Source organism: Cellulosimicrobium funkei, assembly GCF_004519295.1.
GTDB classification, from domain to species: Bacteria; Actinomycetota; Actinomycetes; order Actinomycetales; family Cellulomonadaceae; genus Cellulosimicrobium; species Cellulosimicrobium funkei.
Map to the genome: position 1 here is coordinate 115,343 of NZ_SOZH01000002.1, position 57,671 is coordinate 173,013.

At 73.3% G+C, this 57,671-nt stretch carries 49 protein-coding genes and 1 pseudogene (2 of these 50 running past the window's edge); 28 read left to right on the forward strand and 22 right to left on the reverse strand.

All coding sequences use genetic code 11. The annotated features are described in order from the left end of the window. Both E1O70_RS02220 and E1O70_RS02225 read left to right on the forward strand, forming a co-directional pair. A protein-coding gene (locus E1O70_RS02220; protein ID WP_061268805.1) for a restriction endonuclease crosses the window boundary here: on the forward strand, window positions 1–1,530 show its 3' end. 1,599 nt of this gene lie to the left of the window's left edge; only the last 1,530 of its 3,129 coding nucleotides appear in the window; its start codon lies off the left edge, out of view; the stop codon is at window positions 1,528–1,530. A 5-nt stretch (window positions 1,531–1,535) separates the two neighbouring features. Beyond that, window positions 1,536–6,041 carry a sacsin N-terminal ATP-binding-like domain-containing protein gene (locus tag E1O70_RS02225; RefSeq protein WP_128957712.1) on the forward strand — a complete coding sequence of 1,502 codons (4,506 nt, stop codon included), beginning with the start codon at window positions 1,536–1,538 and terminating at the stop codon, window positions 6,039–6,041. Between the two features lie 140 nt (window positions 6,042–6,181). Here E1O70_RS02225 and E1O70_RS02230 read toward each other — a convergent pair whose 3' ends face one another. The 3 genes from E1O70_RS02230 to E1O70_RS02240 form a co-directional block, all read right to left on the reverse strand. Further along, the gene (locus tag E1O70_RS02230) at window positions 6,182–7,069 is read right to left on the reverse strand and encodes an HNH endonuclease (protein WP_061268802.1); all 888 of its coding nucleotides are present in this window, start codon (window positions 7,067–7,069) and stop codon (window positions 6,182–6,184) included. 104 nt (window positions 7,070–7,173) lie between these two features. Beyond that, entirely contained in the window at window positions 7,174–7,827 is a 654-nt protein-coding gene (locus E1O70_RS02235) for a response regulator (protein ID WP_205688596.1), read from the reverse strand. A 140-nt stretch (window positions 7,828–7,967) separates the two neighbouring features. Continuing rightward, on the reverse strand, window positions 7,968–8,705 hold the full coding sequence (locus E1O70_RS02240; protein ID WP_061268801.1) for a FadR/GntR family transcriptional regulator: 738 nt from the start codon (window positions 8,703–8,705) through the stop codon (window positions 7,968–7,970). A 235-nt stretch (window positions 8,706–8,940) separates the two neighbouring features. Between E1O70_RS02240 and E1O70_RS02245 the strand changes: the two genes are divergently transcribed. From E1O70_RS02245 to E1O70_RS02280, 8 genes are all read left to right on the forward strand, one after another. Beyond that, a complete protein-coding gene (locus E1O70_RS02245) occupies window positions 8,941–9,939 on the forward strand; it encodes a zinc-dependent alcohol dehydrogenase (protein WP_082774714.1) in 999 nt (332 codons plus the stop codon). Further along, on the forward strand, window positions 9,936–10,520 hold the full coding sequence (locus tag E1O70_RS02250; RefSeq protein WP_061268799.1) for a TRAP transporter small permease: 585 nt from the start codon (window positions 9,936–9,938) through the stop codon (window positions 10,518–10,520). Before E1O70_RS02245 ends, E1O70_RS02250 begins: the two co-directional genes overlap by 4 nt. Before the next feature lie 3 nt (window positions 10,521–10,523). Further along, window positions 10,524–11,780 carry a TRAP transporter large permease gene (locus tag E1O70_RS02255; RefSeq protein ID WP_061268798.1) on the forward strand — a complete coding sequence of 419 codons (1,257 nt, stop codon included), beginning with the start codon at window positions 10,524–10,526 and terminating at the stop codon, window positions 11,778–11,780. 95 nt (window positions 11,781–11,875) lie between these two features. Further along, on the forward strand, window positions 11,876–12,883 hold the full coding sequence (locus E1O70_RS02260) for a TRAP transporter substrate-binding protein (RefSeq protein WP_061267868.1): 1,008 nt from the start codon (window positions 11,876–11,878) through the stop codon (window positions 12,881–12,883). A gap of 98 nt (window positions 12,884–12,981) precedes the next feature. Then, window positions 12,982–14,232, forward strand: a complete 1,251-nt coding sequence (otnK, locus tag E1O70_RS02265) for a 3-oxo-tetronate kinase (RefSeq protein ID WP_061267867.1) — start codon at window positions 12,982–12,984, stop codon at window positions 14,230–14,232. Continuing rightward, entirely contained in the window at window positions 14,229–14,882 is a 654-nt protein-coding gene (locus E1O70_RS02270; protein ID WP_061267866.1) for a class II aldolase/adducin family protein, read from the forward strand. Before otnK ends, E1O70_RS02270 begins: the two co-directional genes overlap by 4 nt. Window positions 14,883–14,903: 21 nt before the next feature. Further along, window positions 14,904–15,485, forward strand: coding sequence for a G/U mismatch-specific DNA glycosylase (mug, locus tag E1O70_RS02275; RefSeq protein ID WP_061267865.1), 582 nt, complete (start codon window positions 14,904–14,906; stop codon window positions 15,483–15,485). Between the two features lie 174 nt (window positions 15,486–15,659). Beyond that, complete coding sequence (locus tag E1O70_RS02280) at window positions 15,660–17,843, forward strand: family 43 glycosylhydrolase (protein ID WP_061267864.1); 2,184 nt, start codon at window positions 15,660–15,662, stop codon at window positions 17,841–17,843. Between the two features lie 125 nt (window positions 17,844–17,968). Here the strand turns inward: E1O70_RS02280 and E1O70_RS02285 are convergent, their stop codons facing one another. Beyond that, window positions 17,969–19,270 carry a sensor histidine kinase gene (locus E1O70_RS02285; RefSeq protein WP_061267863.1) on the reverse strand — a complete coding sequence of 434 codons (1,302 nt, stop codon included), beginning with the start codon at window positions 19,268–19,270 and terminating at the stop codon, window positions 17,969–17,971. Between the two features lie 348 nt (window positions 19,271–19,618). Here E1O70_RS02285 and E1O70_RS02290 point away from each other — a divergent pair, with 348 nt between their 5' ends. Then, on the forward strand, window positions 19,619–20,491 hold the full coding sequence (locus tag E1O70_RS02290) for a DUF4352 domain-containing protein (protein ID WP_082774485.1): 873 nt from the start codon (window positions 19,619–19,621) through the stop codon (window positions 20,489–20,491). A 128-nt stretch (window positions 20,492–20,619) separates the two neighbouring features. Here the strand turns inward: E1O70_RS02290 and E1O70_RS02295 are convergent, their stop codons facing one another. Together E1O70_RS02295 and E1O70_RS20640 are read right to left on the reverse strand one after the other, a co-directional pair. Beyond that, the gene (locus E1O70_RS02295) at window positions 20,620–21,294 is read right to left on the reverse strand and encodes a hypothetical protein (RefSeq protein WP_061267862.1); all 675 of its coding nucleotides are present in this window, start codon (window positions 21,292–21,294) and stop codon (window positions 20,620–20,622) included. Between the two features lie 251 nt (window positions 21,295–21,545). Continuing rightward, window positions 21,546–22,727: a DUF6318 family protein gene (locus E1O70_RS20640; RefSeq protein ID WP_318280490.1), complete on the reverse strand. Its 1,182-nt coding sequence runs from the start codon at window positions 22,725–22,727 to the stop codon at window positions 21,546–21,548. Here E1O70_RS20640 and E1O70_RS02305 point away from each other — a divergent pair. The 4 genes from E1O70_RS02305 to E1O70_RS02320 all read left to right on the forward strand — a co-directional run bounded on the left by E1O70_RS02305 (window position 22,722) and on the right by E1O70_RS02320 (window position 26,792). Beyond that, a complete protein-coding gene (locus E1O70_RS02305) occupies window positions 22,722–23,621 on the forward strand; it encodes a carbohydrate ABC transporter permease (protein WP_061267874.1) in 900 nt (299 codons plus the stop codon). The two genes, E1O70_RS20640 and E1O70_RS02305, sit on opposite strands and share 6 nt — an antisense overlap. Further along, window positions 23,618–24,526: a carbohydrate ABC transporter permease gene (locus tag E1O70_RS02310; protein WP_061267860.1), complete on the forward strand. Its 909-nt coding sequence runs from the start codon at window positions 23,618–23,620 to the stop codon at window positions 24,524–24,526. The genes E1O70_RS02305 and E1O70_RS02310 overlap by 4 nt, the downstream gene beginning before the upstream one ends. 101 nt (window positions 24,527–24,627) lie before the next feature. After that, the gene (locus E1O70_RS02315) at window positions 24,628–26,010 is read left to right on the forward strand and encodes an ABC transporter substrate-binding protein (RefSeq protein WP_061267859.1); all 1,383 of its coding nucleotides are present in this window, start codon (window positions 24,628–24,630) and stop codon (window positions 26,008–26,010) included. Beyond that, window positions 26,007–26,792, forward strand: coding sequence for a glycerophosphodiester phosphodiesterase (locus E1O70_RS02320; protein WP_061267858.1), 786 nt, complete (start codon window positions 26,007–26,009; stop codon window positions 26,790–26,792). Before E1O70_RS02315 ends, E1O70_RS02320 begins: the two co-directional genes overlap by 4 nt. A 93-nt stretch (window positions 26,793–26,885) precedes the next feature. Here the strand turns inward: E1O70_RS02320 and E1O70_RS02325 are convergent, their stop codons facing one another. Beyond that, window positions 26,886–27,557, reverse strand: coding sequence for a hypothetical protein (locus tag E1O70_RS02325; protein ID WP_061267857.1), 672 nt, complete (start codon window positions 27,555–27,557; stop codon window positions 26,886–26,888). A 115-nt stretch (window positions 27,558–27,672) separates the two neighbouring features. Here E1O70_RS02325 and E1O70_RS02330 point away from each other — a divergent pair. Then, window positions 27,673–28,098, forward strand: a pseudogene (locus tag E1O70_RS02330) (ChaB family protein). 115 nt (window positions 28,099–28,213) lie between these two features. On the opposite strand, the gene E1O70_RS02335 reads toward E1O70_RS02330, so the two are convergent. Further along, window positions 28,214–29,155 carry a ribonuclease Z gene (locus E1O70_RS02335; RefSeq protein WP_061267856.1) on the reverse strand — a complete coding sequence of 314 codons (942 nt, stop codon included), beginning with the start codon at window positions 29,153–29,155 and terminating at the stop codon, window positions 28,214–28,216. A gap of 543 nt (window positions 29,156–29,698) precedes the next feature. Between E1O70_RS02335 and E1O70_RS02340 the strand changes: the two genes are divergently transcribed. The 7 genes from E1O70_RS02340 to E1O70_RS02370 all read left to right on the forward strand — a co-directional run bounded on the left by E1O70_RS02340 (window position 29,699) and on the right by E1O70_RS02370 (window position 39,199). Beyond that, the gene (locus tag E1O70_RS02340) at window positions 29,699–30,388 is read left to right on the forward strand and encodes a histidine phosphatase family protein (RefSeq protein ID WP_061267854.1); all 690 of its coding nucleotides are present in this window, start codon (window positions 29,699–29,701) and stop codon (window positions 30,386–30,388) included. A 103-nt stretch (window positions 30,389–30,491) separates the two neighbouring features. Further along, window positions 30,492–31,361: a tryptophan 2,3-dioxygenase gene (locus E1O70_RS02345; RefSeq protein ID WP_061267853.1), complete on the forward strand. Its 870-nt coding sequence runs from the start codon at window positions 30,492–30,494 to the stop codon at window positions 31,359–31,361. Further along, window positions 31,358–32,425, forward strand: coding sequence for an amidohydrolase family protein (locus tag E1O70_RS20065; protein WP_061267852.1), 1,068 nt, complete (start codon window positions 31,358–31,360; stop codon window positions 32,423–32,425). Before E1O70_RS02345 ends, E1O70_RS20065 begins: the two co-directional genes overlap by 4 nt. Further along, complete coding sequence (gene kynU, locus E1O70_RS02355) at window positions 32,422–33,708, forward strand: kynureninase (RefSeq protein WP_061267851.1); 1,287 nt, start codon at window positions 32,422–32,424, stop codon at window positions 33,706–33,708. The genes E1O70_RS20065 and kynU overlap by 4 nt, the downstream gene beginning before the upstream one ends. Further along, on the forward strand, window positions 33,705–34,901 hold the full coding sequence (locus E1O70_RS02360) for a PaaX family transcriptional regulator C-terminal domain-containing protein (protein WP_082774483.1): 1,197 nt from the start codon (window positions 33,705–33,707) through the stop codon (window positions 34,899–34,901). Before kynU ends, E1O70_RS02360 begins: the two co-directional genes overlap by 4 nt. 227 nt (window positions 34,902–35,128) lie before the next feature. Next, window positions 35,129–36,814: a collagen-binding domain-containing protein gene (locus E1O70_RS02365; protein WP_082774482.1), complete on the forward strand. Its 1,686-nt coding sequence runs from the start codon at window positions 35,129–35,131 to the stop codon at window positions 36,812–36,814. A gap of 234 nt (window positions 36,815–37,048) precedes the next feature. Next, entirely contained in the window at window positions 37,049–39,199 is a 2,151-nt protein-coding gene (locus E1O70_RS02370) for a purple acid phosphatase family protein (protein WP_061267849.1), read from the forward strand. Window positions 39,200–39,238: 39 nt separating this feature from the next. On the opposite strand, the gene E1O70_RS02375 is transcribed toward E1O70_RS02370, so the two are convergent. Then, window positions 39,239–40,609: an ADP-ribosylglycohydrolase family protein gene (locus E1O70_RS02375; RefSeq protein ID WP_240696569.1), complete on the reverse strand. Its 1,371-nt coding sequence runs from the start codon at window positions 40,607–40,609 to the stop codon at window positions 39,239–39,241. 25 nt (window positions 40,610–40,634) lie between these two features. Here E1O70_RS02375 and E1O70_RS02380 point away from each other — a divergent pair, with 25 nt between their 5' ends. Further along, on the forward strand, window positions 40,635–41,132 hold the full coding sequence (locus tag E1O70_RS02380; protein WP_061267848.1) for a heme-degrading domain-containing protein: 498 nt from the start codon (window positions 40,635–40,637) through the stop codon (window positions 41,130–41,132). 4 nt (window positions 41,133–41,136) lie between these two features. Here E1O70_RS02380 and E1O70_RS20070 read toward each other — a convergent pair whose 3' ends face one another. The 5 genes from E1O70_RS20070 to E1O70_RS19805 all read right to left on the reverse strand — a co-directional run bounded on the left by E1O70_RS20070 (window position 41,137) and on the right by E1O70_RS19805 (window position 45,478). Beyond that, entirely contained in the window at window positions 41,137–41,868 is a 732-nt protein-coding gene (locus E1O70_RS20070; protein WP_061267847.1) for an excalibur calcium-binding domain-containing protein, read from the reverse strand. 127 nt (window positions 41,869–41,995) lie between these two features. Then, window positions 41,996–43,129 (reverse strand): OmpA family protein, encoded by a 1,134-nt coding sequence (locus E1O70_RS02390; RefSeq protein ID WP_061267846.1) that lies wholly within the window; start codon window positions 43,127–43,129, stop codon window positions 41,996–41,998. Beyond that, the gene (locus E1O70_RS02395) at window positions 43,126–43,710 is read right to left on the reverse strand and encodes a hypothetical protein (protein WP_061267845.1); all 585 of its coding nucleotides are present in this window, start codon (window positions 43,708–43,710) and stop codon (window positions 43,126–43,128) included. The genes E1O70_RS02390 and E1O70_RS02395 overlap by 4 nt, the downstream gene beginning before the upstream one ends. Window positions 43,711–43,894: 184 nt before the next feature. Beyond that, on the reverse strand, window positions 43,895–44,422 hold the full coding sequence (locus E1O70_RS02400) for an Hsp20/alpha crystallin family protein (protein WP_061267844.1): 528 nt from the start codon (window positions 44,420–44,422) through the stop codon (window positions 43,895–43,897). Between the two features lie 102 nt (window positions 44,423–44,524). Next, a complete protein-coding gene (locus E1O70_RS19805; RefSeq protein ID WP_082774481.1) occupies window positions 44,525–45,478 on the reverse strand; it encodes a hypothetical protein in 954 nt (317 codons plus the stop codon). Window positions 45,479–45,615: 137 nt separating this feature from the next. Between E1O70_RS19805 and E1O70_RS02410 the strand changes: the two genes are divergently transcribed. After that, window positions 45,616–46,062, forward strand: coding sequence for a PASTA domain-containing protein (locus E1O70_RS02410; protein ID WP_163188778.1), 447 nt, complete (start codon window positions 45,616–45,618; stop codon window positions 46,060–46,062). Window positions 46,063–46,090: 28 nt separating this feature from the next. Here E1O70_RS02410 and E1O70_RS02415 read toward each other — a convergent pair whose 3' ends face one another. Then, a complete protein-coding gene (locus tag E1O70_RS02415) occupies window positions 46,091–47,449 on the reverse strand; it encodes an exonuclease domain-containing protein (protein WP_167496893.1) in 1,359 nt (452 codons plus the stop codon). Between the two features lie 222 nt (window positions 47,450–47,671). Here E1O70_RS02415 and E1O70_RS02420 point away from each other — a divergent pair, with 222 nt between their 5' ends. Both E1O70_RS02420 and E1O70_RS02425 read left to right on the forward strand, forming a co-directional pair. Beyond that, a complete protein-coding gene (locus E1O70_RS02420; protein WP_082774480.1) occupies window positions 47,672–49,462 on the forward strand; it encodes a M28 family peptidase in 1,791 nt (596 codons plus the stop codon). A gap of 110 nt (window positions 49,463–49,572) precedes the next feature. Beyond that, a complete protein-coding gene (locus E1O70_RS02425; protein WP_061267842.1) occupies window positions 49,573–50,700 on the forward strand; it encodes a hypothetical protein in 1,128 nt (375 codons plus the stop codon). Between the two features lie 3 nt (window positions 50,701–50,703). Here E1O70_RS02425 and E1O70_RS02430 read toward each other — a convergent pair whose 3' ends face one another. From E1O70_RS02430 to E1O70_RS02460, 7 genes are all read right to left on the reverse strand, one after another. Beyond that, window positions 50,704–51,387, reverse strand: coding sequence for an SDR family oxidoreductase (locus E1O70_RS02430; RefSeq protein ID WP_061267841.1), 684 nt, complete (start codon window positions 51,385–51,387; stop codon window positions 50,704–50,706). Between the two features lie 110 nt (window positions 51,388–51,497). Then, window positions 51,498–52,040 (reverse strand): PASTA domain-containing protein, encoded by a 543-nt coding sequence (locus E1O70_RS02435; protein ID WP_157464306.1) that lies wholly within the window; start codon window positions 52,038–52,040, stop codon window positions 51,498–51,500. A 123-nt stretch (window positions 52,041–52,163) separates the two neighbouring features. Then, window positions 52,164–53,480, reverse strand: coding sequence for an NAD(P)/FAD-dependent oxidoreductase (locus tag E1O70_RS02440; protein ID WP_163188773.1), 1,317 nt, complete (start codon window positions 53,478–53,480; stop codon window positions 52,164–52,166). 240 nt (window positions 53,481–53,720) lie between these two features. Further along, window positions 53,721–55,520, reverse strand: a complete 1,800-nt coding sequence (locus E1O70_RS02445; protein ID WP_061267839.1) for an AMP-binding protein — start codon at window positions 55,518–55,520, stop codon at window positions 53,721–53,723. Window positions 55,521–55,599: 79 nt separating this feature from the next. After that, window positions 55,600–56,490 (reverse strand): aminoglycoside phosphotransferase family protein, encoded by an 891-nt coding sequence (locus E1O70_RS02450; protein WP_061267838.1) that lies wholly within the window; start codon window positions 56,488–56,490, stop codon window positions 55,600–55,602. A 36-nt stretch (window positions 56,491–56,526) separates the two neighbouring features. Further along, window positions 56,527–56,814: a hypothetical protein gene (locus tag E1O70_RS02455; protein ID WP_061267837.1), complete on the reverse strand. Its 288-nt coding sequence runs from the start codon at window positions 56,812–56,814 to the stop codon at window positions 56,527–56,529. A 3-nt stretch (window positions 56,815–56,817) separates the two neighbouring features. Further along, window positions 56,818–57,450 carry a class I SAM-dependent methyltransferase gene (locus tag E1O70_RS02460; protein WP_061267836.1) on the reverse strand — a complete coding sequence of 211 codons (633 nt, stop codon included), beginning with the start codon at window positions 57,448–57,450 and terminating at the stop codon, window positions 56,818–56,820. 37 nt (window positions 57,451–57,487) lie between these two features. Here E1O70_RS02460 and E1O70_RS02465 point away from each other — a divergent pair, with 37 nt between their 5' ends. Beyond that, window positions 57,488–57,671, forward strand: the beginning of a protein-coding gene (locus tag E1O70_RS02465) for an FGGY family carbohydrate kinase (RefSeq protein ID WP_167496894.1). Its footprint extends 1,340 nt past the window's final position; 184 of the gene's 1,524 nt are visible here — the first part of the coding sequence; it begins with the start codon at window positions 57,488–57,490; its stop codon lies beyond the right edge, outside the window.

The following is a 57,671-nucleotide window of genomic DNA, read 5'->3' on the forward strand; positions in this document are numbered from 1 at the left end:
TTCAGCCACTCTGCGCTCCAGGAGGGCTGGGACAACCCGAATGTCTTCCAGATCTGTGTGCTGCGGAACATGGGCACTGAGCGGTGGCGTCGTCAGTCGATCGGGCGTGGCCTGCGCTTGGCGATGGAATTGCACCCTGACGGGCACCTCGAACGCGTCCACGGCCAGATGATCAACCGGCTCACGGTTATCGCGAACGAGGACTACGCGACGTTCGCCGACGGCCTGCAGAAGGAGCTCGCCGAGGACCTCGGCATGGTGTTCGGGCTCATCGCAGTCGACGCCCTTGCCGCGCTCAAGTTCAAGGAGAGCGACGCTGAAGGCGCTGCGGTGGTACCCCTCGGCGCGGAGACCGCGAAGGCTCTCGTGAAAACGTTGCGCGACGCCGGCCATGTCGACGCCAAGGGCAACGTCCGGGACTCGCTGCGCGAGATGGTGCGCAGCGAGCCCGACAAGCTCATCGAGACCATTGCGGCGACCGTTCCCGAACCCGCGGTGAAGATGGTCTTCGACGCCATCCGCCGCGTCGCCAGGCCGATCGACATCAAGAAGGCCCGCGAACGCCGCGACGTCCCGCTCGTCAAGGAACGGCTCGAAAGCCCCGAGTTCCGCGCCCTGTGGGACCGGATCAAGCACCGCACCGTCTACTCGGTCGAGGTCGACGAGGACGACCTGCGCGCCGCTCTGGTGCAGGCAGTCGTGGATATGCCTCCGGTCCCGCGCCGCAAGGCATCCTGGGTGAGCACCAGGGTCAAACTCAACCAGATGGGTGTCGGCGAGAGCTCCGCTCAACAGTCCCGCGCCAAGGTCGAGTACGCCGATGCGAACGACCTGCCGGACATCCTGTCGGTGCTCGCGGACCGGACGCAGCTCACACGGGCGACGCTCGCGCATGTCCTGACGGAGTCAGGAAAGCTCGACCAGTTCAGGCACAACCCGCAGAAGTTCATCGACGAGGTGACGGCCGCGCTGACGACCGCTAAGGAGAAGTTCCTAGTCGACGGCGTGAAGTATGAGCCGATCCCCGCCGACCGGCCCGACAATGAGCGGTGGTACTCCCAAGAGATCTTCACCGATGATGACCTCGCCGGGTACGTCGGCGAAGGTGGGAACATCATCGTCGACGAGCTCGGGGAGCCGAAGAGGTTTGCCAAGTCGGTCTTCGAGTCACTCGTTACGGACTCGGACGTCGAGCGGGCGTTTGCGAACCAGCTCGAGAAGCAGAGTGAGGTCAAGCTCTTCGTCAAGCTGCCGTCGCGATTTCAGATCGCCACCCCTCTCGGCAACTACAACCCCGACTGGGCCGCCGTCCTCGAGCGGGAAGGCGAGGAGAGCCTCTACTTCGTCATTGAGACCAAGGGGACGACGGACAAGAGCAAGCTGCGCGCCTCCGAGCGTCAGAAGATCGACTCTGCGATCCGGCACTTCGAGGCCATCAAGGTCGCCAACACGTACGCCGACCTCGTCTACCCCACGCACCCGGTCGTCTCAGTGGCCGACCTCGGGGCGTACATTGACGGGATGGACTAACGGCCGTGACCGAGATCGACTTCTCACCGGAGCGTCCGAATGCGGCAGTTTCGGGCATGACCGGTCGCCGAGAGCGGAAATTCACCGCGGAGGAAGCATCTGCGGCGGCTCACGAAGTCGTTCACCATGACCCGACGCAACATCGCAAAGTCGACTACCTACCTGCCGACGCTCACGCGGCAGCAGCGGGCGTTGAAGGACTCGCCGACGAGCTTCATGGCTTGGCCGCAACATTCCGGTACGCCCTTCAAGGAGCAGGAGACAACGCCGCCCACCTCAGCGACGATCGCTTGCAGGGCATCGCAGAACTGATCCAGAACGCCGAAGACCTTGGAGCGACGACGGCATCGATCACAGTCGACGTGGAGCGAAGTCGCCTGCTCTTCCAACACGACGGCGCCGGACTGACCCTTCACGACGTGTGGGGCCTCACCGTCCCGTGGCTGAGCCTGAAGGCGACGGACGCCGAAAAGCACGGCCGGTTTGGTGTCGGACTTAAGACCCTCCAGGCATTGTCGCCCGTACTAGAGGTTCACCAAGGGCAGTTCCACGTTCGATTTGAGGCGAATGACCTCGCAGTCGCGGCTGATAGAAGACTGTGGCCGACGGCCTCACCAGGTGTGACCACCTTCATTGTGCCGTTCGAGGCGGGAGTGGTGAACCATCGGGATGTGACCGACTGGCTGGAGTCGTGGGGCGACGCCGGACTTGTCTTCCTCAAGAGTATCCACACGGTCGAGTTAAAACACAAGGGCACAACGGAGATCCGCCTCCACGTCGACCGCGGGCCCAAGATCCCTCTCGAGTCATCCCCTGGAACCGTTCGCCAATCCGTCGTGTCAGCGGACGGACGCAAGTGGTCAACGTACTCCCAGAGTGTACTGGTGCCGGCAGATGCACACCGAGCCCGTAAGGCGCAGACCCGAACCACGCCGATTGCGCTGGCGTTCCCGCAGTTCCCCGGAGATCGGGGTCACCTGCACGTTGGGCTTCCAGTCCGGCCCATCGGGCTCCCGTTCCGACTGCTCGCTCAGTTCGACCCCCTCGCTAACCGTCGGGATATCGCAGACACGACCTTCAACCGTTGGTTGTTTGAACCGCTCAGTAAACTCTGGTGCGAAGCCGTTCTCAATCTGTTCGCCGACGACCCCCAACTTGCATGGCAACAGATCCCGCTTCGCGATGAGTTCGACGCCGACAAGCGCACTAACGGGAAGATGCGCACAATCCTGAACGAGCACCTCCTAGATCGAGCACGGCGGAACCTTACAGAGCGCCTGAAGCTGTCCGACGGCGTGCCGCGACCGCTTTCTGACCTGGCCTACGAGGCGCCCGAGCTAACAGGCGTCCTGACCGCCGATGACATCATGCTAGCGGCCGGAACTGTCGGGACACTTCACGCCGACCTCCGCGATGCCGACCAACGGTGGCGTGTCGTCATCTCGGAACTTGGCGATCTGGGCGCGAAGGTACCTGTCGAATTGGGCGTGGCGGAGGCGCTTTCACTCCTCGAGGACACATCACGCCCAGCGAGGTTCGTTGCCGACCTCACCGGAATCGGGGTTTCCGCGAAAGCAACTGAACGTCTATGGGACGTACCTTGCCTCGTTCTCGCCAATCAGGAGCATGTCCAGCCAAATTCGGTGCGAGGGCTCCGCGTCATCCTTGCCGACGGCGCCGACGACCTCTGGGGAACGTTGGGTCTCGGTACCCGGCTCGCCGACGAGTACCTCGCGAGCAGCGGGTGGCCAACGATCCGGACGTGGCTAATCGCCGAGAAGCTTATGCGCACAGACGTGTTTGCCCAAGACGCGCTCGAGGTCCTCGCGGACGCCGGGAACGGGCGGCAGCCGCTGCGACTTAGCGACGAGCAACTAGTCGCTGTCCGCGATGCGTTCGAAGGCCTTCCCCCGGAAACTAGGACGGGCTTCGGTCGTGGCATCGGGCGATCGATCGAACTCGAGGCGTTTACGCACGACGCCGAGGGAAAACGTATAAGGAGACACGCTCGACCTGCTGATGCTTACATTGTCGAGCGTGACGTGAGCGCCTGGTTCGTGGCTGCAGGCGCGACACCGGAGCTTGTTTGGCTGAGCCGGCGTTATTTTGACCTCCTGACGGCTGGCCGCTCTCGCGAAGGCGTCGGGGCTCAGCAGCTCTTTGGGATTCTAGGGGCGGAACGCGCGCCTCGGCTTACTCCGCACCCCCACGGCGACACCAAGTACGCTGGCCAGCCGCCGGGCGTATCCCGCCACCTCACCAGTTCGCCCAAACGCCGCGAAGCGCAGCTGGCGAGCCACTCTGCCGACTACACGGTAGCCGACAAGTTCTCCCGCGATCTCGACGCGGTCCTTCACCACATTGCGTCCGTCGCGGGCAAGGACGCCGAAGGCATCAGGCTCCGTCGATCGGTCGCGTTACTCAATACCCTCAATCGTGCGTGGGAACGACTTGAGCCGAAGCGTGTGATGGCTGCCAGCGCGTATTACACGTGGAATTACCGGGGAACCGTCGATGCGTGGTGGTTGGCGAGTGCGGCGTCGATACCGTGGCTGACCGCCGCCGACGGTTCGCTAGCCGCCCCCGACGACCTCCGAGTACGCACGCCCGGCACTATTGCAATCTTCGGTGACAATCCAAGCCAGTTCGTGACGGACGAGCTCGTTGCGAGCGGACACGCAACGGTACTTGCCGCATTGGGCGTCAGGGGCGACCCGAGGCCCGGAGAGCTTCTAGACGGTCTCCGCGAGATTCGCGAGGATGCTGACGTCGACAGCCGGATGGCAGGTGACCTGGCTGCCCCCATGTACAAGGCACTCGCAGCTCAGATTCCCCCCGATGGGTCCTGGGCCAGGGGTATTGGGGACGTGAGCGCTGGTGCTTTGCGCCGCGCCTTTGCTGAAGGCAAGGGTCTGATTGCCACGACCCTGGGTTGGCGCCGCCCTTCGGTCGTGTTATCAGGTCCTGCCATCTTCGAAGACCTCGCGCCTTTCGTCCCGGCAGTCACCGGGACCGAACGACTTTGGGAGATCCTCGGGATCAAGGCACCGTCCGGTGACGATGCCGTCGACATCCTGCGCAGCCTCTCGAAAACGCAAAGCCTTTCAAAGCAGCACCGACTCGCCATGCTGGAGGCTCTGCGGGTGCTCGCCCGTGAGTCAAGCAACCGTTCCCTTCAACGCAGCTCAGTCTGGGTAGGGGATAGGTGGACTTCGAAGCGGCCGGTCTACGTCGTTGACAACCCACTCCTAGCCGAAAGCCTCTCTGCCTTTATCCCGGTCTGGGCGCCCGGAGGCGCTCTCACCCAGTTTGAGTCACTGATCGATAGGTACAGGCTTACTCGTATCGACGCTTTCCGTGCGCACGTCGTCAGACCCGGGACGGCCACCTACGAGCCTCGACTAACGGCCGTCTTCGCGACAGCCGCTGCGATCCTTCGCGAGGATCTGGTCAAGAGCGACCCGGTGAGCGAGCAGAGCCTCACCGTGCCTTGGGGTGACCTCCAGAGCTTCCGCGTCTGCACCCTACCCGGTCTTACAGTCGAGATCCGCGCCGGCGAGGCCGGCCCTATGCTCCGCTTCAACCCCGACGCTTGGCTCGACTCGGCATCCTCGACGCTCTATCTCTCGCATGACGACAACGCTGGCAAGCCCGGCGCCGGTGCGTACGCAGTTGCTTCGGCGTTCACGGGTGACGTGCGGCGAATCTCGCACGACTGGGTTGTTGCGTGGGCGCGCGCCGAGGAAGGGGTCCGTGCCGAAGAGGTAAGTTCCGCTGCGAGTAGGGAGGCGCAGTCGAAGCGCCTCCGAGACGAAAAGGACGCCCAGCAGCTCGAAGAACTCGCGCATCGACCAAAAGCAAGACCAGATAAGGCAAGGCTTGCAGGCGCCGAGGAGGTGGCGGCCGGGCCGTCAACTAGCACGAGGGTATCGAGGGCAGTTCCTCGAACGCTCGTGGACCTCGGTTCTTTCACGCTTGTTGACGAGCGGGGCGAGCTGCTTTCTTCGAGCGCGTCGCTTGGCCCTTCCGGAGCTGACGCCAAAGGTGGGAGGAGGAGCCGGGGACTTGCTGAGCCAGATCGATCCCGCCCAAAGAAGAAGCGACCGGGCGTCGGGGCGAAAAACTACACGGCCGAGGAACTTGAATCGAAAGGGCTGGAGCTCGCCAAATGGGTCCTTGGCCTCGATGACGGCCGTGTCGTTGACATCCGCAATCAGCACAACGTCGGAGCGGATGCGATCGACGACCTTCAGAACTTCTATGAGTTGAAGGCGTATGCGGGCCCGATCCCAGACGTCGTCCAACTCCAGGACTCACAGGTCGCGCGCGCGTTATCGACGGACAATTTTTTCCTCGTTGTGGTCGGGAACCTCGAGGAGGGCAGTGGCGTGCCGGAAGCCCGAGTCATCGTGAGCCCGCTCCGCGAGCTCCGCGCTCAACCCTCCGGAGCGGTGAAGCTCGGGGGCGTTCTGGCAGCAAAGGGAATCAGGTACACCTTCGAGCAACGATGAGCGATGCGGCCGCAACGACCGGTCGCAATGGTCTCCTTGCGGCCCGGTGTGTGCTCTGCGCCGGGTCGCTACACGCCAAGGTGGCGGTGCGATGGACCTTTCAGTTCTGACGGGAGGAATGAGGGTCGTGCGCTGCTGCGCTATGCAGTTCTGAAGCGCTCGAAGCGCCAGGCGAGTAGCTCTCGGTCGGGGCGCTCCGAATAGCGACGCGGCACGCTGAGCTGTCGCCCGTGCATCTCCTGCAGCCCATGTTTGAGCATGGGACCGTCGATCTCTCGGAGGAGTTTGAGCGCGATCCGGACCTCACCGTCAGGCGTGACGCCCAGCATGTTCTGGTCGTACGCGGCGTGATGGATCTTGCAGAGGGCGAGTCCGTTGTTCACGGTCGGCAGTCCATGTTCTTCGCTGTCCGGGACGATGTGCGCGGCGTCGAGCAGCGCCCCGTGCTTGAGCTCGCAGATTGCGCACCGGGTCTCGTAGGCGACGAGGACGCGGGTGCGGAACGCCGGCTGGTGCAGACGCTGCTTGGCGAGCCGGAGCGCGTACTCGCGCTGCGGGGTCGTGAGGTGGGCCGGGTCCGGGATGAACCGGAAGGCCTCGTCGAGGGCGATGAGGAACTGGTTGTTCTCCGGCTCGTCGTCCACGACGTACACCGGGGCGACCGGGGTGTAGATGTTCGGGACTTCCTTGCGGAACAGGATGAGCGGCATCCCGCTCGTCATCGCCTCGCGCAGCTTGCGGTTGTCGCCGCTCCACGGGTCACCGGCGCGGTACGCGTAGTGGAGGAGACCGTCGTCGGACTCGGTGTCGTCGTACGGTCCGCTCGCCGAGCTGACGATCGACAGCGTCGAGGAGAAGCTCTGCGGGTTGCGGATCCCGCGCGAGTAGTCGATGACCGGGAGCTTGCGGCCGTCGATGTGGAAGTCGAGCAGCTCGTCCCGGTGGAGGAACCCGCCGTTCGCCTCGGCCCGGTCGTGCACCCACTGGATGATGCGTGTGCGCAGCGCGGCTTCGACGGCAGAGTCCATGCCGGCAGCTCACCAGGCGGCCCGCAAACGGGCAAGTGTCCGTCGGGTGAAGTTCGCCGAGAGTGCCCGTTTCGTCTGACGGGCTCGACAGTTCCCGCCAGCGGCTACGCGCTGTTCCCAGCCGACTGCGACACCAGCACCGCGAGCTGTACGCGGTTCGTGACGCCAAGCTTCGCGCTCGCCGCGGAGAGGTGGGTCTTGACCGTCGCTTCGCTCACGTGCAGCCGCTGCGCGATCTCGGGGTTGGACAGGCCCTGCGCGACGAGCCGCGCGACGTCGAGCTCGCGCTCGGTGAGGGTTGCGACCTGCTGGGCGGCCTCCCTGCGCCCCGCCGCGCCGGGCCCGGCGGTGACCTGTGCCATGACGACGCGCGCGGCGCGGGGCGACAGCGCGCCGTCGCCGGCTGCGACGGCGCGGACGGCGGAGACGATCTCGTCGGGTGACGCGTCCTTGGCGAGGAACCCGGACGCCCCGGCGTGGACGGCGTCGAGGATGCTGGACTCGGTGTCGAACGACGTCATGGCGATGACGCCGGGCGGGTCGGGGAGCGCCCGCACGGCGCGTGTCGCCGTCACGCCGTCGACGCGGGGCATGCGCAGGTCCAGGAGCACGACGTCGGGGTGGTGCGCCTGCACGGCCGTCACGACCTCGTCGCCGTCGGCGGCCTCGGCGACGACCTCGATGTCGTCGGGTCGCAGGATGGTCCGCAGCAGCCGTCGCACCATCGGGTCGTCGTCGACCACGAGCACCTTGATCACGACCCGACCCTAGCGGCGCGCGCCCACGGCGCGTCCGCCGCGACCGCCGTCCTCGGCGCCGGGCGCAACGGCCGTGCCACCCGTCGCGACCACCGCCCGTCGCCACCGCAGCCCGCCGCTGATGCGCGGCGCGACCGCCGTCAGGCCGATGCGCCGTCCTGGTGGCGCACCCACGTCTCGCGGACCTCGGTGAGGTGGTCGAGCATCGCGGCGCGGGCGCCATCGGCGCGGTGCGCGTCGAGGTTGTCGACGATCGCGCGGTGCGCGCGCGTGACGACGTCGATGCGGCGCGGGTCGTAGGAGAACGTCGCGACGCGCGTCTCCATGAGCCCTTCGCCGAGCACGTCGTAGAGCATGACGAAGAAGTCGTTGCCGGTCGCGACGGCGAGCCCGCGGTGGAAGGCGTAGTCGTTCTTGGACGCGGCGACGATGTCGTCGGCGTGCCCGGGGAGCTGGTCGACGAGGTCGGCGAGGCCGGTGAGCGCGGCGTCGTCGATGCGCTCGGCGGCGATGCCGGCGACGGCAACCTCGAGCGTCGCGCGGACCTCGTGGAGCTGGAGGTAGGGCACGTTGGGGCCGTGGTGGAGGAACATCTGGAGCATCTGGCCGACGTCGTCGATGCTGGTGCGCCCGACGCTCAGGCCGGAGCCGGGCGTGGCGGTGACGATGCCCTTGGCGGTGAGGGCGCGGACGGCCTCGCGCACGACGGTGCGGGAGACGCCGTAGGACTCGCAGAGCTCGCGCTCGGAGGGCAGCCGGTCGCCGGGCTGGAGCTCGCGCGCGAGGATGTCGTCGCGGATCGCGTCGGCGACCTGGTCGGACAGTCGGCGCTGTCGCACGATGCCGCTCGTCGGCAGCGTCGCATCGGGCTCGGGCACCGTTCCTCCTCGGGGTGACGACCGCGCCATTCTGCCTCACGGGGGCCGCGACCTGCCCGGACGCGGTCCCTGCTCACGGGCGTGAGACGGGGTTGGCTCAACTGGTATGACAGGATACAGTCACTCAACCTGCTGAGCCGAGCGTCCGACGTCGGGCACCCGTGCCGGCAGGTCTCCCCTCACCCGCACGCAGAGCAACGCGGCTTCCCAGTCGCGGGGAAAGAGCTGTTCCACGATGCGCGCCATCAGATTCGAGACGTCCGGGACCGCCCACGTGGTCGACATCCCGCGCCCGGTCCCCGGCCCCGGCGAGGTCCTGCTCGCCGTCACCTCCACGGGGGTGTGCGGCTCCGACCTGGCCGCCCTCCGCGGCACCCACCCGTTCCGCGTCCCGCCGCTGATCTCCGGCCACGAGGCCGGTGGCCGCGTCGCCGAGGTCGGCCCGGACGTCGCCGACGTGGTCGTCGGCGACCGCGTCGTCGTCGACCCGCAGCGCCCGTGCGGCACGTGCGACCTGTGCACGACGGGCGGCTACCACCTGTGCGCGAGGAAGCAGATGCTCGGCGTCGCCGAGTGGGACGGCTCGTTCGCCGAGCACGTCGTCGTGCCCGCGTACACGCTGGTCCCCGCGCCCGACGGCGTGGCGGACGAGCACCTCGCTCTCGCCGAGCCGGTCGCGGTCGCGGCCCACGCCGTCGCGCAGCTGGGGGAGCGGCGCCGCGAGCGCGCGCTCGTGCTGGGCGGCGGCACGATCGGCGCGCTCGTCGCGCGTGTGCTCGCCGACGGCGGCAGCACCGTGGTCGACGTCGTCGAGCCGCGCGAGCACGTCCACGAGGTGCTGCGCGCGGTCGGTGCGACGGGCGTCCACCGGCCCGACGCCGCGCTCGAGCCCGGCTCGTACGACGCCGTCTTCGTCGCCGCGGGCGTGCCCGCGCTCGTCGAGCGCGCGTTCGAGGCCGTCGCGCCCGGTGGCGCGATCGTCCAGGTCGCGGTGTTCAACCAGCCCGTGCCGGTCCCGGTGGGGCAGCTCCAGGTGCGCGAGATCGCCCTGCTCGGCACGGCCATGTACACGAAGGACGACTTCCGCACCGCGCTTGACGTCCTCGCGCGCCACCCCGGGCTCGCCGACGTGCTCGTGTCCCGCACGACCTCCCTCGAGGAGGGCGCCGCGATCACGACGACCATGGCCGCCGAGGGGCCGGGCGACATCGTCAAGCTGGTGATGGTCCCGTGAGCGCGGCCCGCGCCGTTCGCGGCGTCCTGTCCGGCGCCGAGCGCGCCCTGTTCGTGGTCTCGGGCGTCGCGATCACGCTCGTGAGCGCCGTCCTCGTGCTCCAGGTCTTCATGCGGTACGTGCTCAACAGCCCGACCGTGTGGTCCGAGGAGTTCGCGACGCTCGCGTTCGTCTGGTGCGTCATGACGGCGATCCCCGTCGCGGTGCGCCGCAGCGAGCACATCGCGGTGACGCTGCTCCTCGACCGCCTGCGCGGGAAGGTTCGCCGCGCGTTCGTCGCGCTCGGCTACACGCTCTCCGCGGGCCTGTTCGGCCTCGTCGCCGTCTACGCGGCGATGATGCTCCCGACGGGCGCGCGCCAGCTCATGACCGGCCTGACCATCGCGACGGGCACGGACATCACGCTGCTCGCCATGTACGTCGTCGTGCCGATCGGCATGGGCTTCTCCTGCGTCTACGCGGTCGAGAAGCTCGTCGAGGCGCTGCGCGGCGACTTCGACACCCCCGACGACGCCGTGGAGGCGAACATCGCCGAGGCGGAGCAGCTCGTCGCGCCCACCTCCCAGGACAAGGACGTCTGACCCATGCCCCTCATCCTCGGAGGGCTCCTCCTCCTCATCCTCGTCATCGGCGCCCCGGTGGGCGTCGCCGTCGGCCTCGCGTCGTTCGCGAGCCTCGCCGCCGAGGGCGTGCCGCCCGAGGTCGGCGCCCAGCGGTTCGTCGCCGGGATGCGCTCCTTCCCGCTCCTCGCGATCCCGCTCTTCGTGCTCGCCGGCTCGCTCATGAACGGGGGCGGCGTGACCCAGCGCCTCATCGACTTCGCCTACGCGATCGTCGGCCGGATCCGCGGCGGGCTCTCGGCCGTCAACGTGCTCACGAACATCACGTTCGGCGGCATGTCCGGCTCGGCGGTCGCGGACGCGTCGTCGGTCGGCCGCCTCCTCATCCCCCAGATGCTGCGCCGCGGCTACGCGCCCGGCGACGCGGCGTCGGTCACCGCGACGGCGTCGATCGTCGCGCTCGTGCTCCCGCCGAGCATCACGATGATCATCTACGGCGTCGCCGCCGAGGTCTCGATCAGCGCGCTGTTCTTCCACGGCCTCTACATCGGCCTCGGGTTCGGCCTCGTCTACCTGGTCACGGGCTGGCTCGTCGCCCGCAAGAAGGGCTACCCGGCCGAGCGCGGCGTGGGCGCGCGCGAGCTCGTGCGCACCGCCGCCAAGGCGCTCCCGGCCCTGCTCATCCCGGTCGTCGTGCTGGGCGGCATCCGGCTCGGCGTCTTCACCGCGACAGAGGGTGGCGCGGTCGCGGTCCTCATCGCCGTGATCCTCGGGGTCGTCGTCTACCGCGAGCTGTCCTGGCAGCGGGTCGTCAAGGCGATGCGCGAGACGACGATGCTCGTCGCCGCGATCATGCTCATCATCGCCATGGCACAGGCCTACTCGTGGGCGCTCGTGACCGGCGGCACGCCGCAGATCGTCGCCGACGCCGTGCTCGGGCTCACGGACAACGTGCTGCTCATCCTCTTCGTCGCCAACGTGATCCTGCTGCTCATCGGCACGGTCGTCGAGGGCAACGCAGCGATCATCATCTTCACGCCGATCCTCCTGCCGATCGTCACGGCCGCGGGCGTCGACCCGGTCCACTTCGGGCTCATCGTCGTCATCAACCTCGCGATCGGGCTCATCACGCCGCCCGTCGGGATCAACCTGCTCATCACGAGCCGGATCGCCGGGATCTCGGCGGAACGGGCGCTGCGCGACATGCTCCCGTGGCTCGGCGTCTCGGTCGCCCTGCTGTTCCTCGTCACGTACGTCCCCGTCCTCACCGGCATGTACTAGCCGGCGCGACGGTCCACACCCGCCACCGGCACCAGCACCCCGGCGGGCGAGGGCGTCCCGCGCCCTCGCCCGCCCCGCACACGAAGGAGCTTCCCGTGGGGAAGAGAACCACCGCGCCGCACCGTCGCGTCGCCGCCCTGGTCGTCGCGAGCGCGCTCGCCCTCGGCGGCTGCACGGCCACGACGACCGACCCCGAGCCCGACCTGCTGCTCCGCCTCGGCCACTCGTACGGCGCCGGGAGCCTGCAGGACCGCGCCGCCAACCGGCTGTCCGAGCAGGTCGCCGACGCCTCCGACGGCCGCGTGACGATCGAGGTCTACCCCGCCTCCCAGCTCGGGAGCTGGGAGGACATGCAGGAGGGTCTGGAGTTCGGGGCCGTGGACATCGTCGTCGAGTCCGTCGGCTCGCTCGAGCGCTACACCGACCTCGCCGCGATCGAGGGCGTGCCGTTCCTCTACGAGGACGAGGACCAGTTCCTCGAGGTCTGGGACGGCCCGCTCGGCGACGAGATCATCGAGGCCATCCGGGAGGACTCCGGGTTCCTGCTGCTCGGCCAGATGTACCGCGGCGGCCGCGTGCTCAACACGCAGCGTCCCGTCACCGAGCTCGCCGACGCGCGCGGCCTCAAGCTGCGCGTCCCGACCCAGCAGACCTACCTCGACACCTGGCACGCGCTCGGCGCGAGCCCCATGCCGCTCGCGCTCAGCGAGGTGTTCCCCGCGATCGAGCAGGGCGCGGTCGAGGGCCAGGAGAACCCGATCGACGTCGTGCGCTTCAACTCGTTCTACGAGGTCGCGCCGCACGTCACGCTCACCGAGCACGTGTTCGGCAACTTCCACTTCCAGGTCTGGGCCGACGCCTACGAGGGCTGGCCCGACGACCTCCGCGCGATCGTCGACGCCGAGATCGACGACGTCTCCTCCTGGTACCGCGAGACGTCGATCGCCGAGCGGCAGGAGAACGTCGACTTCCTGGTCGAGCGCGGCGTCGAGCTGCACGAGATCGACCGCGCCGAGTGGGCCGAGGCCTCGTCCGAGGTGCTCGACCACGTCGACCCCCGGGTCGTGGAGTGGGCCGAGCGCATCCGCTCGGGCGACGCGTGACGCCGTACCGGGGCCCCGAGCCGCCCCGGCGCGTCGACCGTGCCGCCCGCGACGACCGACGACCCGACCGACGACCCGACCGACCAGAGGAGACACCGATGCGCGGCGCGATCGCCGACGACTTCACCGGGGCCACCGACCTCGCCGGCAACTGGAGGGCCCGCGGTCTGCGGACCGCCGTCGTGCTGGGCGTCCCGGGCCCGGACCACCTCGCGGACCTCGCCGACCACGACGCCGTCGTGGTCGCGCTGAAGATCCGCTCCGTGCCCGCCCCCGAGGCCGTGGAGCAGGCGCGCGCGGCCTACCGCGCGCTCGCCGCGCTCGGCGTCACGCAGGTCTACGACAAGTACTGCTCGACGTTCGACTCCACGCCCGAGGGCAACATCGGGCCCGTCGCGGACGCGCTGCTGGAGGAGACCGGCGCGCGCAGCGCCGTCGTCGTCCCGGGCTTCCCCGACGCGGGCCGCACCGTCTTCCGCGGCCACCTGTTCGTGGGGGACGACCCGCTCGACCGCAGCCCCATGAAGGACCACCCGCTCAACCCCATGTGGGACTCGCGCGTCGCGAACCTGCTCGCGGCGCAGACCGCGCACCCGGTCGCCGAGGTGCCGGTCGGCGTCGTGCGGGCCGGCGAGCAGGCGCTGCGGGGCGCGATCGTCGCGGCCGAGGCGGGCGGCGCGCGGTACGTCGTCGTCGACAGCATCGACAACGACGACCTCGCGGTCGTCGCCCGCGCGACGTCCGACGCCCCGCTCGTCACGGGCGGCTCCGGGCTGGCCCTCGGCCTCGACCCGACGGGCGCGACGCTCGGCGACATCACCGCCGTCCCGGGCCGACGCGCGGTGCTCGCGGGCAGCGCGTCGCGCGCCACCCAGGCGCAGGTCCGGGCGGCCCTGCCGCACCTGCCGCACCAGAAGGTCGACGTCGCGGCGGCACTCGCGGACCCGGACGCGGAGGTCGAGCGCCTCCTCGCCTGGGCGCGCGAGCGCTGGGCCGAGCAGCCCGACCGACCGGTGCTCGTGTACTCCGTGGGCGAGCCGGACGACGTCGCGCGCGGCCGTGCGGTGACCGCCGACGCGTCGGCCGTGGTCGAGCGGCTGTTCTCCGCGCTCGCGCCACGCCTCGCGGAGGCGGGCGCGACGCAGCTCGTCGTGGCGGGCGGCGAGACGTCGGGCAGCGTCGTCCAGGGGCTCGGGGTGCACGTGCTCGAGGTCGGGCAGCTCCTGAGCCCGGGCGTGTCCTGGCTGCGCGGTCGCCGCCGCGGGGCCGACGACGTCAACCTCGTCCTCAAGTCGGGCAACTTCGGCACCGAGGACCTGTTCGTCACCGCGTGGGAGGAGCTCGCATGAGCGACCTGGTCGAGGAGCTGCTCGCCGCCGGGCGCGGTCTCGCCGCGAGCGGGATGTCGCCCGGGACGTCGGGCAACGTGTCCGTGCGCGTCGGCGACGAGGTGCGCATGAGCGCGAGCGGCACGTCCCTCGCGACCCTCACCGCCGAGCAGATGGCCCGCACGACGCTCGACGGCACCCCCGTCACCGAGGGCGACGGCCCGACGCCGCGGCCCACCAAGGAGTGGCCGCTGCACCTCGCGATGTACGCGCGCGACCCGGAGTACCGCTGCGTCGTGCACCTCCACTCGCCGAGCGCCGTCGCGGCGTCGTGCCTCGCTCCGTGGCGCGAGCACACGGCGTTCGCGCCGGTCACGCCGTACGTCGTCATGCGCGTGGGCAACGTGCCGCTCGTGCGGTACGCCGCGCCGGGCGACCCGGCGCAGGCCGAGCGCGTGCGGGGGAGCGCGCTGCGCTTCCACGGGGCCCTGCTCCAGAACCACGGGTCGATCGCCGCTGGGCGTACGGTCGCGGAGGCCGTCGACCGGGCGATCGAGATCGAGGAGGCGGCGCGCGTCCGGCTGCTGCTGGGGGACCGGCTCGACACGCGGCACCTCACCGACGACGAGGTGCGCGAGCTCGTCGAGGCGTACGGGCAGCCCTGGGGCTGACGTCCGGGCGAGGATGGTCCGGTGCCGACCGACCCGCCGTACGCGCGCCCGACCGCCGACGACCTCGCCGCCGCGCGCGGCCGTGAGATCGAGGACTGGCTGCGGCCTGACCTCGACGTGCTGTTCTGCGGGATCAATCCCGGGCTGTACTCGGCGGCGGTCGGGCTGCCCTTCGCGAACCCGGGGACGCGGTTCTGGAAGGCGATGCACGAGGCGGGCTTCACCGACCGGGTGCTCGGGCCGTGGGAGCGCGACGCGTTCCTCGACGCGGGCCTGGGGATGACGAACGTCGTGCGACGGGCGACCGCGCGGGCGGACGAGCTGACGCCGGACGAGATCGTCGCGGGCGGACGCCGCCTCGTCGAGACGGCGGAGACGTACCGGCCGCGGTGGGTCGCGGTGCTCGGCCTGGGCGCGTACCGCACGGCCTTCGCGGACCGTCGCGCCGCGACCGGCGCGCTGGAGCGGCGCGTCGGCCCCGCGCGGGCGTGGCTGCTCCCGAACCCGAGCGGCCTCAACGCGCACCACACGGTCGCGACGCTCGGCGCGGCGTACGCGGAGCTGCGCGTCGCTGCGGGGCTGCCGGACCGCCGTCGGGCGTGAGCGCCGCGCGGGGCGAGCCGAGCTGTCGCCGTCCGCGCGTGCCTCGGCCGCGACATCTCGCTTGTTGACTCTTGCGAGAAGTTGTTGACTTGTGTGAATCGGCCCGGGAGACTCGAGGTCCCGAGGTCGACGCCGTCCCGGGTTCTTGCCCCCTCACCGTCGAGGAGACACCCCATGAAGCTTTCCCTGTCCCGGGCGCGCACGCGTGCCACCGCTGTCACGGGTGCGCTGGTCGCGCTCGGGCTGGTGGTCTCGGGCGCCGCCGCCGCGACTGCCGCCCCGTCAGCGGCGACCGCCGCACCCACGGCAGCCTCCGCCGCCGTCGCCCCGACGATCTCCCCGGTCGTCGACGCCAACTTCCCCGACCCGGACATCCTGCTCGTCGACGGCGTCTACCACGCCTACGCGACGAACGACCAGGGCCGGAACGTGCAGCACCGCACCTCGACGGACCTGGTCACGTGGAGCGCCCCGAACGACGTCGCGCCCGACCTCGGCGCCTGGGTCAGCGAGGCGTGCACCTTCTCGCCGGGCGGCGCCACCGACCGCTGCGTCTGGGCGCCCGAGGTCGCCGCGGTCGAGGGTGGGTACGCCCTCTACTACACGGCGCGTGACGCGACGTCGCCGCGCCAGTGCATCGGCCTCTCGCTCTCCGACTCGCCCGAGGGGCCGTTCGAGCCCGTCGGCGACGACCCGTTCGTCTGCCCCAACGGCGAGGACGGCACCGAGGACCTCGGGGGCGCGATCGACGCCGGGACGTTCGTCGACGGCGACCAGCTCTACCTGCTTTGGAAGGCCGACGGGAACTGCTGCACCGGCAAGACGGCGATCATCTTCGCCCAGCCGCTGTCGCCCGACGGCACCACCCTCACCGGGCCGGCCACCGAGCTGATCCGCGTCGACACGGCGTACGAGGGCCGCGTCGTCGAGGCGCCGACGGTCGTCGAGCGCGACGGCACCTACTACCTCTTCTACTCCGCGAACGACTTCTACGGCGGTGCCTACCGCACGTCGTACGCGACGGCGCCGAGCCTGGCCGGCCCGTGGACCAAGGCGACGACGGAGCTCATGACGAGCGACCGCTTCCAGGGCGACGTGCGCGGCCCGGGCGGCCAGGACGTCGTCACCGCGCCGGACGGCTCGGACGCGATCGTCTTCCACGGCTGGAACACGGCGTTCACGTACCGCGCCATGTACGTCGCGGACCTCGAGTGGTCGGCCGACGGCGTCCCGTCCGTCCCGCAGGCGTCCGACCGCTACCAGGCCGAGGACGGCGTCGTGACGAACGCGCGCGTCGTGGCCGACGGCGGGGCGTCGGGCGGGGCGAAGGTCGGCGGCCTGGACTTCGCGGACTCCTCCGTGACGGTCGAGGTGCACGCCGACGCGGCGGGGCCGGCGCTGCTCGGCATCCGGTTCGCGAACGGCTCGCAGGACGGCTCGACGCGCGTCCCCTCCACCGGGACGCTCGCCGTGAACGGCGAGGTGACGGAGACCGTCGTCTTCCCGCACACCACGTGGGGCAACTGGCAGACGTCGGAGCACCTCGTCGACCTCGTCGCCGGCACCAACACGATCACGCTGACGCGCGCGACGTTCTTCACCGAGCTCGACGCGTTCGACGTCTACCCCGCGACGCGCGACCCGCGCCCGTCGGCGCCGCCCGTCATCCCGTCCGACGCGACGCGGTACGAGTTCGAGGACGGCGTCATCACGCGCGGCTCCGTCGGGAGCGCGGCCGGGGCGTCGGGCGGGCAGAAGGTCGGCGGGCTCGACTTCCTCGACAGCTCGGTCGCCCTCCAGGTGCACGCCGACGAGGCCGGGTCGTACACGCTCGGCGTGCGGTTCGCGAACGGCTCGGAGCGCGGCGGGTACACGCTGCCGTCGTCGAGCACCGTCACGGTCAACGGCGCCGACGCGGGCGTCGTCACCTTCCCGCACACCACGTGGGGCAACTGGCAGTCCGTCACGCACCAGGTCGAGCTCCAGCAGGGGTGGAACACCGTCGCCCTGACCAAGCTCACCTGGTACACCGAGCTCGACGCGCTCGACGTCTTCCCGGCCGAGGCGCCGCCCGTCGACCCGCAGGTCACCGTCACGGCACAGCCCCGCTGCCTCGGCGGCACCCCGTACCTCGCCGTCCGCGCGACGAACGACGGCGACGAGACCGTCGCCCTCGCCGTCACCACTTCGCACGGCGAGCGGGCGTTCGCCCAGGTGGACCCGGGCAAGAGCGCGTACCAGTCGTTCAAGGTGCGCGGCGGGGCGCTCGCGGCGGGCGAGGCGCTCGTCGCGGTCACCGACGTCGCGGGCACGACGACGGAGGTGACGGCCGCGTACGAGGCGCTCACCTGCGCGTAGTCGCCTCCTGACCCGCAGACCGCGGTGCCGCCCGGCCGATGGGCGGCACCGCGGTCGTGCGTCCGGGTCGGGAGTCGCGCTCGTCCGCCCGGGCCTGCTTCCTGGAGGATCGGGTCGTGCCGCGGTCAGGCCCGGGGCCGGTCCCACGGCAGGTGGGCCCGGATGACGAACCGGCCGTCCTCGATCCCCGCCGAGAACGTCCCGGCGAGCGCCTCGCAGCGCTCGCGCATCCCGACGATCCCGGTGCCGCTGCCCGGGACGCCCAGGGCGTCCGCGGTGAGCGCGTTGCGGACCGTGAGGTCGACGCCGTCGCCGGGCCGGGCGCGCACGTCGATGTCCGCGCGGGCGCCCGGGGCGTGCTTCATCACGTTCGTCAGCGCCTCCTGAACCACCCGGTACACCGCGCGCGTGAGCGCCGGCGGCGCGGAGTCCGCGTCCGTGACGAACACCGTCGCGGCGAGGTCGACGCCCGACGAGCGCGCCTCGTCGAGCAGCGCGGCGAGGTCGCCGAGCGCTGGGGCGGAGCCCGTGTACTGCTCCGCGCCGTCGCGCAACGACGTGATGAGCGCCCGCATCTCCTCGAGCGCGCGGTGGGCGGACGAGCGCATGGTCCGGGCGGCGTCGGCCACCTCCGGGTCCTCGGTCGTCACCTCGAGCGCCGACGCCTGCAACGACATGACCGACAGGTTGTGCGCGACGGTGTCGTGCATCTCGCGCGCGATGAGCTCGCGCTCGTCCTGCCGCGACAGCTCGGTGCGCAGGTGGTCGGTCTGGCTGCGCAGGTCCTCCGCGTGCGTGCGCAACGTCTCGGCGCGACGGGTCTCCACGGCGGCGGTCTGCTGGGCGACGTGCGCCTGCCCGGCGTAGCGCCGCACCAGCCCCGCGCCGAGCGACGCCGCCATCGCCAGGACGCCGATGACCACGTAGCCGACCGCCCCGAGGTACGACCTGCTGCCGTCCTCGAGCGACGTCGCAGCGAAGATCACGGCGTCGCCGTCGCGGGCAGCGTCCCGCCACAGCGACGTCGTGACGGCGAGGACGGTCGCGGCCACGCACCCGGCGACGACCCGACGCCGGTGCTCGCGAGCGAGCACGAACGGCAGCGCGAGCAGAGGCGCGAGAGCACCGACGGGCGTCAGGATTCCGGCCGCCGCCGTGGCGAGGCAGACGACGACCGGGTAGCGCGCACGCCAGACCACCGCTGCGCACACCCCGGAGAGCACGAACAGGCAGAGGAAGTAGAAGGCGAGCTGTGCCCCGGTGATGGCGTCGCCGTGCCGCATCGAGGAGAACGTGGCGCTGATCATCCCGACGCCGAAGGTCGCGGCGACCGCGCCCACGGTCCCGGCGACCGACCAGAACCGCCGGGCCCGCCCGGGGGCGGGGGCCGCCGTCGGGCGCGCGCCGCCGACGGGGTGCGGCGGCACGTGGCCGATGGGAGTGCCAGCGGCGGCCGGGGCGGTCGGCGCAGTCGGCCGGGTGGGCCCGGGATACCCGGGTGGCGGGGCACCCGGGTGGCCGGGCGCCGGGTAGCCCGGTGGAGGCGCGGCGCCCGGCGGCACCGCGGGGCCGCCCGGCTGCTGCGGCGGGGGGTACATGCGGCGAGCATACGCACGGGCGCCGACGCCCGGCCTCCGCCGACCGGCTCGCGCGACCGGCCCGGATCTCCTCCGGTCGGCCGGCCCGGACGAGCCGGTCGGGCGATCCGGCAGAGGGCGCCGCGCGGCGACGATCGACCTCGAACGCAGCGACCACGACGCACCGAGGAGACCACGATGTCCGCTCCGCACGAGGGCCAGCGCCCCGACCAGCCGGGCGCGTACCCGGCCCAGCCCGGCCCGACGCCGACCCCGGGCCAGCCCTACTCGTCGCCCCTGGGGCCGGGCGCCCCCGGAGCAGCCGGCCCGACGCCGCACGCCCCCCGCCCCGGTCAGGCGGGCTGGGCCGGTCAGCCGGGTCAACCGGGCATGCCGGGGCAGCCGGGATTCGCGGGGCAGCCGGGTCAGCCGGGTGCGGCCGCGTTCGCGGGGCAGGCGCCGGGCGTCCCGCCGCGCAAGAGCTGGTTCGCGCGGCACAAGATCCTCACGGGCCTCGGGGTGGTCGTGATCCTCGCCGTGATCGGGGCCGCGCTCGGCGGCGGGGGAGAGGACGAGCCCGAGGCACCGGCACCGGTCGCGGGGTCGAGCGCTCCGCAGGACCCCGCCGAGCCCGCCCCCGAGGCGCCGGACGAGGAGCCCGCTCCGGAACCCGCGGCGGCCGTGGTCGGCACGCCGGTGCGCGACGGCAAGTTCGAGTTCACCGTGACGTCCGTGGAGACGGGGGTCCCCACCGTCGGGGACGAGTTCCTCAACGCGCAGGCGCAGGGCCAGTTCGTGCTCGTGCACGTGACGGTGACGAACATCGGCGACCAGGCGCAGATGTTCGACGGCAGCAGCCAGAAGCTTGTCGACACCGCCGGGCGCGAGCACTCCGCCGACACCAGCGCGGCGATCTACCTCGGCGACGCGAACTCGTTCCTCACCGACATCAACCCGGGCAACAGCGTCGAGGGCACCGTGGTGTTCGACGTCCCCGCCGACGCCGTCCCCGCGAGCGTGACGCTCCACGACTCCTTCTTCTCCGGTGGGGTCGAGGTGTCGCTCGGCTGATCGCCGGGGCGCGCCTTCCCGGGCCGTCGCGACGTGCCGGAGCCACCGACGGACACGGTCCCGCGCTCGCTGCACCGCCGCGCACCCCGCACCCGGACGCCGGGGGCAGGAGTGCGCGGCGGTGCGCATCAACCGCCCGGCAGGTCGTCGGTGACCAGGCGTGACCTGGCCTCGTAGACCTGGAGCGGGTCGGCTGCGCTCGTCGTCGTCGCGGTGCCCGTGACGTCGGTCCAGCTCGGCGTGCCAGTGATCCGGAACTGCCCGGACCACGTCGTGGTCAGCGTGATCGTCACCCGGTCCGCCGGTTGGTCGTAGGTGTGCGCGACGGTGTGGTGCGGGTACGCGGCGCCCGGCTCGGTCGTCGTCACCGGACCGCTCCCGTCGCCATAGTCCCAGGTGAACGACCGGGGGGTCGCTCGGATCTGGACCGGGATACCGAGCAGCGTCGTGTCGAGCACCTGCTCCTCGGGCTCGGTGTACGCGATCGTCGGCACGTTGACCACGGTCCAGCCGTCCGGCGGCTGCACGACGACGGGCGAGGGCGCGAGCGTCAGGGTGGCGAGCGCTCGCGCTGCCTCGTCCGCGAGGTCAGCAGGCGTCACGCACGACTGGTCGGCCACGGGTGCGCCCGCTGTCGACCACTCGCCAGGCGTGCCGTCCGCGCCGATCTCACGGGTCTGGCGGTACAGCGCGCCCAGGTAGTAGGAGTTCGCGTCGCACTCGAGCCCTTCGGTGACGAGTCGTTCCCACTCGGCGCAGCGCCCCGAGAGGTCGGACGTTGGGTCGTCGAGGCCGTTGAACACCGCGCAGGTTGTCTGCGAAGACCGGTAATACCGCTCCGTCGCAACGTCTCCTTCCCTGCCAGCAGTCTCGTATGTCCCGCCACCGCGGGTCGCGGACTCTGCCTCCGCGATGAACTTGTTGCCTGTCGAAGCGCCCCGCACGCTCGCGTAGTCCGGTGTGGGCACGCTGGGGGCCAGAGTGACACCCGCGGAGGGCAGTAGCGCGAGCGCGACATGTCCCGCGACAAGCGCCTTGCGAGGGGGTAGACCCGTCATGACGGAATCTCTCCGATCGTGACGACGATCCACTCGCCGTCAAGGGTCCCCATCTCGACACGCCGGGTGTCCGACTCCATGGGCGTAGAGAAGACCTCCGCCCCGTCCTTGTCCACGATCGATATGGGCTCTTGCTCGAACGTGAGGTCGAGTGGTTGGAGCCCGGTTGCCTCGTCTCGCACGTAGCGTCCAGGTTCGTCAACTGTTGCCGCGACTGTGCCCCCGCTGAATACGTCGTCCCGGAGGGAGATCGTGCGAGCTTGCTCGAGGAAATCTGAGCAGGTGTCGCATTGCGAATGCGACATCGCTTCCCAATCGGCCGTGTCACCGGTCGCCATGACGTACGGGTAGAGCTCGAGGAAGTACTCCGCCGCCGCAGCAGCACCCTCGGCGTCGTCGCGATCCATGGCCGCGGGCCGTTCGGGCTTCGGCGGCCCGGTCGTGGTCGGCTCGGGTTCGGGCGTCCCCGTGACGGACGGCTCGGCCGACGTCTCGACCGGCGGCGAGGGTGCGGGTTCACCCCCGCCCGTGCACCCGGCGACCAGGCACCCGGCCGTCACGACGACGCCGAGGGCGAGCGCTCGCCGTCGGGCGCTGCTCCTCGACCGGAGCGCTCGGGCGCTCCCCACCGTTCCTGCCGGTCGTCCTCCGACCGGCGCATGACGCGTACGACTCACCAGACCCCCTGCCCGCGAACCGGGCGGCGCGGCCCGGACCGGGCGGCACCGCGCGAACGCCACGAACCTAGCGAAACGCCGCGCGTCGCGGAACCGTCCGTCCCGCCCTGTGGACGACGCGTCACGAGGTGTCCACCGCGTGACCGCTCCACAGGCGTGGGTGGCGCGGCGGGCACGGCTCGGTGAACGTTGCCCGACGGGCGTCCCCGCACCTGCACATTCACGCACAAAACCGGCGGCTTCCCTTCCTATGCTCCGAGTGGCCGCCCACCCGCAGGACGGGTGCCGCGCCGGCCGTGACCTGCACCCTCGGACGAGCGGACCTGTGCTGTGACCACCGTTCTCACCCCGGAGTCTCCGGGCTCCTCGGGCGCGCCGGGAGGCGCGACCCCGGGCGCGACCTCCCCGGCCGCCGGCCCGGGCACCACCCGCCCCGGCGAGGCGGGACCGCCTGCCGGCCCGACGTCGTCGGGCACCGACCGCGAGGCCCAGACGCTGCACCGCAGCCGCCTGGGCGCGCGCCGCCGTCGGCGGAACCTGCTGTGGGCGCTCCTGCTCGCGGGCCCGAACGTCCTGCTGCTGCTGGTGTTCGTCTACCGGCCGCTGCTGCAGAGCTTCTACCTCTCGACGCTCCAGTGGAACCTCGGGTCGCCGGTCGCGCGGCCGGTCGGGCTGGGCAACTACGTCGAGTGGTTCACCGCCCCGGCGACGGGCCGCATCGTCACGACGACGCTCGCGTTCACGCTCGCTACGGTCGGCGGCGCGATGGTCCTCGGCCTGGGGCTGGCGCTGCTGCTCAACCGCAGGCTGCGCGGCCGCGGCGTTGCCCGGACCGTCGCGTTCGCGCCGTACGTGCTGTCGGGCTTCGCGGTCGGGATCCTGTGGCTGTTCATGTTCGACCCGCGGTACGGGCTGGTCCAGGAGCTGCTCGGCTGGGTCGGTGTCGCGTCGCCGCAGTGGTACACGCAGCGCCCGTGGCCGCTGGTGATGATCGTCGTCGTCTACCTGTGGAAGAACCTCGGGTACGTCGCCCTCATCTACCTGGCGGGACTCCAGTCGGTGCCGCAGGACCTCAAGGACGCGGCCGCGCTCGACGGCGCGTCGTCGGCGCGGACGCTGCGCTCGATCACCCTGCCGCTCCTCACCCCGACGACGTTCTTCCTCGTCGTGACGATGCTCCTCGCGTCGCTCCAGTCCTTCGACATCATCAAGGCGATGACGCAGGGCGGCCCGCTCGGCTCGACGACGACGCTCATGTACTCGATCTACGAGGAGAGCTTCGTCAACGGGCGCGCCGGGTACGCGTCGGCGGTCGCCACGGTCCTGTTCCTCGTGCTGCTCGCGGTGACCGCGGTGCAGATGCGGTTCGTCCAGCGGAAGGTCCACTACGCATGAGCGCCGTCGCGCCCGCCCGTCCCGAGACGGCGCCCGCCACGCCCGCCGCCCTCGCGTCCCGCCCGCCGCGCGCTCCCCGTGCCCGACGCCGGGCCCTCCAGCCGGGCGGGTACCTCGCCCTGGTGCTCGCGACCGTCGTGCTCGGTGCGCCCCTGGTGTGGATGGTGCTCGCGAGCATGAAGACGCCCGCCGAGCTGTACACCGTCCCGCTGCAGTGGCTCCCGGGCAGCGTGAACCTCGACAACTACGCGCAGGCCGCGGACTCGATCCCGCTCGGGCGCCTGCTGCTCAACAGCGTCGGGATCACGATCGTGGGCGCGGGTCTCAAGGTCGCGCTGGGTCTCACATGCGCGTACGCGCTCGTGTTCCTCGACTTCCCGTTCAAGAAGGTCGTGTTCGGGCTCGTCATCGCGACGCTCATGATCCCGCCGCAGATCACGATCATCCCCAACTACACGCTCGTCGCGAGCCTCGGGTGGCTCAACACCTACCAGGGCATCCTCGTGCCGGGCCTGGCGAGCGCGTTCGGGACGTTCCTGTTCCGCCAGCACTTCCTCACGCTGCCGCGCTCGATCCTCGAGGCCGCCGAGCTCGACGGCGCGGGGCACTGGCGCAAGCTGTGGCGGTTCGTCGTGCCGATGAGCACGCCGACGCTCGCGGCCGTCGCGCTCGTGTCCGTCGTGACGGAGTGGAACGACTACCTGTGGCCGTTCCTCGTCATCGACCGGCCCGACAAGATGACCCTCCCCGTCGGCCTCACGCTGCTGCAGAACACCGACGGCATGACGAACTGGGGCGTCCTGCTCGCCGCGACCGTGGTCGTGACGCTGCCGATCCTCGTCGTCTTCCTCGTCCTGCAGCGCCGCATCGTCGCGGGCCTCACCGCAGGTGCCGTCACCGGCTGACCGGCGCGCACCCGCCCGACACCAGACTCCCCGGCCCGCCCGCAGCGGTCCGGGTTCCCCGAAGCGCACCGAGACCCGGTGCACGACCTGAAGGAGCACCTGTGTCCCACCGCACCGCACCCGGCGCGCGCCGCCGTCGGGCCCGCGCCGCCGCCACCGCCCTCACGGCGGTCACCGCCCTCGCGCTCACCGCGTGCGCCGGCCCGAGCGTCGCCGGGGCCGACGGCGCCGGCACCGCGGGCGACGACGCGACGGCCGAGGCCGTCGACTGGTCGGCCGTCGAGCCCGCGTCCGAGATCACCTGGTGGAGCAACCACCCCGGCACGTCGCAGGAGATCGAGCAGGAGCTCATCGACCGGTTCGAGGAGGAGTCCGGCATCTCGGTCAACCTCGTGACCGCCGGCGCCAACTACGACGAGGTCGCGCAGCGCTTCCAGGCCGCGTCGCAGACCGACGAGCTGCCCGACGTCGTCATCGCGTCCGACGTCTGGTGGTTCCGCTACCACCTCAACGACCAGATCCTGCCGCTCGACGACGTGCTCGAGTTCGTCGAGGCCGACGCGGACGACTTCCAGCCCGCGCTCTACGCGGACTACGAGTACGACGACCAGCACTGGGCTGTGCCCTACGCGCGCTCGACGCCGCTCTTCTACTACAACAAGGACCTGTGGACGGCGGCCGGCCTGCCCGACCGCGGCCCCGAGACGTGGGAGGAGCTCGAGCAGTGGGACGCGTCCCTCAAGCCGCTCGTGCCGTCCGGCGGCTCGACGCTCGGCCTGTCCACCGGCCCGTCGTGGGGCGCGTGGTGGTTCGAGAACATGATCTGGGGCCAGGGCGGCGCGTACTCCGACGGGTTCGACCTCACGCTCGACTCGGAGGAGTCGGTCGCGGGCGGCCAGTTCCTGCACGACCTCTTCCACGAGAAGGGCGTCGCGACGCTCTCCGCGGACGACGCGATGGTCGACTTCTCGTCGGGTCTCATCGCCTCGACCATCGGCTCGACGGGCTCGCTCAAGGGCGCGCTCGACGCGGCGTCGTTCGAGGTGGGCACGGCCTACCTGCCCGACGGCCCCGACGGCGGCGGCACCCCGACCGGCGGCACCGGTCTCGCCATCCCGTCGTCGAAGTCGCCCGAGCAGCAGCTCGCCGCGGCGATGTTCCTCGCGTTCCTCACGGACACCGAGAACACCGCGTACTTCTCGCAGAACACGGGCTACATGCCGGTGCGCACGTCGGCCGTCGAGTCCGACACCATGAAGGCCATCTACGAGGCGACGCCGCAGTTCCGCACGGCCGTCGACCAGCTCGCCGACAAGGCGCGCCCCCAGGACGACGCGCGCGTCTTCATCCCGGGCGCCGACGCGCTGCTCAACGAGGCGATCGAGCAGATCGTCATCGAGGGCGCCGACCCGGCGGCCGCGTTCGAGTCCGTCGCGCCGCGCATCGAGACGGCGTACAGCGAGAACGTGGAGCCGTACCTGTGACGGCGACCGCCCTCGCGCCCACGGGCTCGGTGCCGGACCGGGCCGCGCGCCCGCGCGTGATCGCGCACCGCGGCAACAGCTCCGTCGCGCCGCAGAACACGCTCGCCGCGTTCGAGGCGGCGTGGCGGGCCGGCGCGCACAGCATCGAGATCGATGTGCAGCTCACGGCCGACGGCGAGCCCGTCGTCATCCACGACGACACCGTGGACGCGACGACGTCCGGCAGCGGCACGGTCGCGCGGCTCGACCGCGCGGCGATCCGGGCGCTCGACGCCGGGTCGTGGTTCTCCCCGGCGTTCGGCGGCCAGCGCGTGCCGACGTTCGCCGAGGTCGTCGACCTCCTCGTGCGGCGGCCGGGCACCGACCTGCTGCTCGAGCTCAAGGGGTCGTGGACGGTCGAGCAGGTGCGGCGCGTCACCGGGCCGATCCGCTTCGCGGGCATCGCCGACCGGGTCGTGGCGCAGAGCTTCTGGCCCGAGACGGTCGCCGCGTTGCGCGAGGCCGACCCGGGCCTGCGCCGCGGGCTGCTCGTCGTGGCGCTCGACGACGACGTGCTCGCGCGGTGCGCCGAGCTCGATGTCGTGACGTGCAACCCGATGGGCGCACTCCTCCTGGAGGACCCCGGCCTGGTGCAGCGCCTGCACGACGCCGGTCTCGAGGTCGCGGTCTGGACGCTCAACGAGCCCGCGCACTGGGCCGCCGCGGTCGACCTCGGGGTGGACGCGATCATCACCGACCGTCCCGACCGGCTCGCGGGCTGGCTCGCGGCCCGCGGGGCCTGAGGCCCGGACCGGTCGCACCGGGGTCGCGCGCCGGACGCTCGTCGTCCGGCGCGCGGCCCCGGTCTCGCGCCCCGCCGCGGACGCGTCCCGGGGTCAGCGCACGACGATGGTCGTGACGACGTCGGTCACGCTCGGCCGGGGCGGGGTCGACCCGAAGCCGAACCGGACCGGCGGGACGACGTCGCGCAGGTCGCCCAGCGACGTCCCGTCCCAGCACGTCTGCGCGGCGACGAGCGCGTGGACGTCCGTCGCGCCGTAGTGCTCGGTGCGCCCCGGCCCCGCGCTGCCCCGCGTCCGGACCCCGCGCAGCAGCGCGCGCGCGACGGGGTCGGTGAGCACGGTCGCGTGCCGCGACGTCGCGACGCGGTGCGGCACCGCGCGCAGCACGTGACCCAGGGTCGTGCGCGGCCCGACGGCGAGCCGCGCCTCGAGCGGCCCGGCCACCACGTGCCAGCCCGGCAGGCGGCCGCGGCCCGGTCGCGCACCCGCCGCGTGGTCGCGCGCGGCAGCGGGCACGGCGTGGGCCGGCTCGTCCGTGACGGCGACCGGCACCAGGACGACCCGGTCGAAGCGGTAGGTCGACGCGACGAGCTCCGCGACGGGGCGCGACGGCGCGAGGAGGATGCGCTCGCCGTCGGGCCGCTCGACCATGACGTCGGCGAACGCGCCGAACGGCGACGCGTCCCAGCGCCCGACGACGACCCGCGTCCCGGACGCCGTGCCCCAGCCCGCGATGCGGCCGCGGAACCGCAGGACGCTCGACATCCCGGCAGCGTAGGCCGCGCCCGGTGCGCCCGCCCCCGTTCGGCGCGCGAGCCGTCGCCCGGGGCGGGACGCTCGGGGGAGGCGGCGACCGCCGTCGGGCAGCAGGAGGTGACCCGTGCCGAAGACGACGCGTGACGGCGACGCGAAGCAGTCCGAGATCCCCAGCACGCTGCAGCGCTCGGACGAGAAGGCGCAGCGCACGTTCGCGAAGGCCTACGACGCCGCGATGGAGCAGTACGGCTCCGAGGAGCGCGCGCGGCGCGTGGCGTTCGCGGCGCTCAAGCACACGCACGAGAAGATCGGCGACCACTGGGAGCCGAAGGACGAGCCCGGCCCGTCCGACGACCGCGCCGAATAGGGCGGGCTCGACGCGAGCGCCGAGACCGCGGGCGGCGTCGACGCGAACGCGACCAAGGAGCACCTGCTCGACGTCGCGCGCCGGCTCGACGTCGACGGTCGCTCGACCATGACCAAGGACGAGCTCGTCGAGGCGATCCAGCGCGCCAACGACCGCGCGACCCGCCGCGCCCGCGGCGACTGACCCGCTGACCCCGCGACCCCACCTCTACCTCGCGCGACCGGGCCTCTACCTCGCCGAGGTAGAGCCCTGGTCCCGCGAGGTAGAGCCCTGGTCCCCGGGCGTCGGCGCGTCGGGGTCAAGCGGGCCGACGGCGGTGGGGGACCCGCACGCGGTCGAGGTCCTGTGCGACGGTGAGCTCGCCGTCGAACACCTCGCGGGCCTCGCACCAGAACTCCGTCGGGTCGGGGTAGCGCTGGGAGAAGTGCGTGAGGACGAGCGACCGGACGCCCGCCTCGGCCGCGACCGTCGCGGCCTGCCGGGCCGTGAGGTGGCCCCAGCGCTCGGCCTGCTCGCGGTCGCGGTCGAGGAACGTCGACTCGATGACGAGCAGGTCGACGCCGTCCGCGAGCCGGTGCACCGCGTCGCACAGGCGCGTGTCCATGACGAACGCGAACGACTGGCCGGGCCGGGGGCCGCTCACGTCGTCGAGGGTGACGGTCCGGCCGTCGGGCGTCGTGACGCGGCCCGCGCGCTGCAGCTCGCCCACGACCGGCCCCGCGAGCCCGTGACGGGCGAGGAGCGCGGGGTCGAGCGACCGGCCGTCGGGCTCGTCGAGGCGGTAGCCCACGGCCTCGATCGTGTGGTCGAGACGCTCGGCGCGGAGCGTGAAGCCCGGCTCGGGGCGGCCGGGGACGGGCGGGACCACGCCGTCCGTCGTAACCGGCTGGAGCGCCAGGTGGCCGCGGCGGTAGTGGGCGCTCGCGTCGAGCAGGTGGTTCACCCACCGCTGGCCCGACGCCGGGTAGGTCACCCCGATCGGGTGCCGCACCCCGTCGCCGCTGATGCGCTGGGAGACGCCCGCGAGGCCGAGGCTGTGGTCGCCGTGCAGGTGCGTGATCGCGATGCGCGTGAGGTCGGTCGCCGACACACCGGCGAACGTCATCTGGCGCTGGGTGCCTTCGCCGGGGTCGAAGAGGATCGCCTCGTCGTCCCAGAGCAGGACGTACCCGTTGTGGTTGCGCGTGCGGGTCGGGACCATGCTGGCCGTCCCCAGGACGACGAGCTCGCGGCGGGACATGCGCCCAGCGTGCCACGCTCGGGCGAAGCGGCGGCAGCTTCTCCGCGCTTAGGAGTGACGAATCGACTGGAGCGCCTGTCCGTTGTCAGACAGGGTCCAAAAGGTCCACCCGTTCCTGTTGGGATTGACCGCAGGGCGATAGTGCTGGACCACTGCGATAGCAGCGCCGCTCGGGCTCCGGTACGAACTTCCCTCGAGGGGCCCATCAAGGATCTCCACCTGTTGTGTGGCCGGGTTGTAGCTGGCGTTCGTCCGATGTCCCTCGTAGACCGCGTGGATGGCAATCCGATCCGCTACCTCGAGATCCGCTCCTGGCCCACTAGCGACATGCGTCCCTTCGACGAGGCGGCGGACGACGTCCCCGGGGCTGATGCCGGCGGTCTGCGCCGCCAGCCGAATGGCAATGGCGGTCGAGTCGTCGATCTCAATCGTTGGCACGACTTCTCCTCTGTTAGCACTATTAGTGCTAACAGTACTGGAGAGAAGTGCCGCTAGGCAAGATTCGTAGGGTGGCAGGAGACCACCACGAGAAACCGGAGAACCATGCGTCTGCTGCTCGTCCGTCACGGACAGACCCCGTCCAACGTCGCCGGCCTGCTCGACACCGCCCTGCCCGGCCCGGGCCTCACCGCCCTCGGGGCGCGCCAGGCGGCGGCGATCCCGGACGCGCTCTCGGGCCGCGTGGTCGACGGCGTCGCGGTGTCCACGCTCGTGCGCACGCACCTCACGGCCGCGCCGCTCGTCGAGCGCCACGGTCTGGAGCCGCTCGAGCTCGACGGGCTGCGCGAGGTCGACGCGGGCGACCTGGAGATGTCGGCCGACCACGACGACCACGCCCTCTACCTCGAGACGGTGTTCGCGTGGGGGCGCGGCGAGCCCGCCCGGCGGGTTCCCGGCGGTCCGGACGGCACCGAGTTCCTCGACCGCTACGACGACGCCCTCGCGGCCGTCGCGCGGACCGGGTGGGAGACCGCCGTCGTCGTGTCGCACGGCGCGGCGATCCGCGCGTGGGCGTGCGCGCGCGCCGCGGGCGTCGACGTCGACCGGCTCGCGTGGACCCCGCTCGCGAACACCGGGCTCGTCGAGGTCGAGGGGGACCCGGCGTCGGGCTGGCGGTTCGTCGGGCTGAGCGACGGGCCGCTGGGCGGCGCGTTCCTCGACGACCTCGTCGCGGAGGACCCGACGGGCGAGTCCGTCGACGAGGAGGAGCGCCGCGCCGCGGCGGACGACTGACCCCTACCACTCGGTCGGAATGACGCAATGATTCGATCATTACGACATCCCGCCGCATCGCACGGATCTAGCGGTCGTCACGTTCGTGACATACGCTCGACGGATGGCCGACGCACCGCTGCCCGCGCCGAACGAGCGCGCGCTCGAGTCCGACATCGTCACGGACCTGCGCGAGCAGATGACGTACGGGTCGTACCTGCACCTCGACACGCTGCTGGCCGCGCAGGAGCCCGTGAGCGACCCGGAGCACCACGACGAGATGCTGTTCATCGTGCAGCACCAGACGACGGAGCTCTGGCTCAAGCTCGTGCTGCACGAGCTGCTCTCCGCGCGCGACCTGCTCGCCGCCGATGAGCTGGGCGCCGCGCTCAAGCGCATCGCGCGCGTCAAGCACGTGCAACGGACGCTCACCGAGCAGTGGTCCGTCCTCGCGACGCTCACGCCGAGCGAGTACGCGCAGTTCCGCGGGTTCCTCGGGCACGCGTCCGGCTTCCAGTCGTGGCAGTACCGCGCGGTCGAGTTCCTGCTGGGGAACAAGAACGCGCGGATGCTCGACGTGTTCGACGCCGAGCCCGACGCGCGCGCCGAGCTCGCCCGCCTGCTCGCCGAGCCGAGCGTCTACGACGAGTTCCTGCGCCACCTCGCGCGGCACGGCCACGACGTCCCGCAGCGCGTCCTGGACCGCGACGTCACGGTCGCGCACACGCTCGACGACGACCTCGTCGAGGTCTTCCGGCGCATCTACGACGACCCGGAGACGTACTGGTCGGCGTACGAGACGTGCGAGGAGCTCGTCGACCTGGAGGACAACTTCCAGCTCTGGCGGTTCCGCCACATGAAGACGGTGCTGCGCATCATCGGCACCAAGCGCGGAACGGGCGGGTCGAGCGGCGTCGGCTTCCTCCAGCGCGCCCTCGACCTCACGTTCTTCCCCGAGCTGTTCGCCGTCCGCACCGAGATCGGGCGGTCGTGAGCCTCGGCCGGGCGGGCGACGGCGGCACCTGGCTCCCGCCGCTCGCGGACGCGCACGTGCACCTCGGCCTCGTCGACCCGGTCGCCGTGCGGCGCGGCGGGATCGCCGTCGTCTACGACCTCGGGTGGGTGCCCGACGTCGCGCGCACCTGGCCCGGACGGCCCGGCTTCCCGGCGGTCGCGTTCGCGGGCGCGTTCCTCACCGCCCCCGGCGGCTACCCGTCGGACCGGTCGTGGGCGCCCGCCGGGTCGGTCGAGGAGGTCGGCTCGCCCGAGGCGGCCGTCGCCGCCGTCGACCGCCAGGTCGCCGCGGGGGCCTCGTTCGTCAAGGTCGCCCTGCACTCCGGCGCCGGCCCGGTGCCCGACGACGCCACGCTCGCCGCGCTCGTCGGCCACGCCCACGCGCGGGGCCGGGACGTCGTCGCGCACGTGGAGGGGCGCGGCATGGCGGCCCGCGCGTTCGAGGCGGGCGTCGACCGGCTGGCGCACGCCCCGTTCAGCGAGCGCCTGCCCGACGACCTCCTGGCGGCGATGGCCGGTCCCCGCCCCGCCGACCACGCCCCAACACCCGGTCGAGCACGGGATCACCGACGAAAGACGGTCGAGAACGGCCCTAACCCCGTGTTCGGCGGGGTGGGCCGGGTGGGTCCGGTGGGTCCGGTGGGGCGGGTGAGCTGGGTGAGCACGCTCGACGTGCACGGGTGGGGGAGCCCGACGGCCGAGCAGGACGTCGCGATCGACAACGTGCGGCGGTTCGTCGCGCTGGGCGGGACGGTCGTCTACGGCACCGACCTCGGCAACGGCCCGCTCCCGCCCGGTGTGAACGCCCGTGAGCTGCGGGCGCTCGCGGAGGCCGGCCTCGACGCGCGTGCCCTCCTGGGCGCGATCGCGCACGACGGCGCCGCGCCCGACCCCGACGCCGCCGCGACCTGGGTCCCCGGCGACCCGCCCGACCTCGACGACCCCGACGACGTGGCCGCGTGGTTCGCGCGCGCCGTCGTCGTGGCGCGACCCGAGCCCCACGGTGCGCCGCGCGCACCCCGCACCCCGGAGGACCGGCGATGACCCACACGACCGACGCCACGACCACCGACCACGCCGCGCGGTCGGCCGCGCTCGACGCGGCGGACCCGCTCGCGCGGTTCCGCGACGCGTTCGTCGCGTCCGACGAGGTGACCGCCTACCTCGACGGGAACTCGCTCGGCCGGCCGACGCGCGCGTCGGCGGAACGGCTCGCGCGGTTCGCGACCGACGTCTGGGGAGCGCGGCTCATCCGCGGCTGGGACGAGGAGTGGTACGAGCTCCCGCTGACGCTGGGCGACCGGATCGGCGCGGTGACCCTCGGCGCGGCGGCGGGCCAGACGTTCGTCGGGGACTCGACGACGGTGATCCTCTACAAGCTCGTGCGCGCCGCGCTCTCGGCGCCGCAGGTCGCGGGTCGCGACGAGATCGTGCTCGACGCCGGGAACTTCCCGACGGACCGGTACGTGCTGGAGGGCGTCGCGCGCGAGCACGGCGCGACGCTGCGGTGGATCACGCCCGACCACGACGGCGGCGTGACCCCGGAGCAGGTGGCGGAGGTCCTCTCCGACCGCACCGCGCTCGTGCTGCTCAGCCACGTCGCGTACCGGTCGGGGTACGTGAGCGACGCCGCCGCGATCACGACCCTCGCGCACGACGCCGGGGCGCTCGTCCTGTGGGACCTGTGCCACTCCGCGGGCGCGGTCCCCGTCGAGCTCGACGCGTGGGGCGTCGACCTCGCGGCGGGCTGCACGTACAAGTACCTCAACGGGGGTCCCGGCGCGCCCGCGTTCGGCTACGTGCGCGCCGACCTCCAGGGCGCGCTCACGCAGCCGATCCAGGGCTGGATGGGGAGCGCGGCGCCGTTCGAGATGGGTCCGGCGTACGCGCCGCACGACGGCGTCCGGCGCTTCCTCTCGGGGACGCCCGCGATCGTCGGGATGCTCGCGATGCAGGACATGCTCGACCTCGTGGACGCGGCCGGGATGGCGGCGGTCCGCGCGAAGTCCGTCGCGCTCACCGAGCACGCGACCGCCCTCGTGGACGACCTGGTGCTCCCGCTCGGCGCCCGGTACGCGTCGCCGCGCGACCCCGAGCGCCGGGGGAGCCACGTGACCGTCGACCACGACGCGTTCGAGGCCACGCTCCCGCTGCTCTGGGAGCGCGGCGTGATCCCCGACTTCCGCCGCCCGAACGGCCTGCGCCTCGGCCTGTCCCCGCTCTCGACGAGCTTCGACGAGGTGCGCGTCGGTGTCGAGGCGGTGCGCGACGCCCTGGCCGAGGTCCTCGACCGCACGACCGCGCCGGGCGCGGCCGAGTCCGCGTGATCCTCGACGACCTCGACTCCCGGCCCGGGAGCACGACGTCGTTGCTGCGCACCGTCGTCGGGCTGTACGTCCGGGACCTGGGCGGTGCGGTCGCGGTGGCGGAACTGGTCGACCTGCTCGGCGCGCTCGGCGTGCCGCCCGCGGGGGCGCGCAGCGCGGTCTCGCGCGTCAAGGCCAAGGGTCTGCTCGTGCCCGAGACGCTCGACGACGGCCGCGCCGGGTACCGGCTCGCGCCCGACGCCGGGCCGATGCTCGCGCGCGGCGACCGGCGCATCTTCGGCTACCGGCAGCAGGGCGGCGGCGACCCGTGGTGCCTCGTGTCGTACTCGTTGCCGGAGGAACGGCGTGACGCGCGGCACCAGCTGCGCCGGCACCTCGCGTGGATCGGTGCGGGGAGCGTCGCGGACGGGCTGTGGATCACGCCGGGTCACCTCGTGGACGAGGTCGAGGAGATCCTCGTGGCGCTGGAGGTCCGCGACGCCGCGACGGTGTTCCTCGCGGGGGCGCCGCGCGTCGCGGGGTCGTTCGCGGACGCGGCGTCGCGCTGGTGGGACCTCGACCGGGTCGCGGCGCTGCACCGCGCGTTCCTCGCCCGGCACGACGACGCGGGGGCCGACGGCGCCCCGTCCGCGCGAGCGGACGAGCCGCGCGACGCGTTCGCGCGCTGGGTGCGGGCCGTGGACGACTGGCGGCCGATCCCGTACGCCGACCCCGGGCTGCCGTCGGCCGCGCTGCCCGCAGACTGGCCCGGGACGGCGAGCGTCGCGCTCTTCGGCCGGCTCGGGCGCGGGCTCGCGGACGCCGCGTCTCGCCACGTCCGGGTCGTCGTCGGGCGTCGAGGGGAGCACAGTGAGGGGATGAGCGACGTGACGCAGGACCTCCCGGCTGCGGTGCGGACCCTCGTCGAGGCGACGAACGCAGGCGACACCGCCCGGTTCCTCACCGCGTTCACCGAGGACGCCGTCCTCGACGACGGGAGCCGCCGCTTCCGCGGCCGCACCGAGCTCGCGAGCTGGGACCGGACGGACAACATCGGCAAGCGCTCGCACTTCGACGTCTCCGGGCTGCGGCCGGGGGCCACACCCGACGAGGTGCTGCTCGACCTCACGGTCTCGGGGGACGGGTACAACGGGCCGGGCACGTTCACCGTCCGCCTGCGCGACGGGCTGATCGCGAGCCTCGTCATCTCCTGACGTGGTGCGGCGCGCACGCGCCGCCTCTCGAAGATCCTCGGACGCCCGACATGACCGACAGGTCCGGCCGCCCGTGCGCACGGTGAGGTGGGGTCGATCACACCGGCGCGACTTCACCCGGCACGCGTTCTGGACGCTCGTCCAGTTCGGCCTACGGTGAGAGGGACGGGCCAGTCCCGGTCCGTCGGGACCGACCCCTTCCCCCACCCGATGGAGCTGTCCGCTCGATGCTGCCCTCACGTCTGTTGCCGCAGTCAACCACTCGTTCCGGCCGACGCCGCACCGCTGCCGCAGCCGTCGTCGCGCTGGCCGGCGCCGCGCTCGTGCTGCCCGCGTCGGGCGCCGTCGCCGCCGACGCACCGGTGAACCCGTTCGACCTGGCCGGGGGGTTCAGCGTCTACGCCCGCGAGGACGCCCACCTCGGCAACCACGAGACGGAAGGCTCGGTCGCGGTCGGCGGCGAGCTGTCCGTCCGTGCCGACGGGGGTATGTACGCGATCCTCCACCAGGCGGCCGGGACGGCCGACTACACGATCCCCACCGTCGACGGCGACCCCACCCGTCTCCTCGTGGGCGGCTACGCACCGACGTCGGGGACGGTCCAGATCACGAACGGCGGGGCGCCCGCGGACCGGGGCGCAGCGCTCCAGGGCTACCTCAAGGTCGTGGGTGACGACCCGGCGTTCGGCACGTACCAGCGCGCCGACTGGGTGCGGTACCGCACGGCGCTCGACGACTCGCCCGCCGTCGACGCCACGAACCAGAAGTGGCCGGACGGCGCCGCGACGGTGGCGACGGAGCGCGGCTCCGTGGCGGCGTACGTCGAGACGGGCGCCACGGGGGCCGCCGAGGTCCGCCGGTGCCTCGCCGACCTCGTGCCGAGCGGCGCGGCGCACGTGCTCTCCGTGACGGAGGACGTCGGCGACCGCGTCGTCCTCTCCCCGCTCGACGCCGGGCGGCCGAACGTCGTCGACTACGCGGCGATCGCGGACGCGTACACCGTGCAGTTCGCCGACGGCGTGCTCCCGTCGGCCGACGCCCCGCTCATCGTCTCCGTCCCCGCCGGGACGACCGACCTGAAGGGCTCCGTGTTCGGCGAGGCAGGCAAGGCGGCCTCGTTCGTGATGTGGGACCTGTCGCGGCTCGGCGGCCCGGTCACGCTCGGTGCCGGCGGGGCACGCCTGGACGGGTCGGTGTACGCGCCGACCGCCGACCTCACCGTCGAGGCGTCCCCGATCGACGGGCAGGTCGTGGCGCGCGACCTCACCCTGCTCGGCGGGGAGGCGCACGCCTACCTCTTCGCCGGGTCGATCCCGTGCGGCACCGTGCCCGCCGAGAGCGGCAGCCTCACGGTGACCAAGCGGGTGCTGGGCGACGCCGCCTCGGTCGTCCCCGCGGGCACCGCGTTCACCGTCGCGTACGCCGTCGACGGGTCGGCGGGCGAGCTCACGCTCCCCGTGGACGGTACGGCGACCCTCGACGACCTCCCGCTCGGGGCCGAGGTGGTGCTGGGCGAGCCCGACTTCCCCACGGTCGAGGGCGTGGAGTGGGGCGCGCCGACGTGGCAGGTCGACGGTGGCACGGTCGAGCCGGGCGACGACGGCACGGTGCGCGTGGAGGTCTCAACGAGCGCGGCCGTCGCCGTGGAGCTGACCAACACCGCCGACGAGCCGGGCGCGACCACACCGACGACGCCGACCGATCCCGCGGTCCCGACCGACCCCACGCACCCGACCGTGCCCACGACGCCCGACGTGCCGGGCACGCCCGACGGGCCGGGAGCACCGGCCGACGGTGGCACGGGTGGTCTCGCGACGACCGGCGTGCAGGCCGCCGGTGTCGCGATCGTCGCGCTCCTGCTCGTCGCGCTCGGCACGGGCGTCCTCGTCCTCCGGCGGCGCCAGGGCGCCTGAGCCGCCTTCCCCTCGTCGCAGGCCTCGACGCCGCGTCCCTTCCGGGGCGCGGCGTCGTGCGTCTCCCGGGCCGGGCGGAGGACGGCCATCTGGCCGCCGCCGCGCGTTCACCGCGACGACGCGTGGGAGCCATCCCCGCTCCCTACTGTGACAGCGCTTCCCACCACGGGTCCGACGCCGCCACGGTGGTCCGACGGTCGTCGCCGCGCGGACCCCTGACCTGCGAAGGAACCCATGAACCCGCACGCCTCCCGGCTGCCCGGCGCGCTCGCTCGCGCGGCGGCGTCGGCGCTCGCCGTCTCGCTCGTCGGCACGGCGCTCGTCGCCGCGACCGCGACCTCGACGGCCGCCGCCGACGAGTCCCTGCTCTCGACGTCCGGCACGACCTGGCGCTACCTCGACGACAACACGAACCCGGCGGGATCCGCCGTGGACCAGCGCGTGTGGACGACCACCGCCTTCGACGACTCCGCGTGGAGGTCCGCGACGGGCGCGTTCGGAGCGAAGCGCGGCGCAGCGACGGGTATCGGCGCCGCCTTCCCGATCACGACGCTCCTCACCCAGTACATCGAGGGCACGACGACGGACGTCCCCACGTTCTTCTTCCGCACCGACGTGGAGCTCACCGCGGCGGACCTCGACGGCGTCCCGGCGTTCGAGGGCGAGATCGTCTACGACGACGCCGCGATCGTCTACGTGAACGGCGAGGAGGTCGTGCGCCTGGGTGACGACGACCGGAAGATCACCGAGAACCTCCAGTACCACGGCAACGGTCGCACGGACCCGGTGACGGGCACGTTCGTCGTCCCGGCCGACGCGTTCGAGCCCGGCGAGAACACGATCTCCGTCGCGCTCTACCAGGACGCGCCGACGAGCTCGGACATCTACCTCGACGTGCGGTCGCTCGTCCCGACGCACGGCGAGGTGCGCGACGTCGCGCTGAACGTCGGCGCGGACGAGACGCAGGCCAACGTCGCGTGGTTCTCGACGCTGCCCGGCGCGGGCGAGGTCCAGTGGGCCCGGGTCGACGAGACGGGCGGCGAGGTCGACTGGCGGACGGCGGCGACGTCGTCGTCCCGGAACGGCGCGGCCGCGGACGGCGCGACGTACCACCACGCCACGATCACCGGGCTCGAGGAGGACGCGGCGTACGTGTACCGCGTGGGCAGCGCGGCGACCGGCTGGTCCGAGCCGTCGACGTTCACGACGGGGACGTTCGGGGACGAGTTCTCCGCGCTGTTCGTCGGCGACGCGCAGATCGGTGCGAGCGGCAACGCCGCGAACGACGCGGCACGCTGGGCCGCCAACCTCGACACCATGACCGAGCGGCACCCGGACACCGCGTTCCTCATCTCCGCGGGCGACCAGGTCGAGAACGCGGGCAGCAGCCAGCAGTACGCGGGCTTCCTCGCGCCGCGCCAGATGCGCGAGCTGCGCTTCGCCGTCCAGGACGGCAACCACGACACCGCGTCGGCGCTCTACGACCAGCACTACGCGATGCCGAACCTCTCGACCGAGCAGCGCCGCGACTACTGGTACGCGTACAACAACGTGCTCGTCGTCGCGATCGACTCGAACGACTCGTCCGCGACGCAGATCGCGGGGCACGAGGCGTTCGTGCGCGACGTGGTCGGCACGCACGGCGACGAGTACGACTGGGTCGTCGTGACGTTCCACCACTCGCTCTACAGCCAGGCGTTCCACTCGCGCGACACGGACGTGGTGCGCCTGCGCGAGGCGCTCTCGCCGGTCTTCAGCGACCTCGGCGTCGACCTCGTCCTCGCGGGCCACGACCACATCTACACCCGCTCGTACCTCATGGAGGGCGCGACGCCGGTCGTCCCGGCCGCGGCGCCGGCCGAGGGCGACGTGCTCACCCCGGAGGAGGACCAGGTCCTCTACCTCACGGGCAACTCGTCGTCGGGCTCGAAGTTCTACGACTTCGACGGCGCCAAGCCGTGGACGGCGCGCTGGGAGCAGTCGCGCGAGGCCAGCTACTCCGACCTCGACGTCACGCCCACGTCGCTCACCGTCACCACGTACGCGACCGGGTCGCAGCGCGTGGTCGACCGGGTGACGCTCCAGCGCGAGGACGAGGCGGGCCCCGCGCTCGCCGTCGAGACCAGCGCCCGCTGCCTCGCGGGCACGGCGTACGTCGCGGTCCGCGCGACGAACACCGGTGACATCCCGGCCGACGTCACCCTCGCGACGCCGTTCGGCACGCGCACGGTCGCGGCGGTCGCGCCCGGCAAGGCCGCGTACCAGTCGTTCTCGACGCGGGCGGTCGCGGCCGACGCCGGGTCCGTCACCGTCACGGGCACCCTGCCCGACGGCGGCGCCTCCTCCGCCCAGGACGTCGCCTTCCCGGCGGTCTCCTGCGGCTGAGGCCCCTCGTCCTGCCGGTGGCGCGGACGCGCTGCCGGCTCAGGCGGGGTCGTCGAGCGGCTGCACGACGACCCCGCCGAACCGCGCCTCCTGCGCGCGGAGCGCGACGCCGTCGATCCAGACCCTCCCCGCGAGCACGTCGGCCGACGCGGGCGATCCGTCCGGGCGCTGCGCGGTGTACCCGCCCGTGATGGTCGCGTTCGCCAGCACGACGGGACGACCCTCCTCGTCGGTGACGCCCTGCGCGCACCACCCGCACACGTGGCGCGGGTAGCGGGGGTTCTCGCGGAGCAGCGTCCCGCACAGCGGGCAGTGCTGCACGGGGCGCGCGTCGCCGTCGGGCAGGACGAGCGCCTCGGAGCGCACGAGGCCGCCCTGGGCGGTGCGGCGCGCCAGCGCCGTGAGCACGCGGCGGCCGATCCCGGGCCAGCCGTGGACGGCCGCGGACCACTCCTCGGGCACCGCGCGAGCGCCGTACCGCGCGCCCAGCAGGCTGCCCGCGATCGCCGCGACGGTATCGGTGTCGCCGCCGACGGCGACCGCGGCCTGGAGCGCCGCCACCAGGTGGTCCCGACCCGCGAACCGCGAGCGCTCGGGCGGGGACGTCGTCGCGATCGCGCGCCACGCCGCCTGGAGCGCGGTCACCGTGAAGCCGTTCTGCCGGAGGTCGGCCTCGGGCCGGGCGGACTCCGCGTCCGCGACCCACGCTGACCAGCGCGCGGCGGCCTCCGCGTCGAGCAGGTCGAGGCCGGCCCGCACGTCGAGCCGCTGCGCGGTCACCGCGACGCGCACGGCCTCCGACCACAGCACGCACGACTCGGCGGCGAGCGGGTCGGTGTGCGTGATCTCGGCGACGGCGCGCGCCGCGCGGGCGGTCGCGTCCCGGTCGCCGAGCGCGACGAGCCCGACGACGCCCGTCCGCATGAGCGCGCCGTTCCCCGCCGTGCGACCGGTCGCCGCATGGAGCGCGGCGGACGCCTCGCGCAGGCGCGTCGCGGCAGGTCCCCGGCGGGCGGCGGCGTCGCGCAGCACGGCGGCGGTCTGCGTCCCGACGTCGGTCGCGCCCCCGGTGCGCCACGCCTCGAACGCGGCCGCGACCTCGTCGAGCGGCGTCGCCCCGAACGCGTCCGGCACGGGGGAGAGGACGTCGTGCGCCGCGGTCACGCGCGCGACGCACACCGACATCTGGGTGTCGTCGCTCCACTCGCCGGGCGCGTACGGGCCGAGCCCGCCCCCGCGCATGACCGCGACCTCGTCACGGTGCCCGGGCCCGGGCGGCTGCGCGAACTCGTACGGCACACCGAGCGCGTCGCCCGCCGCCTGCGCGAGCAGCACGCCCGACGCGCGGTCGAGCAGGCCGTGGTCGAGCGGGTCGAGGGGTGCCGGGCGGGGAACGGGCGTCGTCGTCACGTCGCGATCGTGCCACGATGACCGCATGACGACGCCCGACGACCTCGCCGCCCTCGTCGCCTCCGTCGAGGCGGACGAGCGCGACCTCGTGCTCCGCACGTTCACGCACGACGACGCGTGGCGGCTCGGCTGCCTCCTCGTCGAGCTCGCCGACGAGCGCGACCTGCCCGTGACGATCGACGTCCGCAAGGGGCCGCAGCAGGTGTTCCACGCCGCGCGCGCGGGCACGACACCCGACAACGACACCTGGGTCGAGCGCAAGGTGCGGGTCGTCGAGCGGTTCGGGGCGTCGTCGTACCTCGTGGGCCTGCGGGCCCAGGCGACGGGGACGTCGTTCAACGAGAAGCACGACCTCCCGCTCCAGGAGTACGCCGCGCACGGCGGCGCGTTCCCCGTCCGCGTGGAGGGCGTCGGGATCGTCGGCGTCGTCACCGTGTCCGGGCTCGCCCAGGGCGACGACCACGCGCTCGTCACCGAGGCCCTGCGGTCGTTCCTCGGCCGCGCGGGCGCGGCCGAGGGTTGACCACCTACTCGCAGGCCACGCCGTCGCCGTCGCGGTCGAGCTTGGGGGCGTAGCCCGGCTCGCCGCGGAGCAGCGGGGCCGCGCCGGCGGCCCGCACCGCGTCGCAGTTCTGGTAGTACGTGGACGTGCTGCCGCCGGTGTCGGCGACGCCCGCCGGTGCGCTGGGACGGGTCTGCTGGGCCGAGCGGGCCGCCGCGGCGGTCGCCTCCGCCTGGGCGACAGCGGCCTCACGACCCTCGACGTCGGTCACCCGGGTCGCCAGCTCGGCCTCGACGGTCGCGACCGCGCCCTCGCGCGCCGTGACCTCGGCCTCCGACGACTGGAGCGCCGTCGCCCGCTCGTCCAGCTCGGCCTGGGTCGCCTGCGCGGCGACGGTCTGCTCCTCGAGCGCGGTCCGCTCGGCGTCCAGCTCGGCACGCTCGCCCTCGACCTCGTCCTGCTCGTCGGCCGTCTGCGCGACGAGGGTCCTCGCCTCGTCCAGCGCCCGGCCGGAGCTGCCCTGCCCGACCAGGAGCCCGACGACGAACAGGGCGACGCCCGCCGCGGTCAGCAGGGCTGCCCGGCGCCCGCGTCGAGGCCGCGTGGCCCCGGCCGGCGGCGCGGCGGTCTCCTCGACCCAGAACGTCCATCCCTCCGGCGCGGACGGCCAGGCAGGGTCCGGGGCCCAGCCCGGCTCGGGGCGCCAGTCTCCGGGGGCCACGGGCCAGCCGGGAGGGGCGTTGAATCTCTGGGCCATGCGTCGTCCTCGTCTCGCGGTCACCGCGTCGACGTCGACGGGCACGACCGAAGCCCCGGGGGGCGTGACGTGAACGCTAACGTGGTGTCAGCCGCCTCGGGGAGGGCCTGACGGGGTGAAAGGGACGTCAGTCCCAGCGGATCGGGACGTCCTCGAACGTCGGCCACGTCGGGACGACGTTCACGTACAGCGACTCGAGCGACGCGTCGAGCGGGCGCGGCAGGTACACCTCGTAGCCCACCGTGCGTCCGACGCTCGTACGCGCGAACAGCGGCTCGGTCTCGAGCTCGCGTGCCCCGCTGCCGCGGACCGGTGCGTACGAGACCAGCGCGCGGGGGTCGACGGCCGACGGGTGCAGCTCTCCTGCACCCGTCATGGCGTACACGCTGATGCGTTCCTCGTCACCGTCCACAGGGCCGAGCGGCGTGAGCTGGAGGCGCAGGCGCATGAGAGATCCGCGGACCACGATCGGCTCGATGCCGACGCGGACCTCCTCCTGGCGGCCGTCCTCGTTCGGGACGACGACCGTCTTCTCGACGACGGGCTCGGTGTCCGTCACGGGCTCCACGCGCGGGCGGTCGCCCGGCACGAGCTCCGCGGTGACGGGATCGAGCTCGTGCTCCTCGACCTCGAGGCCGCGCTCGCCCGGGGTCGTCCCGGAGTAGCGGAGCTCGACACGGCGGTTCTGGGCACGGTCGTCCGCGACGTCGTCACCGCCCTCCTCGACCTTGAGGCGCGTCTCCCCGTACCCCTGCGCCTCGAACGTGACGTCGGGTCGTACCGTCGCGGCAGCGTCGACGACGGCCTGCGCGCGCCGCTGCGAGAGGTCCATGTTGTCCGCCTCCTCGCCCACCGAGTCGGTGTGCCCGGCGACGCTCGCCGTCACACCGTCGGGCAGCTCGGCGGCGATCTCCTGCACGCGCTCGACGGCGGCCTGGGAGAGCTCGGCCGAGCCGACGTCGAACAGGACGTCGGTCTCGAGCGTGACGACGACCTCGTCCGCCTCGACCTCGACGTACTCGAGCGACGTGACGGCACCGGCGAGCTCGAACGTCGTCGCGACCCCCGGGTCGAACCGGGTCGTCGCACGGTCGAGGTCCTCCCGGGCGGGCGCGCCGCCGAGGTCGTCGAGGGTGAGCGGGTCGACGCCCGGGTCGAAGCCCTGCTCGTCCTCGCTCGCCGCGGCCGGGGTGCCGGACAGCGGACCCAGCACGAGCGCGACCGCCAGGGCACCGGCCGCCGTCGCGTGACGGCGCCTCACTCCTCGCTCTCCCAGGTCACGGGCACGTCCTCGAAGGCGGGCCAGGCGTCGTGGAGACGGACGTCCACGGTGCGGGGCTCTCCCTCCGGGCGGGGGAACCATGCCTGGTAGAGCAGCGGCCTGCCGTTGACGGTGTCCGCGGTGACGGGGTCCGTCGAGAGCTTCTGCCCGGACGCGGAGACGACGTCGTACTGCGTCAGCGCACCGACGTCGACGATCCGCGGGTTGTGGTCCTTGCCGAGCATGTCGTACACCGAGTACGTCTCGGCGGAGTCGTCGCCCGCGAAGTGCGGGGTCATGAGGACGCGGAGCTCCACCGTCGAGCCGTCCGCGACGAGGGACACGAGGCCGAGCGTGACCTCGTCCTCCGCCGACCCCGGGACCGGCAGGCGCGTCTCGAGGATCGGCTCGTACTCGGCGGCACCCACCACGACAGGAGTCGGCCCGTCCTCGGCCTCTCCCGTGCACGCGCCCAGGCTGAGGGCGGCGGTGAGGCCGAGGGCGCCGACGAGGGCGCGGCGTCGCAGCGTCGACCACCGCGTGCGAGGCAGGGTCGAGCGCGGTCTCCGGAGGCTCGTCATGGCACGGAGGTTAGCCGAACACGCGGCTCCCGTCGGCCACCGGACAGGGGGAGAGGTCCCCATCCGGAGGTCGGACGGGGCCGGCACCACGAGGGTGCCGGCCCCGCCGTCCGACCGCGCAGGGGCGTGCGCGGCCGGGTAGGAGGGCCGGCGCGACGCCGGGCGTCGCGCCGGCGGTGCGGCGTCAGGCCGCGCGCGTGACCTCGATGCGCTGGGGAGCGCGGCCGGCGAACACGCCGGCGACGGTCACGGTGAGCACGCCCGCGTCGTAGGACGCGCGGACGGCGTCGGCCTCCGCGGTCTTCGGCAGGGTGACGGTGCGGCGGAACTCGCCGAACCGGACCTCGCGGACGCGGCGCCCGGCCGGGGCGGCCTCGGCCGCCTCGTCGGTGCCCGCCGCGGGCTGCTCGCCCTCGGCCTGCTCGGCGTCGTCGGACGCCTCCTCGGCCGGAGCCTCGACGACGCGCTGGTCACGACGCTCGCCGCGGACGACGAGCCGGCGACCCTCGAGCTCGACGGTGACGTCGCGCTCCGGGTCGACGCCCGGCAGGTCGAAGCGGGCGACGAGGTCGTCGCCCTCGCGGTAGACGTCGGCGGCGGGCACGAAGCCCGTGGGGGCGACGCCCGCGCCGGACGGGCGCGTCCAGAGCTGGCGCACGAGCCGCTCGGTGGGGAGCGGACGGAACGGCGCCACGGTGTAGGTGCTGATCATGGTGGTCCTCCAGGTCGGTCGTGCCACGGGGGCCGTGGCGTCTGACCTGTGCAACCTTGAGCGTGCCCCGCTCAGTCCCGAGTTCGCGCACGACGGACGGCCTCAGCGGCGGCGCGCCGCCCGGCGGGCCTTGCGCGCGGCCGCGGCGCGCTCCTCGGCGGCGTCGAGCCGCTCGTCGACCGCGTCGAGCGCCTCCCGCGCGGCGGACTCCGCGTCCCGGGCGTCGCTCAGGCGGGCGCGCAGCGCCTCGCGCTCGTCGGCGAGCCGCGCGAGCTCGTCCTCGACGCGGGCGAGCTCGTCCTCCACCTGCCCGACGGCGTCCCCCGCCTCGCGCGCGCGGGCGTCGGCGTCGTCGCGCTCGGCCTCCAGCCGGTCGACCTCGGCCGCGCTCTCCTCGACCTCGCGCTCGGCCGCCTCCTGGGCGTCCTCCTCGGCGTCGGCCGGGGGCTCCTCGTCGCCGTCGGTCGTCCCGCCGCCGTCCGTGACTGCGCCCGTGCGCGCGCGCAGCTCGACGACGTCGGCCGGCTCGCCGCCCTCGTCGACGATCCCGAACCCGACGTGCTGGAGCGCCTGCGACAACCGGCCTGCTCGGACGAGCGCGCCCGCGTCGGGGTCCATCACCGCTGCCGTGAGAGTCTCCGCGAGCCGGTCGACCGCCGTCCCGGACACCGCACGGCCCGCGATCTCGCCGGCGTCGCGCACCTCCCCGACGACGCGCTCCACCCGCTCGCGCCGCAGCCGGTCGAGCGTGCGCAGGCGGGTGCGGTCGCGGTCGGCCGTCGCGTCGCGCAGCTCGTCCCCGAGGCTCACGAGCGCGGCGACGTCGTCCGACCGCTCGCGCGCCACCTGGTTCACGACCCACGCCGCCACCGTCGGCTTCGTGAGCCGGCCGACGCGCTCCGCACCGACCGCGTCGCCCGACGCCTTGACCCGCTTCGCGGCGGCCGTGCGCGCCACGACGAACTGCTCGAGCGGGAGTGCGAAGAGGCCGTCGACGAGCGCGTCGACGTCGAGCGCGTCGTCGGTCATGCCGTCTCCCGTGCCGCGCGTGGTCATGACTCCCAGCGTCGCACCCCGGGGGCCGCCGTGCTCTGGCCACGTTCGTGAGGGCCGAGCAGCAATTCACCCGCTCGGCCCTGTCCGCGGCCACGAAGGCTGGGGGACTCTGGAGGTCAGGCTGGCGAGGGGGAATGATGAAACGACGATTCTGGGGTCTTGTCGGGGTGGCGATGGTGTCGCTCACGGCCTGCACGGGAAGCCCTGCGGAACCCGCGACGGTGACGGTGACCGAGACGCAAGAAGCGGAGGCGCAGGGCACGGGACCAGAGCCCACAATGGCCGAGGAGAGCGCTCCGGAGCAGCCCACGACGGCTGACGCGGGCTCAGGTGCCACCGGCGCCACGGAGCAGACGTTCACCATGCCGGCGGTGGTCGGCCAGAACCTCCAGGATGCCCAGGACCTGCTGCAGACCATGGACTCTTACGTGATGGATCAGCAGGACGCGACGGGTCTGGAGCGTCTCGCGATCGACGACTCGAACTGGACAGTCTGCGCGCAGGACCCGGCGCCGGGTGCGGTGGTACCGATCTCGACGGTGGTGACGTTGGCGGCGGTCAAGCTCGACGAGACGTGCCCGTGAGACTGTCCCGCACGGGACCGGTCGCAGTTCACGCTGCCCGTGCACCGGAAACGGCGAGCAGGCGCTCGAACGCCGCCTCGGTGACGACCGGGACGCCGTAGCGGCGGGCGGTGCGGGCCTTCGTCGAGAGGGAGTCGGGGTCGGCGGCGACGAGGAGCCGCGTGCGGCGCGTGACGTAGGGCCAGGGGGAGAGGCCCGCGGCGCGGACGTCGCGCTCCCAGGCCTCCCGCGTCCGCGACATCGAGCCGGTGAGCACGACCTCGTCGCCCGCGGCGAGCACGAACGCGGGTCGGGCCGGGACCGTGGCGCCCAGGGCGGCGGCCCCCGGTGCCGCGGTGCCCGGGGCCCCGACGTCCGCGACCGCGTCGACCAGGCGCGTCCCGAGCGCCGCCTCGACGGCTCCCGCGACGTCGTCGGCGTCGAGGCCGAGCTGCCCCGCGACCTCGTGCAGCGCCGGGTCGTCGCGCAGCGCCGCGCCGTCGTCGCGGTCGCCCGTGGCGGTCGTCCCGTCGAGCGCGTCGAGCTCGGCCCGGGCCAGCGCGGCCAGGTAGTCGCGGTGCAGGGTCTCGACCGTCGCGCGGTCGAGCCCGGCGTGCCGGGCCTCCGCGAGCAGCGCGGCCCGCTCGGCGTGCGAGACGTAGCGGTCGAGGAGCGCCTCGTCGAGCAGGCGCAGGTACGTGCTCACGTCGCGCCGCGCGTCCGCTCCCGGGGCACCGGGCGGGGACGGGTCCGGAACGGCGGGAGGGTCGGCGAGCGCCGCGAGCCAGTGCCCGCGGGCGCGGCTGGCGCCGCGCAGCACCGGCTCGCCACCGGGCAGGACGGCGGGCAGCGACCAGCGGACGCCGTCCGCCGCGGCGCGCGCGACGGCCCAGCACTCGTCGTCGGACGCGACGTCGAGGTAGTACCCGAGCAGCCCCGCGGTGGCGCGCGCGTCGCCCAGGGCCGAGTGGACGCCGTCGTGCACGACGCCGACGGCCGCGCAGCACGCGGCCAGCGCCCGCGAGCCCGTGAGGTAGCGGCTCGCGAGCTGCTGCGTGCACAGGCACGCGACGGGGTCGATGGCCGCGGCGATCCCGGCACGCCCGATCTCGGCGCGCAGGAAGCGCGTGTCGAACGCCGCGTTGTGGGCCACCAGCACGCGCCCGGCGAGCAGGCGCAGGAGCGCGGGCGCGACGCGGTCGAACGTCGGCGCGAGCGCGACGTCCGCCGCGGCGATGCCGTGCACGTGCTGCGGCCCGAGGTCGCGCTCGGGGTTGACCAAGGTGGACCACTCGTCCTCGACGCGACCGGCGTCGTCCACGAGGACGACCGCGACCTCGGCGACGCGGTCGCCGAGGCGGGGCGAGAACCCCGTGGTCTCGAGGTCGACGACGGCGAATCCGGGCACGGGCACAGTCTGCCCGACGTCGCCCACGACCTGCTCCGGCGCCGCGGCCGTTACGGTCGTGTGAACTCCTCACGCTCGTGCCGCCCGGGGGTTCCGCGCGCGGCCCGGGAGGCATACGCTCGCGAGCACACGAGCCTCCGCAGCGTCGCGTCTCGTGTGCGACTCGGCCGCACCCCGACACGACCGGGGGTGGTCCGCGGGGGCCACTGTCGAGGAGGATGCGTGAGACCACGAACGATCGTCCCGTCCGCAGCGGTAGCGGGCCTCGTGCTCGCGGCGCTGACCGCAGTTCCCGTCGGCGCCGAGCCTCTCGGCGCCGCGTCCGGCACGGCCGCCGGCAGCCTGCGGGCCGCCGCGGCACCGCCCCCGCTCGAGGACCTCGTCACCGGCGACGCGGTCATGCAGCGGCTCCAGGACTTCCAGGACATCGCGGACGCCAACGGCGGCAACCGCGCGCTGGAGACGCCCGGCTACGAGGCGAGCGCCGTCTACGTCGAGGACGCCCTGCGGGCCGCGGGCTACGAGCCCGAGCGCCAGTACTTCACGTTCGAGGACCTGGAGACCGACGAGCTGTCCCTCACGGCGGCCGGCGTCGAGGTGACGTCGGACGTCTACCCGGCCGAGTTCGCGCCCGACACCCCGGACGACGGCGTCACCGGCCCGATCGTGCAGCCCGCCGACGCGCTCGTCCAGGGCTGCACCCCGGACACGTGGGACGGGGTCGCCGTGAGCGGCGCGGTCGCGCTGATCAGCCGCGGCTCGTGCCCGTTCGCCGACAAGGCGCTGTACGCAGCGCAGGCCGGTGCGGCGGCCGTGATCCTCTACAACAACACCGACGGCGCGCTGAGCCCGACCCTCGGCGCCGAGAACGACGCGTGGGTCCCGACGGTGGGCATCACGCAGGATGCGGGCCAGCAGATCCTCGCCGCGATCGCGGGCGGCGCGGAGCCGGTCGCGACCTACGACCTGCAGACCCACGTCGAGGAGTTCGAGACGTTCAACGTGCTCGCCCAGACCCCGGGCGGGCGCGACCACAACGTCGTCATGGTCGGCGCGCACCTCGACGGCGTCGAGGACGGCCCGGGCATCAACGACAACGGCTCCGGCTCCGCCGCGATCCTCGAGGTCGCGGTCCAGCTCGCGGCCGCGACCGACGGCGGCCAGGACGTCGAGAACGCGGTCCGGTTCGCGTGGTGGGGCGCCGAGGAGGTCGGCCTGCGCGGCTCGACCCACTACGTGAGCGACCTCGCCGCGAACGACCCGGCGGCGCTCGACGACATCGCGACGTACCTCAACTTCGACATGGTCGGCTCGCCGAACTACATCATCGGCGTGTACGACGCGAACGAGTCGACCTACCCGGCCCCGGTCGAGGTCCCGCCGGGCTCGGCCGAGACGGAGGCGGTGTTCACCGACTACTTCGACAGCATCGACCAGCCGTGGGTCGACACCGAGTTCTCGGGCCGCTCCGACTACCAGGCGTTCATCGAGAACGGGGTCCCGGCGTCGGGCCTGTTCACCGGCGCGGACGGCTCGAAGACGGCCGAGGAGGTCGCGATGTTCGGCGGCACCGAGGGCATCTTCTACGACCCGAACTACCACTCGCCGGCGGACACGATCGACAACGTCGACGCGACCGCGCTCGACATCATGTCGCGGGCGATCGGGCACGCCGTCGCCGCGCTGTCCGAGGACACGTTCGCGATCAACGGCGTGGGCAACCCGCGCATCGACGCCGTCGAGGCGGAGGCGCGGTGCCTCAACGGCACGGCGTACGTCGCCGTGCGCGGCGCCAACGGCGAGGACGCCCCCGCGGACGTCCGGCTCGTCACGCCGTTCGGCGAGAAGAAGTTCAGCGCCCTCGCGCCGGACAAGAACGCGTACCAGTCGTTCAGCACGCGTGCGTCGTCGGTCGCGGCGGGCACCGCGACGGTCGCGGCCTACCAGTGGCGCGGCGGCGACCCGGTGTACCAGCGGTACGACGTGGCGTACGACGCGATCGGCTGCGGCTGACGCCTCCGCGTCGACCCGACGGGCGGGGCCGTCCTCCACGGGAGGGCGGCCCCGCCCGGTCTACGCTGGCTCGCGGTGCGCCGTCGGGAGGCGCGACGGACGGGGGGCACATGGCGAAGGAACCGTTCCTGACGACGACGGACGACGAGCCGGGACAGGGCCCCGACCTGCCGGGCACGACGTCGGGCGACGGGCGCAGCACCCTCGCGCGGCTGCTCGGCGAGAGACGTCTCCTGCGCGTCCCTGCCCTCTGGGCGCTGCCGCGACCCACGCTCCCGCGGTCCTCGTTCTCGCTCCCCGGCGCGCTCCCCGGCCGTCGTGCGCGGCGCGACGACGGCGACCCGGCGCCCGAGGCGGTCCCCGGACCTGATCTCGACACCGCGCTGGAGGACGCGCTCGTCGAGGCGCTCGCGGACGACGCTGCCGTGACCGACGGCGCGGACGGTCGCCTGCCCGACGCCGCTGCGGCCGACGGTGGGTTCGACGACGTCGTCGCGGAGTGGGTGCGCCGCGTGATCGCCGCCTACCCCCGCCCGACGTACCCGCTCGAACGCGAGTGGGATGTGTCGGTCCAGGGGGTCGTGCGGCTCGTCCCGTACGTGCCGCGGTTCGCGACGGCGCCGCTCGCGCTGCTCGACCGGTTCGGCGCCGTGACGATCGGCCCTCGGCGGGTCGGCCTGGACGGCAAGGACGTCGACTGGGACCGCGTGGTCGAGGTCCGCACGGCGCCCGCGTGGACGTGCCTGTCGGCCGAGGCGCTGGAGGTGAACCTCGCGCAGTACGTCGTGGCGCTGCCCCCGCTGCCCGGCCGGGCGTGGGTGCTGGGCAAGATCAGCGAGCTCCTGCTCTCGCTCTACCTCGCCGTGCTGCCGCCGGACGCGGACGGTGACGACGCCCTCGCCGACGCGCACGCGCTCCTCGGCGCGTCCGGCGACGCGGACGTGGCCGACGCGGACGCGCCGCCGGACCGGATGTTCGACCGCGTGGTCACCGAGGTCGTCTACCGGCGGCGGTTCGGGACGGGCGAGGCGCAGGCGAGCACGACGTCGGTCCTGCTCCAGCTCGCGCTGCGCGGCGCGACGGACACGATCGTCCGGACGGCCGCGGAGCGCGGGGTCGACGTCGTGCACGTGAAGGCCGAGGACACGAGCATCGGGACGGTCGTGGCGCGTGCGGCGACGTGGCGCCGCACGGCGCTCGACCTGCGCGAGCGGGTGGGCCGGCGCCTCGGGCGCTGACGGCTATCGGTCGAGCGCCTCGAGGACCGGGGTGTCGCCCGCGGTGAAGCGGATGAAGCGCCCGACGGTCGACGGCGTGCGCAACGCCTGGGCGACCACCATCGCGACGTCCGCCCGCGAGACGCGGGAGGCCGCGCCGTCGGGCACGTCGTCCGCGCCGTCGAGGCCGTCCGGGCCGTCGCCGACGACGCGGATCGCCCCGGTCGGGTCGTCGTCGGTGAGCGTGCCCGGCCCGAGGACGGTCCAGTCGAGGTCGGTGCCGCGCAGGTGGTCGTCGGCGGCGAGCTTCGCGTCGGCGTAGGCGAAGAAGCTCGAGTCGGGGTCGACGCCGTGGTCGGGCACCGACCCGATCCACGACACCATGACGTAGCGCGGCACCCCGGCCGCGACGGCCGCGTCCATGGTGCGACTGGCGGCGTCGCGGTCGACGGCGTAGGTGCGCTCCGGGTTCCCGCCGCCCGCCCCGGCGGACCATACGACGGCGTCGAACCCGTCGAGCGCGGCGGCGATCTCCTCGGTCGAGGCGTGCTCGACGTCGAGCAGGAGCGGCTCGCCGCCCAGCCGGCGGACGAGCGGGAGCTGTTCCTCGGCGCGCACGATCCCTGTGACGGTCGCGTCGTGGTCGACGAGGATCGGGACGAGCAGCCGGCCCACCTTGCCGTGGGCACCGACGAGGGCGATCTTCATGCGGCGGACTCCTGTCTGTGGAGAGTGGGAGTCCACCGTCCTCCGTCGTCGTCCGCGCCGCCACCCGGGGCGGACGGGCCCGGGTGTGACGGGACCCGGTCAGGGGCGCGTCACGGGCACTGCTTCGCGTTCGGTGCGGCGTCGAGCGTCACGGTCTGCGAGGCGCGCACGAGGTCCCCGCCCTCCGGGTCCTGCGCGCACACCGTCCAGCCGTTGGCCGCGCCGGGCAGGGCGCCGGCCCGCGCGTCGCGCGCGTCCACGACGACGACCGTCACCGCCCCGCGCTGCTCCAGGTCGGCGCGCGCCTGCTTGAACCGCGTCTCGACGAGGTTGGGCATGGAGAACGCCGGCTCGATCTCGACCGAGACCTCGACCCCGTCCGAGCTGCCCGGCTCACCGGGGCCGCCGGTCGGGTCCGGCGTCGGCTCGACGGTCGGCTCGGAGGTGGGGGTCGTCGTCGGCTGCGACGTGGGCGACGGCGACGGGCTCCCCGGGCCGCCCGGCAGCCCGTCCACGCGGCACCCGGCGAGCGCAGTCACGGCCACGACGGCGAGCACGACCGCGCGTGCGCGTCGCGGTGCTCCCACGACCCGCGGCCGCGCGGCGTCGCGCGTCCCGTCGTCGTGCTCCCTGGTGCTCGTCCGGTCCGTCATCGCCGACGGGTCCGTCATACGTCCTGCCACTGCACCGCCCCCGGTTGCCCCCTGAAACTGCTTGCGTGATCGAGGGTACGCGACGGGTGCCCGGTCGGCCTGCGCGCGGGCTGCCGTCGGGCGTCAGGGGCGGCCGGTGCCGGTGCGCTTCGGCGGCCGGACGGTCGGCACGTCGCCGACGATCGGGATGGGCCGACGGTGGAACGGGAAGCCGTAGCGCGTGACCAGGCCGGCGAGCGTCGTCAGGCGGTTGCGCGGCCCGATGAGCCCCATGATGTGGACGAACAGCCACGCGAGCCACGCGACGCCGCGCGTGAGCCGCAGCCTCCCGACGACCTCGGCGATCGCCGCGCGCCGGCCGATGACCGCCATGGTGCCCTTGTCGAAGTACCGCAGGGACGTCGTCGGGCGCCCGGCGAGGAGCGCCTCGATGTTCCGCGCGACCTGCTCGCCCGACTGGATCGCGGGCTGCGCGAGCTGCGGCAGTCCGGCGGGCGAGATCGCGATGTCACCCGCCGCGAACACGCCCGGCAGGCCCTCGACCTGGAGGTCGTCGCCGACGACGACGCGCCCGCCCTCGCCGCGCGGCAGGCCCCAGTCGTCGACCTCCTCGTGGGGGTGAACCCCTGCCGACCACACCGTGAGGTCGGAGCGGATGCGCGTGCCGTCGGTGAGGACGACGGCGTCGGGCAGCACCTCCGCGACCCCGGCACCCAGGTGCAGGCCGACGCCGCGACGGCGCAGCTCCTCCGCCGCGTAGCGGCGCAGCCTCGGGTGGAACGACTTGAGCACCTCGCCGCCGCGCTGGACGATCTTCACCTCGAACGCGTCGCCGTGGATCTCCGGGTAGGCGGGGCGCAGGCCCGCGGTGCGCAGCTCGGCGAGCGCCCCCGCGACCTCGACGCCCGTCGCGCCGCCGCCGACGACGACGACCCGCAGCCCCTCGTCCTTGCCGGGGTTCGCCGCGGCCTTCTCGAGGCGGATGAAGAGCGTGTCCCGGATCTTCATGGCCTGGGACCGCGAGTACATGGGGAACGAGTTCTCCTTGGCGCCCGGGGTGCCGAAGAAGTTGGCCGTGACGCCGTTCGCGACGACGAGGTAGTCGTAGTCGACCCACTCGTCGTTGAGGAGGCGGATGCGGCGCGCCTCGTGGTCGATGCCGACGAGGTGCTCGTGCACGACCCGCACGTTCTTCTGCTTGAGCCGCAGCCCGCGCAGGAAGTAGGTGACGTCGCCGGGGTTCAGGCCGCCCGTCGCGACCTGGTAGAGCAGCGGCTGGAACGTGTTGTAGACGCGGCGGTCCACGAGCGTCACGCGCACGGGCGCCTTGGCGAGCCCCTTGACGACGGCGAGCCCGGCGAACCCGGCGCCGACCACCACGACGTGCGGCAGGGGGGCGGCGGCTGCCGGTGCGGGGGCAGCGGTGACGGGCTCGGGCACGTGGCCTCCTCGGGGCGACGGGGTGGGAGAGCGCCGGTGCCCGCCCGACTGCGTCGCGGACGTCGCCGACGACGTGTGCCAGGTTACGGCGAACCCCGCCCCCACGCCGAACAGGCGCCCGGCCCCCGAGGGAGAGCCCCGGTCCCGCGAGGTAGAGCCCCGGTCCCGCGAGGTAGAGCGCTGGTCGCGCGGGGTAGAGGCGTGGTGGTGACCACGGCTCTACCTCGGCGGACCGGGGCTCTACCTCGGCGCGTCGTGGTGCTCGACGTCGTCGCGGCCCAGGAGGTCCTCGCGGACGACACGGCGCAGCACCTTGCCGATCTGGGACCGCGGCAGCTCCGGCACGACGGCGAACGTGCGGGGCAGGGCGTACCGGGCGAGGCGCTTCTCGCCCCACTCGCGCACGGCGGCGAGGTCGACGCGTGGGGGCGAGGCGGCGTCGTCCGCGTCGTCGAGCACGACGACGGCGGCGACGTGCTCGTCGGACCCGGAGCCCGGCACGCCCACGACGGCGACGTCCCGCACGCCGGGCATCCCGCGCAGGTGCTCCTCGACCTGCGACGGGTACACCTTGAACCCGCCGGTGACGATCATCTCCTTGATGCGGTCGACGAGCGTGACGAGGCCCGCGTCGGGGCCGTCGAGGGCCACGCGCACGACGTCGCCCGTGCGCAGCCACCCGTCGTCGAGCAGCTGGTGGGCGGTCTCCTCGGGACGGTTCCAGTAGCCGCGGAACACCTGCGGGCCGCGGACGAGCAGCTCGCCGCGCACGGTGCGGACGCCGTCGTCGGACGGCTCGGACGGCTCGGCGTCGCGCAGGTCGCCGGCGTCGAGCGCGTCGGCGTCGACGACGCGGATCTCGGTGCTGGGGAACGGGAGCCCGAGGGTGCCGGGGCGGCGGTCGTCGGAGCACGGGTTGCCGAGCGAGATCGGTGACGTCTCGGTCATGCCGTAGCCCTCGATGAGCAGGCCGCCCGTCGCGTCCTCCCAGCGCTGCGCCGTCTCCGCCGTGATGGGCATCGCGCCGGCGAAGGCCAGGCGGATCGAGGTGAGGTCGGAGCCCGCGCCCGGGGCGTCGGCCGCGGCGGTGAGGATGCGGTCGAACATGGGCGCGACGCCGGGCAGGAACGTCGCGGGCCGCCGCGCCTGGGCGGCGACGAACGCCTGCGGGTCGAACTTGGGGAACGCGACGAGGGTCGCGCCGACGCGCGCCGGCAGGGTGAGGCAGAACGTCAGGCCGAACGCGTGGAAGAAGGGCAGCACGCCGTAGACGGTCTCGGCGCCCTCCTCGAACGACGCCCACGCCTGGCCCTGGACCACGTTGGCGACGAGGTTGCGGTGCGTGAGGACCGCGCCCTTCGGCGTGCCGGTCGTGCCACCGGTGTACTGCAGGAGGGCGACGTCGTCGGCGGCGGGGTGGGGCAGCGCCGGGGGGAGGGCCCGTGCGCGCCGGACGAGGTCGTGCCAGTCGGGCACGCCGGCCGGGAGCGGCGTGCGCAGGGCCTCGCGCTGCGCGCGGGCCCGGGCGACGGGCAGGCGCAGCGCGAGGCGGCTGCCGCGCGGCAGGTCGCGCGCGATGTCGAGCCCGACGACGCGCCGCAGCCCGGGCACGTGGGCGCGGGCCTCGAGCACGGCCGGGACCGTCTTGCTCCACACGACCGCGACGCTCGCGCCGGAGTCGGCGAGCTGGTGGGCGAGCTCGTCGGCCGTGTACGTCGGGTTGTGCTCGACCACGACGCCGCCCAGCCGCTCGACGGCGTAGAACGCGACGACGTGCGACGTCGCGTTGGGCAGCACGAGCGCGACGCGGTCGCCGTGCCGGACGCCGAGGTCGTGCAGGGCGCTCGCGGCGCGCTCGACCTGCGCCACGAGCTGCGCGTACGTGGTGGTCGCGCCGAAGAAGTCGACCGCGACGCGGTCCGGCCAGCGCTCGGCCGCGCGGTAGAGGGCGGCCGTGACCGGCTCGTCGGGGACCTCGACGTCCGTCGGGACGCCGGGGGCGTAACGGTCGGTCCACGGCCTCGTCGCCAGAGTGTTCACTACGCCACCGTAACCTACGGTTGCGTAGGTTGTGTGCGGCAGCGGTGCCGAGCCGGGGAGGGCAGCGCGCGGCGAGACGTCAGCCCGCGAGGACGCGGTCCAGCGCTATCCGTCCCGCGGGTCCCCAGTGGGCCTTGCCGCCGGGGAGGCTGCGGTCGCCGTTCTGCCCCATGATCAGGAGGAAGAGGGCTTTCAGCGCGGCCAGACCCCGGCCCCGCCGGACCGCCGCGTCGTCGGCCTCCGCATAGGCGTCGAAGAACCGCGCCGCGAGGCCGGCGGGCAGGAGCACCCAGGCGGCGGCGAGATCCCACGCCGGGTCGCCCGCGAACAGGTCGCCGAAGTCGACGACGCCCGCGAGCGTCCCGTCCGCGACGACGACGTTCGCGGGGTGCAGGTCCCCGTGCACCCACACGGGCGGGCCCTCCCACGCGGGGGCGGCGACGGCGTCGGCCCAGACGGACCGGACGGCGGCGGAGTCGTCGGGGGCGACGGCGCGCAGGAACCCCTCGAAGCCGTCCGTGACGTCGCGGGGGTGGGCGCCCCGGTCCGTGGACGACGGCGCGTCGGCGGGTGCCGCGACGTGCAGCGCCCGGAGGAAGCGCGCCAGCGCCTCGGCGGCGTGCTCGCCCCGGGTGATCGTCCCGTGGTCCAGCGGCTCGCCGGGGACCCAGGTCATGACCATCCAGTGCCGCGGGAGACGCGCGGACGGCTCGCCGTGCCGCACCGGCGTCGGCACGGGGAGCGGCAGGCGCGGCGCGAGCACGGGCAGCCACCGCCGTTCCTTGAGCTGGAGCTCCGGCGTCGGGTCCATGCGCTGCACCCGCACGGCCAGGTCGTCGCCGAGCCGCCACATCTGGTTCCCCCAGCCGCCCGCGACCTCGCGGAGCGGCAGCCCGGCGAGGTCGGGGTGCTGCTCCGTCAGAGCCTCGCGGACGAGGTCGGCGGTGATCGCGGTCTCCGGGACGCTCATGCGCGCCCACGGTACCGACACGCCGTCGGGCGCTGCTCAGGCGGGGTGCCAGCGCGCGCCCCAGCGGCGGGTCAGACGTCCGCCCGACGTCGCCGCGTGGGCCCGCACGCCCGCCTCCACGGCGTCCGCGACACCGTGCGCGGACGCGTCCGTGTCGGCGAGGAAGCGCACGGTGACGCGCGCCTCGCCGCGGACGACGCCGACGTCGTACGCCTCGACGGTCGTGAGGGCGCGCGCCGCGTCGGCGGCCGCGGGCAGCACGGCCTCGGGGTCGGCGCCCGGACGCAGGAGGCCGACGGCGAGGGTCACCCGGTAGGACGGCACGGCTCAGGCCACGCCCGGGCGGGGCGCCGCGTCGCCGAGCACGGCGACGAGGAAGTCGGCGTCCGGGGTCCAGGGGCGCAGGTCCCACGTGGCGAGCGCGAGGTCGAGGTGCAGGCCGGCCTCCGTGGCGTCGGCGAGGAACTGCTCGGGCGGGTACCCGCGACCGGTGCCGAAGCCCACGACGGCGCGACCACCGGGCGCGAGGTGGGCGCGGAAGCGGCGCAGCACCTCCACCTCGGTACCCGGCGCGAGGAACGTCACGACGTTGCCCGCGCACACGATCAGGTCGAACGGCTCGGTGACGCCCTCCGCGGGCAGGTCGAGCTCCGCGAGGTCGCCCACGCGCCAGTCGGGTCCCGGGTGGTCGGTGCGCGCGGCGTCGATCAGGACGGGGTCCACGTCGACGCCCACCACGCTGTGCCCGCGCGCGAACAGCTCGGCGCCCACGCGCCCCGGCCCGCAGCCCGCGTCGAGGACCCGGGAGCCGCGCGGCAGCATGGCGTCGACCAGGCGGGCCTCGCCCGCGAGGTCGGCGCCCCGGGCGGCCATGGCCCGGAAGCGTTCGACGTACCAGGTGGAGTGCGAGGGGTCGGCGGCGGTCTTCTGCTCCCAGCGCGAGGGACGGGTGGCGCTCATGCCGCCGACGCTACCCGGGCGTGGGAGAGTCGGTCCCGTGACCTTGGTCCCCACCACCCTCGGCACCACCCTCGGCATCGACCTCGGGACGAGCGGGCTCAAGCTCGTCCTCCTCGGCCGGGACGGGTCGGTCGTCGCGGAGGCCGAGGCGGCGTACGACGTCGAGCACCCGCGCCCCGGCCGCTCCGAGTCGGCTCCGGCGACCTGGACGACGGCGCTCG

Coding starts and splice junctions, on each gene's coding strand:
- E1O70_RS02395 (WP_061267845.1), bottom strand. CDS start 43,710: ATGACGAGCCTCCGGAGACCGCGCTCGACCCTGCCTCGCACGCGGTGG.
- E1O70_RS02345 (WP_061267853.1), top strand. CDS start 30,492: ATGGCCGACGCACCGCTGCCCGCGCCGAACGAGCGCGCGCTCGAGTCC.
- E1O70_RS02245 (WP_082774714.1), top strand. CDS start 8,941: ATGCGCGCCATCAGATTCGAGACGTCCGGGACCGCCCACGTGGTCGAC.
- E1O70_RS02400 (WP_061267844.1), bottom strand. CDS start 44,422: ATGATCAGCACCTACACCGTGGCGCCGTTCCGTCCGCTCCCCACCGAG.
- E1O70_RS02435 (WP_157464306.1), bottom strand. CDS start 52,040: ATGACGGACCGGACGAGCACCAGGGAGCACGACGACGGGACGCGCGAC.
- E1O70_RS02230 (WP_061268802.1), bottom strand. CDS start 7,069: ATGGACTCTGCCGTCGAAGCCGCGCTGCGCACACGCATCATCCAGTGG.
- E1O70_RS02430 (WP_061267841.1), bottom strand. CDS start 51,387: ATGAAGATCGCCCTCGTCGGTGCCCACGGCAAGGTGGGCCGGCTGCTC.
- E1O70_RS02335 (WP_061267856.1), bottom strand. CDS start 29,155: ATGTCCCGCCGCGAGCTCGTCGTCCTGGGGACGGCCAGCATGGTCCCG.
- E1O70_RS02270 (WP_061267866.1), top strand. CDS start 14,229: ATGAGCGACCTGGTCGAGGAGCTGCTCGCCGCCGGGCGCGGTCTCGCC.
- E1O70_RS02410 (WP_163188778.1), top strand. CDS start 45,616: ATGAAACGACGATTCTGGGGTCTTGTCGGGGTGGCGATGGTGTCGCTC.
- E1O70_RS02255 (WP_061268798.1), top strand. CDS start 10,524: ATGCCCCTCATCCTCGGAGGGCTCCTCCTCCTCATCCTCGTCATCGGC.
- E1O70_RS02280 (WP_061267864.1), top strand. CDS start 15,660: ATGAAGCTTTCCCTGTCCCGGGCGCGCACGCGTGCCACCGCTGTCACG.
- E1O70_RS02325 (WP_061267857.1), bottom strand. CDS start 27,557: ATGTCGAGCGTCCTGCGGTTCCGCGGCCGCATCGCGGGCTGGGGCACG.
- E1O70_RS19805 (WP_082774481.1), bottom strand. CDS start 45,478: ATGACCACGCGCGGCACGGGAGACGGCATGACCGACGACGCGCTCGAC.
- kynU (WP_061267851.1), top strand. CDS start 32,422: ATGACCCACACGACCGACGCCACGACCACCGACCACGCCGCGCGGTCG.
- E1O70_RS02460 (WP_061267836.1), bottom strand. CDS start 57,450: ATGAGCGCCACCCGTCCCTCGCGCTGGGAGCAGAAGACCGCCGCCGAC.
- E1O70_RS20070 (WP_061267847.1), bottom strand. CDS start 41,868: ATGGCCCAGAGATTCAACGCCCCTCCCGGCTGGCCCGTGGCCCCCGGA.
- E1O70_RS02370 (WP_061267849.1), top strand. CDS start 37,049: ATGAACCCGCACGCCTCCCGGCTGCCCGGCGCGCTCGCTCGCGCGGCG.
- E1O70_RS02365 (WP_082774482.1), top strand. CDS start 35,129: ATGCTGCCCTCACGTCTGTTGCCGCAGTCAACCACTCGTTCCGGCCGA.
- E1O70_RS02310 (WP_061267860.1), top strand. CDS start 23,618: ATGAGCGCCGTCGCGCCCGCCCGTCCCGAGACGGCGCCCGCCACGCCC.
- otnK (WP_061267867.1), top strand. CDS start 12,982: ATGCGCGGCGCGATCGCCGACGACTTCACCGGGGCCACCGACCTCGCC.
- E1O70_RS02450 (WP_061267838.1), bottom strand. CDS start 56,490: ATGAGCGTCCCGGAGACCGCGATCACCGCCGACCTCGTCCGCGAGGCT.
- E1O70_RS02425 (WP_061267842.1), top strand. CDS start 49,573: ATGGCGAAGGAACCGTTCCTGACGACGACGGACGACGAGCCGGGACAG.
- E1O70_RS02340 (WP_061267854.1), top strand. CDS start 29,699: ATGCGTCTGCTGCTCGTCCGTCACGGACAGACCCCGTCCAACGTCGCC.
- E1O70_RS02380 (WP_061267848.1), top strand. CDS start 40,635: ATGACGACGCCCGACGACCTCGCCGCCCTCGTCGCCTCCGTCGAGGCG.
- E1O70_RS02290 (WP_082774485.1), top strand. CDS start 19,619: ATGTCCGCTCCGCACGAGGGCCAGCGCCCCGACCAGCCGGGCGCGTAC.